This window comes from Rhizobium cauense (assembly GCF_019511525.1).
GTDB lineage: Bacteria > Pseudomonadota > Alphaproteobacteria > Rhizobiales > Rhizobiaceae > Rhizobium > Rhizobium cauense.
In genome coordinates, this window is record NZ_JAEUAT010000024.1 from 1 (window position 1) to 56,371 (window position 56,371).

Consider the following 56,371-nt stretch of genomic DNA (forward strand, 5'->3'; position numbering starts at 1 on the left):
CGCCGAGGTAGGATCCCGTCTGCACCTCGATGAGTTCGAGCATGATCTTGCCGGGGTTGGCGAGGCGATGGATTTCTCCGAGGGGGATGTAGACGGATTCGTTTTCCCTGAGCATCTGCACGTTCTCGCCGATGGTCACCTCGGCAGTGCCCTTGACGACGATCCAGTGCTCGGAGCGGTGGTGGTGCTTCTGCAGCGACAGTTTCTTGCCTGGGGTGACGAAGATGCGTTTGACCTGGAAGCGGTCACCGTTCAGAACGGACGTGTACCCGCCCCACGGGCGGTAGGAGGTCGGATGCGTCTCGGTCAGCTGCGACGTCGAGGGCGCGGCAGCGAGCATCTTGACGATGTTTCCGACATCCTGGCTGTCCTGCAGTCGGCCGACATAGACAGCATCCTCACTCGCGATGACGGCGATGTCGTCCATGCCCTGGACGGCGAGGTGCACGCCATGGGTCATGATCAGCGAATTCTTGGTGTTGACGACGGTGGTGTTGGCTGCCGCCACATTGCCGTCGGCATCCCGGTTGCCACTCTTCCAGACGGAATCCCAGCTGCCGAGGTCGGACCATTTGAAGGGCGAGGGAACAACGGCGGCGTTGCTCGTCTTCTCCATGATGGCGTAGTCGATCGAGATGTTCGGGCTTGCGGCAAATGCCGCCTTGTCGAGGCGAATGAAGTCGAGATCCGTCCTGCCGTTCTTTACGGCCTCTTCCGCCGCCTTCATTGCCTCCGGAGCGTATGCGGCCATCTCATCGGCGAAGCGCGAGACGGAGAACATGAACATGCCGGAATTCCAATAGAATCCGCCGGCAGAAAGCATCTCTTCGGCCTTGGCAAGTGGAGGCTTCTCGATGAAGCGTGCTACCGCCCGAGCGCCGGTAGGCAGCGTATCGCCGCCCTCGATGTAGCCGTATCCGGTTGCCGGCTCGGTGGGCTGAATGCCGAAGGTCACGAGCTTGCCTTCACGGGCCGTGGCGGCGGCGATGCGGACACTGTCGAAGTAGGTGTCGTCGGCCACAATCTCGTAGTCCGAGCCGAGCACATGCATGATCGTGTCTTCATCGAACCGATCGCGTACGAGCGTCGCTGCCGCTGCAACGGCAGCAGCCGTATTGCGGGCGACCGGTTCGAGCAGGATCATCGAGAGTGCAATGTCGACTTCACGCGCCTGCTCGGCGACGAGAAAACGGAATTCTTCGTTGGTGAGAACGACCGGAGGCTCGTAGAGTTTTGGATCGGAGACGCGCAGCAGCGTTTCCTGAAACAGTGTCTGGTCGCCAATGAAGCGTATGAACTGCTTGGGTGCCGCGGCTCGCGATAGCGGCCAAAGGCGGGTACCTTTGCCGCCAGCCATGATCACGGGAACGATTTTGTGCGTCATCTGGAATGTCCTTGGATGTCTCTTTGCCTTGTCAATCAATTTGCGTTCGCCCACCAGAGGATGCGCTCCAATCCGGCATGCAGCAACGCCACCGCCGCGGCTTCATCCTCCGCCTCGACATAGCAACGCATCTCGGGAGCATTGCCGGAAGGGCGCAGATGGATGATGCGTCCGCTCTTCAACCTGACACGAAGTCCGTCGAGATCGCTGATGCTTGCGACCTCGCCGACCGGCTGCAGAAACGCGGCAAGGTTGGCAGGATCGGCACGCAGATGCGCCATCAGCCGCGCACTGGTTTCGACTGGAAAATTCTCAAGCCTATCCGCCGCGGCAAACGCCAGATGGTGGGAGGAGGCGATAGCTGAAAGCGGTTGGCGTCTCGATGCCGCAAGAGCGAGCGTCGCCAGGATCGGTACGAAGCAATCACGTGTCGGCAGCGCTTGCAGGCGGTGACCGTTGATCTCGAAGTCACTCGCGGTCAATACGCCGCCGTTTGCTTCAAAACCTGCGACGCGGTTCTCGCCGGCCGCCAGAGCTTCCTGCATGCCCGATATCACAAAGGGAGAGCCTACACGGGTGCGAATGACGCGGAAGCGGCCGGCAGTCTCAATACCCGAATTCGAGGTGACGGGCGTCACCACCGCCGTGACTCCGAGAAAGCTTGCGGCGATCAGCCCGAGAAGATCACCACGCAGCGGCGCGCCTGTCTCGTCGGCGACCAGCGGCCGGTCGCCGTCGCCGTCAGCCGAGACGACGGCGTCGAGACCATGCTGGCTCGCCATCTCCCTGAGCTTCAGGATCGTTTCTTCCGATACGGCTTCAGTATCGACGGGGATGAATGCCTCCGACCGGCCAAAGGTCACGACGGCGGCACCGAAATGCTGCAGGAGATCCACCAGCAGGTCTCGGGCAACCGTACTGTGCTGGTAGACACCGACCTTTAGCCCTGCCAGCGACCCTGATGGCAGAATGCTGGCGTTCCGTTCGCGGAAAGCAGCCAGACACTCGGCGGACCGGTCCTGTGGGGTTGTGCTGCGAGGTTCAAAGGCAAAACCGGCGCGATCAAGTTCCGTGGCGGCGGCAGTGATCGCCGCTTCATCTGCCTTGTCGATTTCCCCATCCGGGCGATAGAACTTTATGCCGTTGCGGTCAGCCGGAATATGCGAACCCGTTACCATAAGGCACGCCGCCTTTTCCCGGAGCCCTGCCAGGGCAAGCGCAGGGGTCGGCACCGTGCCGCAGTTGCGTACGTTGAATCCGAGAGCCGCCAGTGCGTCGGCGCAATTTGCTGTGATCTCAGGGCTGGAATCCCGAAAATCCCGGCCGATCAGGATGGCGTCGCCAGGGCGAGCCATGCCGCTGCCCAGGAGATAGCGTCCAAACGCCGTCGCATAGAGCGCCGAGGCTCGGCCCTTGAGGTCGACAGACAGGCCACGAAGCCCACTTGTACCGAATTTCATCCTGGATAAGCCCCCCGGCATGCTTGAATTCGTCAGCGATTCGAACGCAATCTACGCAGCATTCGCAAATTTTGAACCCCGGCGAACGATAAAATGTCCGCCAAATCCCGCTGCGAAGCAAGTTGAAAGCTCGTTCGAGCGGACGAGGACCATTCATGAATGAACATTCGGTGGCATTGGAGGAGAGCTGGAGGGAAGCTCTCGCCCACGAGTTCTCCAGCCCCTACATGCATCAGCTCAAGGCATTTCTCGTTGCCCAGAAGCAGGCCGGAAAGCATATATTTCCCAAGGGATCAGAGTACTTTCGTGCTCTTGACCTGACGCCGCTGGCGGAGGTCAAAGTCGTGATCCTGGGGCAGGACCCCTATCATGGCCTCGGTCAGGCACATGGGCTCTGTTTCAGCGTTCGGCCGGGCGTGCGAATTCCGCCGTCGCTCGTCAACATCTACAAAGAGATGCAAACCGATCTGGGGATACCGCCTGCTCGCCACGGATTTTTGGAGCATTGGGCGCGGCAGGGCGTTCTGTTGTTGAACAGCGTGCTGACGGTCGAGGAGGCGCAAGCTGCATCGCATCAGGGCAAGGGCTGGGAGCGCTTTACCGATGCAGTCATTCGCAAGGTCAACGATGAATGCGATGCAGTGGTTTTCATATTGTGGGGCTCTTATGCCCAGCGAAAGGCAGCCTTCGTCGACACCTCGCGTCACCTGGTGTTGAAAGCTCCGCACCCGTCGCCCCTGTCCGCCCATAACGGGTTCTTCGGTTGTGGTCATTTCTCCAAGGCCAATACTTTCTTGCAGGCCCACGGCCGGGCGCCGATCGACTGGCAGCTACCCGCAGGCCCACATAACAACTAACTCCATCATGAACGACTTTGCTCTGTCGTTCATTAAAAGGAGACAATGCGTTCCGGTCGGTGGGGCTATTCCGATCGGTACTTAGGGATCATCTATACCCCATCCGAAGCCCGCCACGCGGGCAAGAAAGGGGTCTCAAAATGCTCGATCAAATCAAGGGCCTGCACCACGTCACGTCGATGGCGGAGGACGCCCGAACCAACAACCAGTTCTTCACCAACGTGCTGGGCCTGCGTCGCGTCAAGAAGACTGTCAACTTCGACGCGCCTGACGTCTATCACCTTTATTATGGCGATGAGACCGGTGCGCCCGGCACGATCATGACCTACTTCCCGTTCCCGAAGATGGCGCAGGGGCGCCCCGGAACCGGTGAGGTCGGAACCACGGTTTTTTCCGTGCCGCAAGGTTCGATCGGCTTCTGGAGCGATCGGCTTAGCAAGCTGAACGTCACCGGCTTGAAGACCGAGGAGACGTTCGGCGAGAAGCGTTTGAACTTTGGCGGTCCGGACGGCGACGGCTTTGCTCTTGTGGAAGTCAGGGATGACCAACGCCTGCCGTGGACCCACGGCGGTATCAGCGAGGATCACGCAATCCGCGGCTTCCACTCGGTTGCCATGCGGCTGCGCGATGACGGTGCAACATCCGAATTGCTCAAGTTCATGGGCTATGAAGTGCAGGAAGAGCGAGACGGCGTAAAGCGCCTGACCATTCCGGGCGGAAATGGCGCGCATCTGGTCGATCTCGAAACGATGCCGAACCTCTCGCGTGCTCTGCCGGGTGCTGGTTCCGTCCACCATGTTGCCTTTGCGGTCGAGAACCGTGAGAAGCAACTGGAAGTGCGCAAGGCACTGATGGATACCGGTTATCAGGTAACACCAGTGATCGATCGCGATTACTTCTGGGCGATCTACTTCCGGACGCCGGGCGGCATTCTTTTCGAGATCGCGACCAACGAACCTGGCTTCAATCGGGATGAGGATACGGCGCACCTTGGTGAAGCACTGAAGCTGCCGCAACAGCATCAGCACCTGCGCTCCCTCATCGAACAGCACTTGCAACCGCTTGAAGCCTAAGGGGAAGAAAGATGAATGATAACAGCTATGTGCACCGGCTGCATGCCGGTGCACCCGGAAAGCCCATTCTGTTTGTATTCCATGGCACGGGGGGCGATGAAAACCAGTTCTTCGATTTCGGCCGCCGCCTGTTGCCGGATGCGACGATCGTTTCGCCCCGCGGCGACGTTTCCGAGTTCGGCGCGGCACGGTTCTTCAAGCGCACCGGCGAGGGCGTCTACGACATGGACGATCTTGCTCGGGCGACCGACAAGATGACTGCCTTCGTGACAACGCTGGCCAAGGAACATGGGTCAACCGATGTCCTTGGGCTCGGGTTCTCGAACGGGGCCAACATTCTTGCCAACCTATTGATCGAGAAGGGCTTGTTTGATGCTTCGGCGCTCATGCATCCGCTGATCCCCTTTAAGCCGAAGGCAAATGTCGGGCTGGAGGGGCGCAAGATCCTGATTACTGCGGGCGAGCGCGACCCGATCGGCCCCGCGCCGGTGACGCGAGCTCTGGCGGACTATTTCGAAGCGCAGAAGGCTTCTGTCACGACGGAATGGCATGCCGGCGGGCATGACATACGCCAGAACGAAATCGATGCCATCCACCGGCTGTTCGACGCGTATCGGTAAGAAGCTCTCGGGCCGGATGACTTACAGGTTATCCGGCCCTATTCGAATGCGGAGGGTGTTAATCCAATAGGCTTATCTATAGTTGTGAATGGTCTTTAATGTGGTAATTGTCTGGAACGATAAACCAGAGCGAGTATCCGGCTGTAACTAGCTAGTTGAAGGTTTGCATCCGCATGAACGATGTCGCAAATCTTCGAACGTTTGTCGGGCTTGTCCGGCGTCAGGCACGGACAATAGCATTGATCGGACTGCCGATCTTTCTGCTGAGTGTCGTCGTCCTATTCTCCCTCACACCGCGATACACGGCTCAGTCACTTGTCCTTGTCGATACCAGCTCGAAGAACCTGCTCGACCCCGATGCTGCTACCGCAAGCGGACTGACTGACAATTCCCGGGTGGAAGGCGAAGGTCGCATTATCCAATCCGATGCGGTACTGCTTGACGCGGTAAGGGACGGCAACCTGCTCTCCGATCCGGAATTCGCGCCCAACCTGTTCAAGGAGCGGCTGTTAGCCGTGCTGGGGCTAGGAAAGAGCCTGCCGCTCGAAGGGGACATGGCGCTCGGGGCGGTTCTCTCCTCCTTCAAGGATGCCGTTCGGGTTCGCCGCGAAGGCTTGACCTACCTCATAAGTGTTGGCGTGACGTCGGAGGATGCGGAGAAGGCAGCGCGCCTCGCAAATCTCGTCACGACGGTCTACATCAGGAAACAGGTTGAGGCCAAAGTCGCGAATACAGTCGCAGCCGGCAAGATCCTCGAGCAACAGCTGGCGGCAGCTAGAGACCTGCTTTCGCAGAACGAGCGGAACCTTGATCTTTTCACGACGTCGCACAGCGACCTGCAGGCGGCCGGATCGCTGCCCAGGCTGCGGCTTGCCGATGCGGAGTTCGGCAAGAGCACTTCCGATGCGCATGGACTAGACTTCGGACGCAACATTCCCTCGGAAATCCTAACTCAATTCTATGCTTTGCAGCAGTCGGTGCAGGTCGCAAGGGCCCAGTACCAGAATCTGTTAACCCGACTACAGGACTTCGAAGCGCAGGCAAGCCTGCAGATCGCCGACAGCCGCGTTGTCTCCGCTGCACTCGTTCCGATAGAGCCATCCTATCCGAGGAAGGGTCTGGTGCTTGCGGTCATGGCGATCTTTGCACTTGGCATGGGCATTGGCGGCGCGCTGCTCCGGGAATTCTTCGTGGGTGGCTTCACAAGCGAGGATCAGGTGAGTTCGGTCCTGAACATTCCGCTTGCGTCGGTCACACCGGATCAGGCTGGCAGCGAGCTTGAGAAGCCGCATGGGCGGGGTCTTTCGGACACGATTATTTCGGTTCCGCTCTCCGTCTTTTCCGAGTCGATACGGCGCATCCGCGTGGTGCTGGACCAGACATTGCTGCGAAATGCCGGTTTCCTTGAACGAGAGGCCGAAAACGGAGTCGTGGTGCTAGTTGCTTCGGCTCTCTCGGGCGAGGGGAAGTCGACGCTGGCGACATCCTTGGCGCGCACCTATGCGTTGGCTGGAAAGCGAACCCTGTTGATCGACTGCAACCTTCGCAACCCCAGCATTCACCGACACATCGACCGCGAACCCACATCGGCATTCGTCAATCTTCTGCGCGGCGAGCCTGATCCAGGCCTCGCGAACATGGTCGTGACCGATGACGCCACCAACCTCTCCGTGATCCTCGGTGCGCGCCCTGCGGAATTCCCGACCGATGATCTTCTCATGGGGCCGAGGGTCCGAAAGCTGCTGGAACGGTCGCGCCAGCACTTCGACTACATTGTCGTAGATACGCCGCCTGTCGAAGCGGCCGTCGACGCATTCTACCTCGCCCGTCTTTGCGATGCAGTTCTCTTTGTCGTGCACTGGGCGAGCACGCCTCAGAACGCGGCACGAAAGGCTGTCGCGGCTTTCCGGAGCCATGCAGGAGATACGAGACCGATCATTGCGGTGCTGAACAGACAGGATCAGCGCAGGTGGTTCGCCTTCGGAAGTCGGTCTGCGCTTTCGGCTGCCTAGGGTGAGGCGCTGCGGAGCCCAGATTCAATCCCGCTGGGAGCGGAGGGGCTACTTCAAATAGAGTGCCTTGACAAATGACACGTTTTTGTAAAGGTTTAGTCAATTCATAAATACAACCGATGATCTACTCTTGGCTGTGGCGGGATTTCTCGCTGCTGTGGCCGGAAGTGTATTTGCAGTATCCGTATTCTTCATCCATCTGAGAAAATGATATGGCTGGTGGGCGGCGCATACTTGTTCACGATTACTCGGGTCACCCGTTTCAGGTTCAGCTTTCGCGCTGCCTCGCAGCACGTGGCAATCGGGTTCGCCACATTCATTCCGAGAGCTTCCAGACACCGAAGGGAGACCTCAAGAAGCGCTGTGACGATCCACTCGGCTTGGAGATTGCAGGCGTTTTCCTGGATGACGTTTTCCGGAAGGACAGCTTTTTCAAACGTAGAGCCCAGGAAGTTGAAATCGGTCGATTGGTTGCTGCCCAGGTCCGGCGATTTCGACCTGAGATCGTGCTTTCCTCCAACGCTCCGCTGGATACGCAGGCGGTGATCTACAAAGCGACACGGGCGATCGGGGCGAAATTCGTCTTCTGGCTCCAAGATATCTATAGCGAAGCCATTGGCCGCATCCTCCCGCGCAAACTTCCGCTGATTGGCAGCCTTGTTGCCAAGCGCTATCACAAGCTCGAATATGAGCTCCTGCGGAGGAGCGATCATATCGTTGCTATCACCGACGACTTCCTTCCTATTCTCGAGGGCAACGGCCTCTCACGTCGGCGCGTTTCGGTCATCGAAAATTGGGCGCCGCTCGACGAGCTGAGCCATGCAGGAACGAGACACACGGAGGCGAAGGGGCGGCCAATCCGCGCCGTCTATGCCGGAACACTGGGCTACAAGCACAACCCCGACATTCTTCTGTCTGCGGCGAAGGCTCTTCCGGTGGAGATCGAGGTATTCTCGGAGGGGCGCGTTGCCGGGGAGCTTCTGCAGCGCGCGATAACCGAAGGCATAACAAATCTGCACGTCCGGCCATGGGTGCCATTCTCGGAACTGCCAGCCGTTTTGGCGGAGGCAGACATCCTGATCGCCATGATCGAAGGAGATGCAGGCATCTTCTCGGTTCCGTCGAAAGTGCTGACTTATCTTTGCTTCGCGAGACCCGTGCTTGCGGCGATTCCGAAGGGGAATCTCGCGCGGCGGATTCTGGAGCGGGAGCAGGCTGGTCTGGTTTCGGACCCGCGGGACCATGCGAGTTTTGTGACCAATTTTCAACGACTCGTCGAGAGCGCAGAGCTGCGCAGGACGCTGGGCGTCAACGGTCGCGCCTATGCCGATAGAACTTTTGATATCGACCGGATTGCGGATCGCTTCGAGGAAATTTTTCGGAATCTAACTTTGACGGAGTTGCAGGCCATTTAGCGCTGGGGGGCGTGACGTGCTGGGGAAAACTGCTCTTGTATGTGGTGCCGGAGGCTTTATCGGCAGCCACCTTGTCCGACGACTGAAGCAGGAAGGATTCTGGGTTCGAGGTGTCGATCTCAAGTTTCCGGAGTATCAGGCAACAGTGGCCGACGAGTTCATCGCCGGCGATCTTCGTCGACAGGACGTTTGTGATGATGCGATCGACGGTCGTTTCGACGAGGTGTACCAGCTGGCGGCCGACATGGGCGGGGCCGGATATATCTTCACCGGCGAACATGACGCCGACATCATCCACAATTCCTCGATCATCAACCTCAACGTTGCCGAGCTCTGCCGGCGTCGGCGTGTCGAGCGTGTGTTTTATTCATCGTCCGCTTGCATCTACCCGGCCCATAATCAGGACGATCCGGACAATCCCAACTGTGCGGAATCGTCTGCCTATCCAGCCGCGCCTGACAGCGATTACGGATGGGAAAAACTCATCTCCGAACGCCTCTTCCTTGCCTATAACCGCAATCATGGAATGAAGAACCGGATTGCCCGATATCACAACATCTTCGGGCCCTCGGGGACCTGGCAGGGCGGGAGGGAAAAGGCACCGGCCGCGATCTGCCGCAAGGTGGCACTCGCCTCGAACGGTGATGAGATCGAGATCTGGGGAGATGGTCGACAGACCCGGTCCTTTCTCTACATAGACGAGTGTCTTGAGGGCACGACGCGGCTGATGCGGTCGGACTTCGAGGGGCCGGTCAATATCGGATCGGACGAGATGGTGACCATCAACCAAATGGTCGACATGGTCTGCGCTATTGCCGGCAAGAGGCTCCATAAGCGGCACATTGCCGGCCCTCTGGGCGTCCGGGGACGCAACTCCGACAATCGATTGATTGCACAGAAATTGGGTTGGCGCCCGGCGCAGAGCCTGATTGTCGGTTTGGAAAGAACCTATGCCTGGATCGAGAGCCAGCTGATCCGGGCTGCTGCATGACATCGGTCGATGCTGGCTCGTCGAAATCGGACCAAAGCATGTCGTGGCAAGCGCCCGGCAACGCAGTACTTTTGATCGCGAGCTTCGCTATAGGGCAGGGGTCGATATTCCTCGCGCAGACCTGGCTCGTCGGTCGCGGCGACCTTGAGCTGCTGGCGCGTTTCGGAGCATGCTTCTCCTTTGCCATTCTGGCGCTGTTGGTCGTCGATGGCGGCGCTGTTGCCTCAGTGGCCCGGAGGGTTGCGTTGGCGGACTGCGACGGCGATACGGCGGAGATCCGGCGCTGCTTCTGGTCGGCAAGCATCGTTCGCCTGTGCGTGGCAGGGGTGATTGCCTCGCTCGCGTCACTTTATGCGGCATGGACGCAAGACGAGTTTGGCCGGGCTTACGCACGAGCGGCGATTCCCGCGCTTGCTTTATGGGCATTCAATGCCGGCGGTGTTCTCGACGGCTTAAAGCTGAGCGGGATGACGGGCCTGACTGGTGTGGCATCCTATCTTTGCTCGGCTGCGATCCTGCTGCCGGCGAGCACGCTTGCGCCCGACAAGGCGGGTCTTCTCCTCGGGTCGGCGCTGTCGGCCGGATGTGGGCTCACAGTCATCCTGCAGTTGCTGGTCCTTCGCCATGTCGGTCACCTTCCCGGAGCCATATGGACAACCCGGCGGCATTGCGTTGCGTTGGCTCGTGAAGGTGCATCGGCGTTGCTTGCTGTTCTGCCGGGACAGCTGTCGTTCCGATTTCAGATCGTTGTCTGTTCGATGTTTCTGGGGCCGGAGGCGACAGCAATCTTTCTCTATGGGCGACTGGTTGCAGCCGCCGGCTCACAGGTGCTGGAGTTTGTTCGCCGAGCGCACTTTCCTCTGCTTGTAAGAAACTTGGCCACAGGTACCGCGCCTGCCTGGACGGCATTCCGCGTGCAACGCCTGGCTTCTTGGCTCTCTGTATTCATCTCCGCAGGTCTGCTGGCAGGCGGCCTGCTGATCTCGGAAGTGACACGCGGTGCGACCGCGGCAGCAGCGCTTGTGGTCTGTCTCTTTTCGCTTGGAGTGCTGAGTGGTGCATTGTCCTCAACACTGTCACAGGCAGCGCAAGCGCTTGGCTGCTACCGCGCTGTCGCAGTGTCAGCAAACGGCGCGATGTTGGTCTGCCTTGCGGCAAGTGCTGCTCTCAGTGCCTGGCTTGGCCTTGCTGGTTTAGCAATCGCGGAAGTGATGTCGCATGTTGTGATGGCATTGTGCCTGTGGCCAGTCCTTTCCCTCCGGCGGGCCAGTCTGCGAGTACCGCGAGGATTGCAATGACCAGACTCTGGACAGTGGTGGGGCTCTACCTGCTCAACTTGCCTTTGGCCGACAGCGCGTTTGTCATCGTTCTGACATTGCCAATGTTTGCCATGGTGGTCGGTGGCATGCTGCGACTGCGGTCACCGTTTTTCCAGATCGGAGACGTCTTCTGGTTCTGCCTGTTCATCTATTTCGTGATCTCGCCGCTGCAGCGAATTCATGGGGACTACATTGGTGGCTCGACCGCAATAACGGCCTATGCATACGAACAGGCCGAGTACGTTCTGGCGATGCTGGTTGTCGTCATTTTTGCCTTTCCGTTCCTCTTTGTGCCGCTGCAATCCAATGAAGCGTCCGCGGTGACTGACCAGCGCCCGAATATACCAGCCGTCCTCGTCGTGAATGTCGCTGCGTTCATGCTATTTGCAATGTCTGAAGGTGGCTTCGAGCGATTGCTTTCATCTCGCCTGCAGCAGGACGCCTCGCAGGGCTTCATCGCGAGCCCGCTGTTTCTCGCGGTCCAGTCGGCTACGGCATGTCTGGTTGCAGGGTACAGTCGTCAGTCAAAGCAGAGGCTCACCTCGGCATTCCTCCTGGTCGCGGTGCTCGTCTTGCTGGCACTGGCAAGGAACCCCTTCAACGCGCCACGCTTCATCCTGCTGGCGGTCTGGTTGCCGGTGTTGTTGGCGCTCGCGGGCGGCAGGATCTCTGCGGCCAAGTTCTACGTCTGCGGGTTGCTGGCGTTGACCGTCTTGTTTCCGGTTCTCAATGTTACGACCCGCCTGGGCCTTGGCGGATTGCAGGATGTGTCGCAAATATCGATCGTCGGGAACATCTTCGACATCCCCTCCGTCGATGTGTTCGATATGGCGGTTCATTGCATCCGCTACATGTCGACCCACGACTTCATGTGGGGTGAAAAGCTTGCTGCTGTCCTGCTATTTTTCGTTCCACGCTCAATCTGGCCGGGAAAGCCGATTGTCGGCGGGCTTGATGTTGGTGGCGACCTGTTCGCGGCCGGCATGTACGGGACACCGAACCTCTCTTTTTTCCTCGGCTGCGATTTCTACATGGATTTCGGCCTTGCCGGCGTTGCGGTCGGTGGGATCGTGAGTGCGTTTGCGCTCAGAGCTATGATCAGGTCCGGCCAGGACGGCTTCTTTGGCATTCGGATGATGCCATTCTTTATCGCGGCGTCCTTGCCTATTTTGCTGCGCGGTCCCGTCGGTGCCGTTCTTCCCCTGTTTGTCTGCCAGTTCCTTGTCATGAAGTTGCTGGCCGTTTGGCTCCGGCAATCGGCGGCGCAGACGAATGCTGTCCAGGGCCAGAGGGCATGAGAATGGAGCAGCCGGGCTCGGATATCCTCGATGCCAGAACAAGCTGCTCGCGCACTGGCGGGCCGAGCTTTTCGCTGCGACATAGAATGGTGCGCGCGATGTGGTCAGTTGTCTGGACGCTGCTTGCCGCATGGACGCCGGCTCCCTTGCACCGGTGGCGGGCCTTCTTGCTCCGCTTGTTCGGCGCGCAGCTCGCTGCCAATGCCCGCGTCCATGGATCTGCGAGAATTTGGTATCCGCCAAATCTGATAGTAGAGGAGAACGCGCTGATCGGGCCGCGCGTCATCTGTTATGCGATGGCGCCCATCCGCATATGCAGGAACGCCGTCGTCTCGCAGGGGGCGCATCTCTGTGCTGGCAGCCATGCCGTAGACGATCCCCATTTCCAGCTGGAAGCGCACCCGATCACCATCGGGATCAACGCCTGGGTGGCCGCCGAGGCCTTCGTCGGCCCAGGTGTCACCCTGGGCGCCGGCGCCGTCCTCGGGGCGCGCAGTGTTGCATTCCGCGATATACCTGCATGGACCATCTATGTCGGCAATCCGGCGCGTCTGCTTCGGGAGCGCGTGCGGTTTACCATCCCTTAGCGATCGTGGCGTCCGCCCAGGCGGCTGCGACCACTGCATAACCTTCATCGTTGAGATGGATCGCATCGACACGCAAGGACCGAGGCACCAGCCCGGCGCCCACATCTTCAGCATCGCCGGACGTTCCATCGCCTGATGACTGAAGGACTGCGAGAAGGTCGAGAAATCGGCTTCCGTAAACGGCGGCCAAGTCTGTATTCAGTCGCATGATATGATCGATCACCGCGGGCGCGTCGCTCGCCGCAGGCAGGATCGAGCCGACGAGATACCGTCCGCCAGCCACGCTGCCCGCCATTGCAGCAATGTCTGCCATGACGGTCGCCGGCATATGCGCGTTGTTGCGGCCTGCCCATATCCACTGGATGTCTCCTCGCCGCGAAATTGCATCGTCCAGGAGGAAGGTCGTCGCGTAAGGCACATCGGCACCGTCACCCGCGGAGCCTCGCGTAAACCTCCAATTTCCGCCTGCGTCGGTGGCGAGTGTTCCTCTGATTCCGGCCAATGTGCCGGGAGCACCGCCGCGGTGGAAGCCGGAATCAAGGAAGATATCGGCGGATCTGTACGTGATGGGTACCTGCGGGTTCTCGTCGCCCCATTCGATGACGATGTTGTCGAGCGACCAGGTGACAAGGCTGCCGCTGGTGACGAATGCGATGGCCCCGCATGACGCATTGCCAAAAGCATCGTTGCCACTGGTGAAGGTGACTTCGTGATGACCACTGTAATCGACCACCCAGGTTGGCCCTCCCTCGGACGTTTCCGTGGCCCAACTGCCGCCCGTCGCCTGGAGACCGCCGATCTGGATTGTGCCGCCGCCATCTATGTAGTCGAGATCGAAGGCGACGCGAATGGTTCTGCCGTGCGGCACGACTGCTAAGGCGAATTCACAGCCTCGAAGGCTTCCCGCGTCGTCGTTTCGGACGACAAGCTTGCCATTTTCCGTGTGCAAAGGCGTTGCGTGGCCGTCTTGAAGGCGAGGTGTCCAGCCCTCCGCGCCGTTGTCGAAGCGGGATATGATCGAGAACGTCGGATTGTAGGCACCGATCGTGCCGTCACCCGGAGTAAGCTCCAACGCCGTGCGCAACGCACCGGCCTCGAACTGACCCGGGAAGATGCGGAGCGTTATATCGACGGCGCTCCCTGCCGTGACACTCAGCAGGAAGGTCGATCGAACGAAGGCATGGGTTGCCTGGCCGCTGCCCGACACGGCGTTGCGCGTGCCGTCGAGCAGGAAAGCGGGAGATGCGATTTCGTTGAGATATCCCCCTGGTTCATCCGCCTGTATGAGCAGGAGACTGAAGCCGTTGACGCCTGCGGTAGAGTCCCCGACAAGCTGGGCCTCGGCCGAGATGGTCCAGTGGCTCCCAGGTTCGACTTCGCGGTTTGCGGCGATTGAAGCATATATTTGTCGGCCGATATCAGTAAACGTGGCGGTCGCCGTTCCGTGAACGCGAACGTCGCCGTAGGGAAGACCGGCTTCATCGATGCCCGTTGCGACCAATTCATGGGCCAATCCGTTGACAGCGCCGGCCTCGAAGAAAATCATCCAGTCACGGGTATGCGGGAACAGGTTCTTGCTCTCTGCGCCCTGTACCGCGACCATCAAAGGCACACCCCCTTGCCGTGTGGCGATCTGGGTCGAGGTCTGGCCGCCTATGCCACGATTGATGACAGTGCGAGGCGGGTTGAAGAGTGAGGCGGCGACGGCGGGGTAGGAAAGGCCGGGTGACGAGGCGCCCGCACCTGCCGTCAGACTATCTCCGAAGGCAACGATCGAGCGCTGCTTGGCACTGGCGCGACGCACCGGCTGAACTGAGTTCATGCTAAGACCGAGAAACATAGGGACCTCCAAAACAGCATTTGGGAGTACGATCCTATTTCAAGCTGGATAGGCGGGGATGTTGGAGAATACCAAGGGGTACGCGTGCGCTTTGCTGAACTCGGCTTTCATCAATTCGGGAAGCCGAAATGCTGGCGTGTTCATGTTCCCTTAAGTAATTCTCTTGAGATTGTGATTTCTTGTTCCATGATGATCGCGATACGAAGACTATCGGTTCGCACTTCATGACGATCGATGCAGATCGTCTTACCCATGAACATGGTTTCTTACTCTCGGCTGATTTGCGGCTGTTAGAATTTCCATATTGTCCGTGCCGCGAGTGTGCTTGCGGTCGGCCTGATTTAGGGACGTTACATGAATTCGGAGTTTGCCGTTCGCCCGATGCGACCCGGTGAGTTGGAGCTTGTGCTCGAATGGGCACGTCAGGAGGGCTGGAACCCCGGTCTTGACGATGCACTTGCCTTTCACGAGGCCGACCCTTCGGGATTTTTCGTGGGCGTGTTCGGGGAGGTGCCGGTTGCCTCCATTTCGGTCGTCAAATATGGCGAGGACTTTGCGTTTCTTGGACTCTACATCGTTCACCCGGATTTTCGGGGCAGAGGCTATGGCAAGGCCATCTGGAATGTGGGCATGGCTTCGGCGGAGGGCCGCAGTATTGGCCTGGACGGTGTTCCCGCACAGCAAGAGAACTACCGCAAGGCAGGGTTCGAAGAGGCCTACCGGACGGTTCGCTACGGCGGTGTGGTATCGGCTGTGCCCGCATCACCGCTGGTAGCCCAGGTGGTCTCGGATAAGCTCGACGGATTGCTGCGCTATGACGCGACAATTTTTCCGGCTCCGCGGCCGGCGTTCGTGGCGTCCTGGTGCGCAACGCGTAAGGATCGGCACTCGGCGGTGGTACGAAAGAGCGGCAAAATTCGTGGATACGGAACCCTCCGTCGTTGCTTCGACGGGTACAAGATCGGTCCGCTCTTTGCCGCCGATAAGGACAGCGCTTCAGCCTTGCTTTCGGCCCTCACACCGCATGCCAAGGGCCAGCAGATTTTCATCGATATTCCGACCAGCAACGGCGAGGCGATAGAGCTTGCCGAGAGCATGGGTCTGGCGCCTGTTTTCGAAACCGCTCGGATGTACAGGGGAAAGGCGCCGGTCGTTCCACTGAAGAATGTCTTCGGCGTGACGACACTCGAGCTTGGCTAGTCCATAGGCGAGGCAGGAGCCGTTGAGGGTGCCTTCTGGGGGCGGCCTCTTTCGGCAATCGCGATGCCGCCCAATGCAAGCGCCAGCGCGATCAAATGAAAGACCTGCAGCTGCTCGCCAAGAAGTGCGACCGACAGCAGCGTTCCGAAAACCGGCACGAGGTTTATGAAGAGCCCGGCTCGATTTGCGCCGATCGCCTCGACGCCCTTGATATAAAGTATCTGAGCGAGCAGGGAGGCAAAGATTGCCGTGTAGATGGCAATCAGCCAACCCTTGCCATCCGGCAGCTGAACCGCGCCCTGGCTGTTCTCCCAGACGAGAAGCGGCAGGGCACTTAGCGCGGCACCGAGCGCTGGAATTGCCATCAGCGTGCGCCAATCGAGCGGCGGCTTCCAGCGTAGAAAAATCGTATAGACCGAATAGGCAGCGACGGCGATCAGCATGAGCGCATCACCGCGATTGAGCCCGAGTTCCAGCAAGGTCGACAGGTCGCCGTGCGCCGCAGTCAATGCGACGCCGCCCAGCGTCATTGCAAAGCCGATAATTTGCGCTGAAGAAACAGCCGTACGGAAGAAGAGGAAATTCAGCAGGAAGATCAGCATGGGAATGCCAGCCTGCTCGATCGCCACATTGATCACGGTCGTATACTTGACCGCGGAGTAAAGCATGGCGTTGAAGAGCGTGTAGCCGATGACGCCATAGAAGAACAGCAACGGTAGGTTCTTGCGGACGATCGGCCAGTCGCGTTTCAACTGCGGCAATGAGACCGCTGCTATGAGCGACGTTGCGAGGAACCACCGGAGAAATGTCAGCATCATTGGACTGACGTGCCCAAGGGCGAGCTTTCCTGCCACCGCGTTTCCGCCCCAGCATAGCGCCGCGACGACAAGAGAAATATATGCGGCGACCTGCACAGGCGATTCTTTCAGATGACGGCGATGTGGCTCTCAACCTCAGGGTATGATCGGCCAATAGCCAGATGATGGCTGATTTGTCACGTAAAAAGCCGAATCCGGCGGCATAACAGGGTCGCTTTCCCGGTAACAAAGCATTATAGATGCGCGGGTTTGAGAAGGGTGCGGTTAATCCGCCGATAACAGGAAGAGTTGGATGACGAACGTAGTCGTGGTCGGTTCGCAATGGGGTGACGAAGGCAAGGGCAAGATTGTCGATTGGCTTTCGGAACGTGCGGATGTGATTGTTCGCTATCAGGGCGGCCACAACGCAGGTCATACGCTGGTCATTGATGGCGTCAGCTACAAGCTTGCGCTGCTGCCGTCCGGTCTCGTGCGCGGCAAGCTCAGCGTCATCGGCAATGGCGTCGTCGTGGATCCCCATCATTTTGTCGCCGAAGTAGAGAAGCTGCGTGCGCAGGGGGTCAACGTCACGCCGGAAGTGCTGCGCATCGCCGATAACGCGCCGCTAATCCTGTCGCTGCACCGCGATCTCGACGGTTTCCGCGAAGACGCGGCCTCGAACAGTGGCACCAAGATCGGCACCACTCGCCGCGGCATCGGCCCGGCCTATGAGGACAAGGTTGGTCGCCGAGCGATCCGCGCGATCGATCTTGCCGACAAGGAAGCACTGCCTGCCAAGATCGACCGGCTGCTGACACACCATAACGCGCTGCGCCGCGGTCTAGGTCTGGCGGAAATCACAGTGGAGTCGCTGGAGAAGGAGCTGAACGACGTCGCCGATCAAGTGCTGCCCTATGTCGATCAGGTCTGGCGCATCCTTGATGATCAACGCAAGGCCGGTGCGCGTATCCTGTTCGAAGGCGCGCAAGGCGCACTGCTCGACAACGATCACGGAACCTACCCGTTCGTGACGTCTTCGAACACGGTGGCCGGCCAAGCAGCTGCCGGCTCGGGCCTGGGCCCGACGGCGATCGGCTACGTCCTAGGCATCACCAAGGCCTATACGACGCGCGTTGGTGAGGGCCCATTCCCCTGCGAGCTGCATGACGAGGTTGGCAAGCACCTCTCGACGGTTGGCCGTGAAGTCGGCGTCAATACCGGCCGTCCGCGCCGCTGCGGCTGGTTCGACTCCGTTCTAGTGCGTCAAACGGTGAAAACCTCGGGCATCACGGGGATTGCGCTGACGAAACTCGACGTTTTGGACGGCTTGGACTCCTTGAAGATCTGCGTTGCCTACAAGCTCGACGGCAAGGAAATCGACTATCTTCCGGCCAGCCAGGCAGCCCAGGCTCGCGTCGAGCCTGTTTACATCACGCTTGAAGGCTGGAAGGAATCGACTGTCGGCGCACGTAGTTGGGCCGATCTGCCGGCCCAGGCGATCAAGTATGTACGTCAGGTCGAAGAACTGATCGGGGCGCCTGTCGCTCTCCTGTCTACAAGTCCTGAGCGAGACGACACTATACTTGTGACCGATCCGTTTGAGGATTAAGGTCTCGGGTCATTATTCGTGCGGTTCGCGGCGCGAACCGCACTCCTAGAGAAAGTACGAATGGCGGATTTTATCGCAGTTATCCGGCGGGCGGTTGACGGCCTGTCCGAAAATACTCCCGAGATGCGGGTGAAAGTCTACGAGCGCGCTCGCGGTGCTGTTCAGCGGCAGCTCGAGAATATGAAGCCGCGCCCTCCGGAAGCGATGTTGCAACGGCAGCTTGAAAAGCTCGAAGCTGCAATCCGCGAAGTCGAAGCGGAGCATGCCGAAGCGGTTCCTGCCGATGATACTGCGCTCGTGGCGGAACCTGGGCTCGTGGCCGAACCTGGGGTAGAGGCAAGCGCCGACGCCGGCAATGAGCCGGAACCAGTCACTCCCGAACAGCCTGCTGCCGAGGAACCCGTCGAGGAGCCGGTGCATGCGACGCCGGTTCACGAAGATCACGTAGCGGCGGAAGAACCTGCGCCTGCCTATGAAGAGCCGACCGAAGAGGTTGTTGCTCATCACGAAGAGCCAGAACCTCACTATGAGGAGCCTGTCTCTGCCGAGTCGGATCATACGGCACAGCAGGAGGCGCATTGGGAGCATGAAGAGCCGGCGGCTCCTGTCGAGGAAGCCGAGCCTGTCGAACAGTTCCATGCCGCTCATTCCGGAGAAGTTGTCCACGACGATCGGGACAGCCGCGAGGAGTTCGTCGATGCACCCGAAGAGCCTGTGGTCGAACCGACCTACGAAGAACCTGTTCTACAGCCGATTGCACGCGACTACGATCTGACCAACCGTCTGGTGGAACCAGTCCTTGGGCTGGATCGTCCGCCGGAAGAGTTCGTGGATCGCAGCCAGGAAGAGCCACTGCATGCGGATGCCGCCGGGCGTTTCGATCCCGTATGGGCAGAGCCGGTAGAGGAAACGCCTGCACCGCCGGCCAAGGATGCGCAGACGGACTGGGCGCTCGAAGAACTCAGGCAGTTCTCTGAAGCGGCGCCGGTCGCTCCGGCCAATGAAGCTGCGCGTGCCTTCGAAGACGTCATTGCGGGAATCGATCACGCGCCCGCCGGTGTCAAGATGCCCGCTGCGAACGAGGGCTTCTCGTGGGAGGCTGCGGCCTTCGACGATCTGCCGCCGATTGAAAACGGCAAGAAGGTTCCGATCAGCGCGCATTTCGATGATGGCGATCTCTTTTCGGAGGTGCACGGTACGCCCGTGAAAGCTACGCCGGAGGACAATCCGGCATGGCAAGAAGCCACGGCGCTTCGCGGGTACGACAACCGTGGTGTTGTTGCCGAAGATGACGATGGCGCGGCCGATCTCGACAGTGCCGTCGCTGCAAAGTTTCAAGGCAAGAATCTCCGGATGGAGCCGAAACGCCGCCGGTTCGGCATCGGTTCGATCGTGACAATTCTCATTGCGCTCGGCGCGGTGGGCGGCGGCGGATATGCAGCCTGGACCCATCAGGACGCCCTTTCGGCAATGGTGAAGAATCTCGTCAGCGCGGCGCCTTCGCAGAGTGCCAAGAACGAGCCGACGCCTGCCGCGCCTAATGCCGCAGCACCCGCCGGGGCGCCGCAGGCGGGCGATGCAAAGCCCACCGAAGCCAACAAGGAAGTCGCATCGCTGAACGACGGTTCTGCCGTCAACAACAAGTTCAACCAGCGACTTCTTGCCGATGGAACCGAGGTTGACAGCGGACCGGCCGCCGTTCCGGGGACGCCGACCGCGGAAGGCAAGTCAGTGGCCGAACAGAATGTTGCCGCTGCCGACACAACGTCGCCTGCTCCCTCTGCTACGCCAGCTGCAAGCGCTCCGGCTGCGACGCCGGCTCCTGAAGCTGCGCCAGCTGCGGCCGTCGGCTCCAACGAGAAGATGTTCCTCTACGAGGAGCGGATCGGTCAAAGTTCGCCAACGGCCATCCAGGGCTCGGTCGCCTGGAGCCTGCAGCACGAAGCCGGTTCGGATGGCAGGCAGGAAGCGACCGTGCAGGCAACCGTGACCGTACCAGAACGCAATCTGTCGGCGCAGTTGACCTTCAAGCGTAATTCCGATCCGTCACTGCCGGCGAGCCATATCGTCGAGGTGGTGTTCTCGTTGCCGCCGAATTTTGAAGGCGGCGCCATTGAGAGCGTTCAGCGCATTTCAATGAAGCGTACGGAACAGGATCGCGGCGACGCGCTGATTGCCGTGCCGGCGAAGATCACCGACGATTTTCACATGATTGCGCTCAACGATTATCCGGATGCGCGCAAGGCGAACCTCGATCTTCTTTCAAGCCGCGACTGGATCGATATTCCGATCACCTATCGCAATGGCCGCCGTGCGCTTTTGACGATGCAGAAGGGCACTACGGGCGTCGAGGCGTTCAACGCCGCGATCAAGGAATGGGCCGCTTTCGGCGACGTTTCGACCAGCCAGTGATCGCGCCGGCTGCGACAAAAAGAAAAAGGGCGGGACCACCAGGTGGTCCCGCCCTTTTCATTTGAAGACAATGTGTGTGTTAGGCTGTGGCTTCGACAACCCGAACGGCCTTGGCTCGTTCGAGTGCTTCCTTGCGCACGGCATCCTGGACCTTCTCGAAGGCGCGGACCTCGATCTGGCGAACGCGTTCGCGGCTGATGTCGAACTCCGACGAGAGGTCTTCCAGCGTGACCGGATCTTCAGCGAGGCGGCGTGCCTCGAAGATTCGCCGTTCGCGGTCGTTCAGAACACTCATCGCCTTCGCCAGCATGCGTCGGCGGGTGTCGAGTTCGTCCTGCTCGATCAGAACCTCTTCCTGGCTGTCGTGATCGTCGACGAGCCAATCCTGCCACTGGCCGGATTCGCCTTCCGAGGCCTTTATCGGTGCGTTCAGCGACGCGTCGCCTGACAGGCGACGGTTCATCGAAACTACCTCCTCCTCGGAGACGTTCAGCTTGGTGGCGATCTCGGCGACGTGTTCCGGCTTCAGGTCGCCATCATCAATGGCCTGAATACGGCCCTTGAGACGACGCAGGTTGAAGAACAGTCGCTTCTGGTTAGCGGTCGTGCCCATCTTTACCAGAGACCACGAACGCAGGATGTATTCCTGGATCGACGCCTTGATCCACCACATGGCATAGGTGGCAAGACGGAAGCCGCGTTCCGGATCGAACTTCTTGACGGCCTGCATCAGGCCGACATTCCCTTCGGAAACGACTTCGCCGATCGGCAAGCCATAGCCGCGGTAGCCCATTGCGATCTTCGCAACGAGACGCAGGTGACTGGTGACGAGCTTGTGTGCAGCTTCGCGATCGCCATGCTCCGCATAGCGCTTCGCCAGCATATATTCCTGCTGCGGTTCCAGCATCGGGAACTTGCGGATTTCATCGAGATAACGATTAAGACCGCCTTCGCCGGCGGTAATGGACGGCAAGTTATTTCGGGCCATAAAGCACCCTCCTATCTGAATTCCGGTTCCCGATGGAACGCGCCCCTGCGTCAAAAAGGCGAACCGGGACGTGCGGCTTTATCCAAGCCCGCACTAAGTCAATGTACAGATAAGTATGGCGGAACAGGGGTTCAAGACCACTGGCCGCTTCACGAAGGCGTTACTCTGGCTAGGCCCGCAGGGCGTTTGCCAACTCTTCCATATCGTCCGGCAGCGGTACTTCGAAGTGCATGATCTCGCCAGTGCGCGGATGTTCGAATTGCAGCATGTAGGCGTGAAGTGCCTGTCTTCCGAAGGCATTCACGGTCGTCCTGGCGGCATCGGGAAGGAGGTTCGCCTTCGTCTTGAAACCCGCTCCGTAGACCGTATCGCCGAGCAACGGGTGGCCGATATGAGCCATATGCACGCGAATCTGATGGGTGCGGCCGGTCTCGAGGTGGCATTCGACGAGAGAGGCGAGCGATGTCGCGTCAGGGTTCTCATGGAAGCGCTCGAGCACTTCGTAATGTGTGATTGCCTCGTCGGCATCCTGCGTGTCGGGCCGCTTGACGGCCCGGCGAGTGCGGTCGCCAACGGAACGCCCGAGCGGGGCGTCGATGGTTCCGGTAAGCGAGCGTGGACGGCCCCAGACGATCGCCTGATAGGCGCGCTCCAGCGGCATCGTCCGGCCATGATCAGCAAACTGCAGCGACAGATGGCGATGCGAAATGTCGTTCTTGGCAACGACCATTACACCTGTCGTGTCCTTGTCCAACCGGTGGACGATGCCCGGACGGCGAACGCCGCCGATACCGGAAAGACTGTCGCCGCAATGATAAATCAATGCGTTTACGAGTGTGCCCGTCCAATTGCCAGCGGCCGGGTGCACGACCAAGCCGGCCGGTTTGGAGATGACGATGAGGTCCTCGTCTTCATACAGAATGTCGAGCGGGATATTTTCGCCCTGAGGGGTCGGATCCTCCGGCTCGGGCAGAACGATCTCAAAGGTATCGCCGGGGCGCACCTTCTTCTGCGGATCGGCGACGACCTTTCCGGCCACAGAGACCTGGCCTTCCTTGATCAGCACCTTCACGCGGCTGCGCGAAAACTCCTCGCCAAGCTGTGCCGTCATCCATGCGTCAAGGCGGCCTTCGGCGTTCTCGTCGGCGGTCAGGACTTTTCTAATGCCGGCTGCTTGTTTAAAGGGGTCGCTCAAGACGCTTCTTCTCCGAATTATTTATAGAACGGAACGCCACATATGACGAATATCCAGCCAGAAGACGATCAGGACGAAAAGCCCCTTGATCCGGCGATGGAACGTGTCCGGCGCAAGATGATCCGCCTGCAGATTGTCTCAGGCATCATCATGTTCGTGAGCCTTATGGCTGTCTTCGGCGCCGTTGTCTACAAGACGATGCGGGCGCCCACGAAGGAACCGACAGCCGTCACATCCGCTGGCGTGCCGTCAGATGCGCCTGTTTCCGTGACGACAACACTGCCGCAAGGTTTCGTCATCCAGTCATCGTCGCTCTCGGGAGGACAGATCATGTTCTTTGGAGCCACGGCGGACGGTATCAAGAAGTCGCTCGTCGTCGATATCCAGTCGGGGCGCATTGTTGCCGATGTGACGATCAACGGCGGCTAGGGCGATGGCTGCTCGCCTCGTTGCCATCGACAGTGCGGACGATCCTCGTATCGCCGAATTTCGCGACATCCGTGAGCGCGACCTGACTGGCCGGCAGAACCGCTTCATCGCGGAGGGCACCGTGGTCCTCCGCATGCTTGCGGAAGCGAGCAGCCGCGGCAGCTTCGCGACCGAAAAGGTGCTGTTGCTGAGAAACCGTGTTGAGGGTGTTGCTCCGATCCTTGAAAGGCTGGCGGATGACGTACCGGTCTATGTCGCTGAAACCGAGGTGTTGGACCGAATCGTCGGGTTTCATCTCCATCGCGGCGTGTTGGCGCTTGGCAGGCGCGAGATAGCGGAAACTGATTTGGTTGACCGGTTGCCGCGGCGTTCGCTCGTTCTCGTCGGCTGCGGTATTTCCAATCACGACAATGCCGGATCCATGTTCCGGAATGCGGCCGCCTTCAAGGCCGACGCGATCTTTCTCGATGAAACGTCCTGCGATCCGCTTTATCGCAAGGCCTTGCGCGTCTCCGTCGGCTCCGTTCTGAGCGTCCCCTACCAGCGCAAGGGCACTGCGCCCGATGTGCTGACGCAGCTGGCTGCAAGTGGCTTTGACATCTGGGCACTGTCGCCACGGGGGGAAACAGATATCCGGGCCATACCGCCAGCCGAGCGCATGGCCTTGGTCGTCGGCACGGAAGGTGAGGGACTGCCGCCCTCCCTCCTGGAGCGCTTCCACAGCGCGCGGATACCGCAATCGGAAGGGCTGGACAGTCTCAACGTGGCGACGGCAACCGGTATCGCCCTCTTTGCCATGTCATCGGCCGCAAAGCTGATCTGAGATCAACCTGGCTCGGACAGGATTGTTGCTGCGCGCTGCGCAAGGTTGATGCGTTCTCCATCCTGCGGCTCGTTGGCATCAGGCAGGAGGTCACGAATCGGAGAAGAAGGCCCCTCGTTGATCGCGGTGAGGGCCACCATCCGTGCGGCGATGCCGGCGATCTCTTCGCGTACTGCGCCGTCCTGACTTGCGTCAGCCTTCGCCTTCAGAAGCTGCTCGGAAACTGCCGCGCTGCGCTTTCGCACTTCCTCGCTCAGGCGAGCTGCCACTGCTGCGGTATCTAGCTCCGTTGCCATCGTTTCCCCGGTTACCCGCTCCTCTGAAACTGCGTCTGCGTCCACGGACGGAAGGCCAGCATTGCGTAGCGCGCGGTTTGCCTTGCGCAATTCGGCATTCGCAGCCTTGACCTGTTCCTTGAGTTTGGTGATCTCCTGCTGCCGGCGGGCGAGAAGCGTGTCTTTCTCGGAGGCTGAAGTAGCATCCCGTTCGGCCTGGTCTTCCAGGCGAATGACAGCATGCTCGTGTTGCGCCAGTTGCTGCTCGGCATCCTTGGCGCGCTTCCGCAGCAAGCTAACGTCCTGGCGGAAATTGTCGCGCTCCGTGCGTACTGCCTTCGCGGCGAAGCTCATGCTCTCAATTTCGGTCTCGCGTGCGGCAAGATCGACTTTCAGGCCGTCCGCCTGCGCCGCAAGCTTGTTCAGACGCGTACGCAGGGTCTCGAGCTCGCCTTCCTTGCCGGCGCTTGCCTGTTCGGCAATGTGAAGGCTCGTTTTGAGTTGACTGATATAGTTCTCATCCTTGCGCAGGCGAGAACGCAATTCTGCTGCTTCGACGCTCATGTCGCTGATCTGCGCTTGAAGTCCGCTGATCTCGGCGGCAAATCGGCCGGCGTCGAGTGCAAGCGTATCGTGCTTCAGTTGCAGTGATAGCGACTTTTCGCGCTCGCGGACCAAGTCCTGCGTCGTCTTTGCATTCTCGGCGGCGTAGAGGGCTCGCACCATGTCCTTCTGCGCCCGGACCTCCTGAGGGCTGAGCGGCATTGTCGCACGCATCCGGTTCTCCGTATACCAGACGATGCGGCGATGGACGGCAGGCGACACCAGGAAGACGAGAAACGCCGCTGTCAGGAAGCCCAGTCCGAACAAGAGAGCATATTCGATCACGACGTGGCCACGGCTTCCAGAAGTTGATTTGCGTCAGGACCAATGATTAAGCGGACCCGACGCGTAGAGCAAGTGGCGGAAAGGTAACGGCGAGCGAGAGTTCGCCTCCGGGCAGGGATCAGAAGGGGTTCCAGGTCGGATTGGGAGTGACCTTGAGGTAGCCGACATTCAGGCCTAGGCGCGCGCCGACGCCCGTGCGAATAGGCACGACGAGCACATTGTTGTTCTTGAGCAGTGTCATGCCGAAGCCGGCGATGACGAACGCCTGGCCGCTGACGCCGCCGAAGCGCGCGTAGATCGCATCCGTCGAAGGCAGGTCGTATACCAGCATCATGACGCGGGTGCCCTGACCGCCATAGTCGATCCCGAGCGACGGACCCTGCCAGTAGAGGGGATGTTCACCGGCATTCTTGGTATTCAGCTGACCTTCGCCATAGGTGAGGCCGGCGATAAAGGCGCCAGAGCCTTCCTGCCCGAGGATGTATCCGTTCGGCAGGCCATATTTCTGGAAGGCCGCCTCAATCACCTTGGCCAATCCGCCGCTTGTCGAACCGAAGAACGAGTGTCCCGCATCGACAATCTCCTGCATCGTGTACTGGCCGTTATTGGCCTGCTGTGCCGATGCCTGCGCCGGGACAAGCACCAATGGCGAAAGAGTCAGCGCCACGAAGAGCCGGCAGATGGCGGAAAATCTTCCGAGGAAATGGGAGCGCATGGTGTCATCCGTTCATCATGGTCGGTGCGATGAGCCGTTTCCGGCGTTTCATTCATTTTGCGCGCATGGTCTTAACAATCGGTTTACCAAATATGGTGTCATTATGGCGTCGAGTACGGCCGCAAACTTCGCGCAATTTTGATGCGTAAGATATACGGCGGAATGAACCTGCCGCGCCCTGGAGACGATGATGTCGAAGAACCCGAACCTTACCCTGACCGGCCCCGACCTGGCCGCGCTGTTGTGCAGCCGCGTCTGCCATGACGTGATATCGCCGGTCGGCGCGATCAACAATGGTCTGGAGCTTCTGGACGAGGGCGGCGCCGATGCCGACGCGATGGATCTTATCAGGACAAGCGCACTCAACGCCTCGGTGCGCCTCAAGTTCGCGCGCCTCGCATTCGGCGCTTCGGGTTCGGTTGGCGCATCGATCGACACAGGGGAAGCAGAGCGCGCCGCGAAGGACTTCGCCGCCGCCGAAAAGAAAACCGAGGTCACCTGGACCGGCCCGCGAGCGATTATCGCGAAGAACCGCGTCAAGTTGCTGCTCAATCTCTTTCTTGTCGCCTATTCGTCCATCCCGCGTGGCGGCACGATCGAGGTGACGCTGGAAAACCCGGAGTTTGATGCGAAGTTCAAGATTGTCGCGAAGGGCCGGATGATGCGTCTGCCGCCGAAGTTCGTGGAAATCTCGACGGGAGAAATCGAGGAAGCGGTCGATGCGCACTCGATCCAGCCGTACTATACCGTGCTGCTTGCCGAAGAATCTGGCATGCAACTCGGTCACAGCGCCACGGCTGAGGAACTCACCTTCACTGCCGAAGTGACTGCTGCCTAAATACAGCTGCTGCCTTCGATTCGCATGTCGAGGTAATAAATCCTTAGCCTAATGTTTCTATCCTTGGCTGGTAAGACCCAGCCGGGACAGAAGCTGGACGAAGGAGCAGCCATGCAGAGGTTTATGATCGCAGACTCATCGGACGTCGTTCGGAAGGTGGGCAAGCGGATCCTATCCGAGCTGGATTTCCTGGTTAGCGAAGCCTCCAATGTCTATGAAGCACTATCGAACTGCCAGGTCGAACTTCCGGAATACCTGATCGTCGACTCCGGTATGGACGGCGCGCTCGAATTGATCTCCACCATCAGGGGCATGGAAGGCGGCAAAGAGGTCAAGATCTACTACTGCGTGGTCGAAGCCGATCTCAAGAAGCTGATGATGGGGAAACGGGCAGGGGCAACGGATTTCCTGCTCAAGCCGTTCGACCGTAAGATTCTTACAGCCGTTTTTGGCAACCGAGCCATCGCAGCATAGCTGCTAAACCCAACCTGTCTGTCGAAGCCGCCTCCCAGGCGGCTTTTCTATGTGCCGAAAACCAGAATCTATGTCTAAGAACAAAAATCCCGCCACAAGGACGGGATTTTTCAGCATTGGCAAAGGGATGAAACGTCAGGCGGTTTCGGCGTATTCGGCACCATCCGGCTCGCGCAGAACATAGCCGCGGCCCCAAACGGTTTCGATGTAGTTCGCGCCGCCGGCGGCGTTCGCGAGCTTCTTGCGCAGCTTGCAGATGAAGACGTCGATGATCTTCAGTTCCGGCTCGTCCATGCCACCATAGAGGTGGTTCAGGAACATTTCCTTGGTCAGGGTCGTGCCCTTGCGGAGCGAAAGCAGCTCCAGCATCTGGTATTCCTTGCCCGTCAGGTGAACGCGCTGGCCGCCGACTTCGACGGTCTTGGCGTCGAGATTGACGATCAGTTCGCCGGTCATGATAACCGACTGGGCATGGCCCTTGGAACGACGGACGATCGCATGAATACGGGCGACAAGCTCATCCTTGTGGAACGGCTTGGTCATGTAGTCGTCGGCGCCGAAGCCGAGGCCGCGAACCTTGTCCTCAATACCGGCCATGCCGGAGAGAATCAGGATGGGTGTCTTGACCTTGGACAGGCGGAGGGTGCGAAGCACCTCATATCCGGACATGTCGGGAAGGTTCAAATCGAGAAGGATGATGTCGTAATCATACAACTTCCCGAGATCCACGCCTTCCTCACCGAGATCGGTGGTGTAGACGTTAAAACTTTCTGATTTGAGCATCAGCTCGATGCTCTGCGCTGTCGCGCTATCATCTTCGATGAGTAGTACCCGCATTCTTATCCCCTTTACCGCCGCCGAAAGGTGGTCTGGCCCCCTACGCGATACCGAATATGTCACTGCGTGATTTGGAAGCTGCCACGAAATGGTTAACAAATTCTGATTCACTCTGGCAAGAGGTAATCAATTTATTAAATAATTTGTCCATTCCGCTGTTTTCCAACGAGAATCCGCAAAGCCAATTCCTTAATTTTTACATTAAGAACGGCTGGTAAGCGATTCATTCGACTCACCAATGAAGCGGTATCGGAAATCGCGTAGTTGTGTTTACCGACCCTTAAATCATCGGCACTATCATTAACGATGCCCGTAAACGAAAGGTTACCAACGGTAGGTTTTTGTTAATATCGACGGAATTTTTCTGGCGGGCCGCGTCAAAACGGCTCGCAAGGGCAGTTTAAGTGGAGCAGGGGTCTCGCATCACTGGAGTAATGCGTATGAAGTCGCGTGAGAGCCTAGTTCGCCTGAAGGAGTTTCAGGTGAACGAAAAACGTCGCCAACTGCAGCAATTGCAGATGATGATGTCCGAATTCGATCGGATGACGAAGGATCTGGAGAGCCAAATCGTCGTCGAAGAAAAGAAGTCCGGCATTTCCGACCCGAATCACTTCGCGTATCCGACCTTCGCAAAGGCAGCACGCCAGCGCGCGGACAATCTTCAGGTCTCCATCAAGGAACTGAAGATGCAGGAAGAGGCGCTGGAACAGGCGCTCGAAGAGATGCAGGCGGAATATGCACGTGCAGCCGCGCTCGAAGAGCGCGACGGCGCAGTCCGGGCAAGAGCCTAAGGCAGTAAACGGCGCCATCAGGCGTCTCGACATTGCCTCTGAAAAGCCATGCATGATGGGCCGTCGCGTCCGTCATACATGGCTTTTGGCGTTGGGGCTTATTCTTAGCCGTTGACGACGTCACGCCACTCTTCGTGGCGCTGTGCCTGCGCCTTGAAGAAAGGGCACAGTGGGAAGATTTTCCATCCACCTTTGCGCGCTTCCTCGACGGCGTGCAGAGCAAGCGCCTGGCCGACGCCCTTGCCGCGCAGCGCATCGGGAACGCCGGTGTGGTCAATAATGACAAGCTTCGGTGAGGTTCGGGAATAGGTCATTTCGGCCTGGTGGCCTTCGACCTCTGCGACGTAGCGACCGCCGGAAGGGTTCTCTTCGTTCTTGATGTCCATTGTCGTTCCTCATCAACATTTTGCCGTCGATGAGAATTGCCATGTCGTTGCGGCCGCGCCAAGTCGCCCGATGAGGACACTGTGTTCGATGAGGTGTGGGGGGAGGTTTTGCTGCCGGTATGATCCCGGCAGCCGTTTCCGCTCGCCGATTTAGTCTCCTGCTGAGTGGTCTGTGGGGGCAGGGACGTTGCGGCGAAGCTTCTTGCAGCTGGCGGGCGCATGGCAACGCCTGGCTGCGACAATGATCTCGGGCCGGCTGTAGATCCTCTTGAGGAAATCCAGCGGCCCGAAACATAAAATTCGTTGCCCGTTGAAGGGCTGGTCAGTGGCGGTACTGCTGGATGCGCGTTGTGCGCAGACCGGCAAGGCCATGGCTGTTAATAGAAGACTGCCAGGACAGAAACTCCTCAACAGTCAGCGTGTAACGCTCGCAGGCTTCTTCCAAGCTCAACAGGCCACCGCGAACCGCCGCTACAACCTCTGCTTTGCGACGGATCACCCAGCGCCGTGTATTCGGCGGCGGCAAATCCGCAATCGTCAGCGGGCTGCCATCGGGGCCGATGACATATTTCACTCGGGGACGTATCATTTCGGTCATTGGACTCTCTACACAACTCAAGACCACGGCAGCCACTCTAGCTTGTCACATTTAAGAATTGCCTAAGCACATCGTAACACTTTGATAAGAAGTTTAGGCGTTGTTCTTCCAAGAAGCGATTTGCGCCCCTTCGACCTCCCGCTACGTAAATTTGTGTTCAGCGCATAGGAGCCATGCGTAATGGTCGGTGGGCAATTGATAATTGCCAACTTATAAGCGCCGCAACATAGTTGTGAGCGCATGACTTCGGCTCCGTTCTTATCGCAGTGTCCGGAAAGACTAGGGCGGTTTGCCACGTATCCTTTTGATACGACCCCTTTTCCTTTGTCCGGTGCCGCGGCCTTCTTGGTCGGCGTAGGAAGAAGCTGAGCCGGAGTTACCCGCCGGGGGTAAGGGATCATGAGAAAACAAGAGCGCGCCGTCCGCGACGGCGTGAACGAGGCTGGTTTTTCTCCGGTCGAATCCGGGCAAGAGATCTCTGTTGAACGGTTCAATGCTTGCCTGGATGAGATGGCAAGAGAGCGCGGATTCAACTACTACTTGCTTGCCGAGTTTCCGCGTGGCGATCGCAGCAGCTTCGCGCTCAATTGTCTTGTCAGCAACTGGCCGCAAGAGGTTCTTGATTTCTACGAGGAAGCTGATCTCTTCTATTGTAGCAAGCTGGTGTCGGCGCTCAGGAAAACGGCGATGCCGGTCTTCTGCGACAAGGCGCCATTCGAAAGCACGGTCGCAATCCGTGAAAACCCGCGCCTGACGGCTCTTTTCCGCTCACACGGCCTCAAGAACACTTTTGCCTTTGCGCCACATGACATGCATCTGCGGCAATACGTCTTCGCATTCTCGGGTGAGCGCGCCCGCCTCAGTCGATCTGATTCCATGGAGCAGATGTTCCGGGCGATGGAGTTCCTAGAATCGTTTGCGCAGAAGAACCCTGTCGAGCGGCCGAACGAAAGCCTGAGCAGTCGCGAAATCCAATGCTTACGCTGGTCGGCAGCAGGAAAGAGCAGCGAGGAGATAGCGATTATTCTAGACCTCTCCTCGCATACGGTCGTTGGATATCTGAAGAGTGCGATGCGAAAGCTCGATTCCGTCAATCGCATGCAGGCGATCGCCCGGGCACTTCGCTATCGACTGCTTTAGGCGTCGATCTAAGCTACAACATCACTGCGGAAAGTTCGGTCTTTGCTGCTCCGAACGCATACTGCGCGCTCCCCTCATGCCTCAGCGCCAACCAATCTCCCTCGCTCAACGATGCCACTGTGCAGGCTGTATGGCGTGTCGGCGAAGTGGACGCGGGACCGATGCTAGATACAAGCGCTGTCGCGCCGTTCGCCTCGAGCACGGTCTCGTGCCCGGAGGAAGAAACTATGCTTGCGGTCAGCAACAGGAGGTAAACTCCGGTCTCCGGGACAAGGAGTCGGCTGCCAACGCCTAAGGGGACGACCGCGCCGAGGGTGAAGCCGCCCTGCAGCTGATGGAAATCGCTGAACCCCGTTCTACTGCCAGATGCCGGCGTGGAAGTGCTGGTTGCCAGGGATGTCCGCGCAGCGGGCCTTGCCGGCGTTCTCACAGTACCTCGGGGCGAGACCGTCAGCGCAGTTAGCCAATCACTGCCGTTGCCGCTCACCTTGATGGAGAAGTCGTCGTTGCCGGCGAGGCCCATTTCGGCGCGACCGGACCAGGCCGTCTGAAAAAGCACGCTCCCGGTCTCTACTGCGGAAGCTTTATTGACTTTCAACTGATGCCCGTGGCCCGCATGTGTAAACAGGCTCGCTTCCGAGGCTACCGACAGCCGATTGAGGCCGTCGGGCGCCGCGTTGACGCCGATCATCGGAATTGAACTGTCCGCGTCGGGCGACATGGCCTGCCATTCGTTGTTGCGGAATACACGGAGTTGTCCAGGCACGGCGAAAAACGCCCGCCATCCCGCCTGCGGCACGATGTAAAGCCAGGCGCCGTCCTGGCGAAACGCCAGCCTTCCGCCCTTTCCAGACCAGGGTCCATCGGCTCCCTCTGCGACGAGGTAGCATTGTCCTTCAGCGGGTGCAGGCGGGGGGAGGGAAGCTTCGCCGACGATGCAGAGCTGAACGATGGCATCGAGACGCTGCAGCGCCTCGTTGTGGGTCACGTGCTTCTGCGCCTGGGATGGCAGGATGTAGGGAAGGGCAAGATTGTTGGTCTGGTCCGACATAATCAGAGACTCCCGGCTTCGCCTGGACGCTGCCTGGCGTGGTTTCATTTACCGGGAATGCTAGCCGTGGTGATCCGAGCGTGGACAGTGGCAGGTTCACGCCATTGAGTTTGCACGTCTTTTTAGAAAATCTATGCCCGCTCCAGCGCCGACCTCGCGCCGCCCCAGGAAATGAAGTCCGGGTTGGCAAAGTCGCTGTCATGGGCCTGCGATCTCTTGCCGTAGGCAAGAGGTAGCCCGTCCAGCGTCACGGTCGAACCACCGGCGGCACGCAACACCGCGTCGCCAGCCGCCGTGTCCCATTCCATGGTGCGCGTGAAGCGCGGATACACATCGGCCAGGCCCTCGGCCAGAAGACAAAATTTCAACGAAGAGCCGATGTTGGTGCAGCTTGAGATCGCATTCGCTGCGAGAAAATCGTCCGTCTGGCTGCTGTTGTGAGAGCGACTCGCCAGTGCCGTCCGTTCGGCCGGTTGCGGGCGCACCTGAATGGCGATGCGGCTTGCAATCTGGAAACCGCCATCGACGAAGAGCTTTTCGGCCTTGCCATTTTCTCCGGCGAAAGCAACGCCGAGTGCCGGCGCATAGACGATCCCGGCGACGGGGCGCCCGTCACTGATATAGGCAATGTTAACGGTGAATTCGCGTCGCTTGTCGATGAACTCCTTCGTGCCATCGAGCGGGTCAACCAGAAAAAAATGCGTACCGATCGACGGCACGTTCCCGGCTGCTACCGATTCTTCCGCAATGATGGGTATATCGGGAAAAGCGGTTTCCAGCTGCGCGATGATGATGCGTTCTGCCGTCTCGTCGGCAATGGTTACGGGGCTGTTGTCAGCCTTGCTGACAGACGCGCAGCCGCTCAGGTAAACCTGCATGATTGCTTTGCCCGCTTCGAGAGCGGCGCGCTCAAATGTTTCGAGCATTCGCTCGCCTTCCGATTCCCACGTAGCCGACTTTGGGCCTCCACACTTCATATAGGGGTATCTTTCCGTGATTGGGAATCCCCCGGGCTATGCGAGGCGTATCCCCGCCTTTGAGAAAACGCCGTTTCAAGGCGATTTGCAGTCAAAAAGCACACTATCGGGCTTGCTATGCTAAAAAATACGAAATTCTGACTACTAAAAAGTCATTTTCACCAAAAATTCAAAGAACTTTGGGGCTTTGCGATTTTGCACTTCCCTTTTGGTTTGAAAGCGGTATGAAATCTTTAATTAAGGGCTCAACAAGAGCTCGAAGAACAAGAGATGCAGTCGATCTCGCTGCATCCAGGGGAAATGACATATGGAATATTTTGTCCAGCAGCTCGTTAATGGGCTGACTCTTGGATCCATCTATGGCCTTGTGGCTATTGGCTATACGATGGTTTACGGCATCATCGGCATGATCAACTTCGCCCATGGCGATATCTTCATGCTTGGCGGTTTTGCCGCTCTCATTGTCTTTCTCGTCCTCACTTCCATATTCGCGGGCCTTCCTGTTGCGGTTTTGCTGCTGGTCATGCTTCTCGTTGCAATGCTGATGACGAGTTTGTGGAATTGGACGATCGAGCGTGTCGCCTATCGTCCGCTGCGCGGATCTTTCCGCCTGGCGCCGCTCATCACCGCCATCGGCATGTCGATCACGCTGTCGAACTTCATCCAGGTGACGCAGGGGCCGCGTAACAAGCCGATCCCGCCGCTTGTCAGCACGGTTTACAACGTCGCCGGCATTTCCATTTCCTTGAAGCAGATCGTCATCATCGTCGTCACTGCGGTGCTGCTGACGCTGTTCTGGTACCTCGTCAATCATACGTCCCTTGGCCGTGCTCAGCGCGCAACTGAACAGGATCGCAAGATGGCGGCGCTGCTCGGCGTCAACGTCGACCAGACGATTTCCGTCACCTTCATCATGGGTGCGGCGCTCGCTGCGGTCGCAGGTACGATGTATCTGATGTATTATGGTGTCGTGAACTTCAACGACGGCTTCGTACCGGGTGTGAAGGCGTTCACCGCGGCCGTTCTCGGCGGCATCGGTTCCTTGCCGGGCGCTGTTCTCGGCGGGCTGATGATCGGTCTGATCGAGTCGCTGTGGTCGGCCTATTTCACCATCGCGTACAAGGATGTGGCGACATTCGCTATCCTCGCTTTCGTGCTGATCTTCAAGCCGACAGGTATCCTGGGTCGGCCGGAAGTCGAGAAGGTTTAAACATCATGGAAAATGTTGCACGTTCCGCTGACAAGTCCGTAAAGGCCGGACTTGTTCAGACGGGTATTAAAGAAGCTCTGTTCGCAGGTCTCATCGCGTTCGGCATGTTTGTCCTGTATGTCGGCCTGAAGACCGACCAGAACATCAGCAACGAGCTCATCATCGTCCAGCGGTGGGGACTGCTCTCCATTTTCGTTGCCATTGCGGTCGTTGGTCGCTTCCTGTCGGTGGTTTTCCTGAGGCCGCATCTCGATGCGCGCAAGCTCAGGAAGGCGCGCAGCGGTCAGCTGGATATCTCGGCGGAAAAGGGCTTCTTCCATCAGCACTTTCTGAAGATTGCGCTGCTCGCATTGCTCCTCTACCCGATGGTCATCGTCGCGCTCTTCGGTGCCCAGGGTTCGCTGAAGTGGGTCGACAATTTCGGGATCCAGATCCTGATCTACGTGATGCTGGCGTGGGGTCTGAACATTGTCGTCGGACTGGCCGGTCTGCTGGACCTGGGTTATGTCGCCTTCTATGCTGTCGGCGCTTATTCCTACGCGCTTCTGTCAAGCTATTTCGGCCTGTCCTTCTGGGTGCTGCTGCCTCTCTCCGGTATTCTGGCCGCGTTGTGGGGTGTCATCCTCGGCTTTCCGGTCCTGCGCCTGCGCGGTGACTACCTTGCCATCGTTACGCTGGCGTTCGGTGAGATCATCCGCCTGGTGATTATCAACTGGACGGATCTTACCAAGGGTACGTTCGGTATCTCGGGTATTCCGAAGGCCACTTTGTTCGGTATTCCTTTCGATGCGAGCGCTGGCGGCTTTGCGAAGCTCTTCCACCTGCCGATCTCCTCGGCTTACTACAAGATCTTCCTTTTCTACCTGATCCTCGCGCTTTGCCTGCTGACCGCCTATGTGACAATCCGCCTGCGCCGGATGCCGATCGGTCGCGCATGGGAAGCCTTGCGTGAAGACGAGATCGCATGCCGCTCGCTCGGCATCAATACGGTCACGACCAAGCTGACGGCCTTCGCAACCGGCGCAATGTTCGGTGGGTTTGCAGGATCCTTCTTCGCGGCTCGTCAGGGCTTTGTCTCTCCGGAATCGTTCGTCTTCCTGGAATCCGCCGTCATCCTCGCAATCGTCGTTCTCGGCGGCATGGGGTCACTGACCGGTATCGCGATTGCCGCCATCGTCATGGTCGGCGGTACGGAAATGCTGCGCGAAATGGAGTTCCTGAAGCTGATCTTCGGGCCTGACTTTACGCCGGAACTCTATCGCATGCTGCTTTTCGGTCTGGCGATGGTTGTCGTCATGCTGATCAAGCCACGCGGTTTCGTCGGGTCGCGTGAACCGACGGCCTTCCTCAAGGAGCGCAAGGCTGTTTCCGGAAGCTTCACCAAAGAGGGCCACGGTTGATGAGCCCTCAGGAAACAAACATGTCCAGCGATACTCTGCTCAAGGTCGAGCACCTGTCGATGAAGTTCGGCGGCCTGATGGCGATCAACGACTTCTCCTTCGAGGCGAAGCGCGGCGACATCACCGCTCTGATCGGCCCGAACGGCGCCGGCAAGACGACAGTCTTCAACTGCATCACCGGCTTCTATAAGCCGACGATGGGAATGATCACGCTCCAGCAGAAGAACGGCAAGGAGTTCCTGCTCGAGCGCCTTCCGGATTTCCGGATCACCAAGGAAGCCAAGGTCGCCCGTACGTTCCAGAACATCCGCTTGTTTTCCGGCCTGACGGTTCTCGAAAACCTCCTGGTCGCCCAGCACAACAAGCTGATGAAGGCGTCGGGCTATACGGTGATGGGACTTCTCGGCATCGGGCCCTATCGGTCCGAAGCAAAGAACGCCATCGAACTGGCCCGCCACTGGCTGGAGAAGGCAGATCTCATCGATCGCGCCGACGACCCGGCCGGCGATCTTCCCTACGGTGCCCAGCGCCGCTTGGAGATCGCACGCGCCATGTGCACGGAGCCGGAACTTCTCTGCCTCGACGAACCGGCAGCGGGCCTCAATCCCCGCGAGTCGGCGGCTCTCAACGCGCTGCTGCGAAGCATCCGCGCCGAAAGCGGCACGTCGATCTTGCTGATCGAGCATGACATGTCTGTCGTCATGGAAATTTCCGACCATGTCGTGGTGCTCGAATACGGCCAGAAGATTTCGGACGGCACACCTGATGAAGTGAAGAATGATCCGAGGGTTATCGCAGCCTATCTCGGCGTTGAAGACGAGGAAGTGGAAGAAGTGATCGCAGCCGTAGAGAACCTCGAAGGAGGCTCGCACTAATGACTGGTCAGCCACTTCTGAAAGTCCAGGGTGTCGAAACCTACTACGGCAACATCCGGGCCCTGGCCGGGATCGACGTCGAAGTCCATCGCGGCGAGATCGTCAGCCTGATCGGTGCCAACGGCGCCGGCAAGTCGACCCTGATGATGACGATCTGCGGTAGCCCGCAGGCTCGCAACGGCGCGGTGATCTTCGAGGGTCGCGACATCACGCGCATGCCAACGCATGAGATCGCCCGGCTTCGCATTGCACAGTCGCCGGAAGGACGTCGTATCTTCCCGCGCATGACCGTCATGGAAAATCTCCAGATGGGTGCGGGTCTCGACAACCTCAAATATTTCAACGAGGACGTCGAGAAGGTCTTTGCGATGTTCCCGCGTCTGAAGGAGCGCCAGACCCAGCGCGGCGGCACGCTCTCGGGCGGCGAACAGCAGATGCTTTCCATCGGCCGTGCGCTGATGGCGCGTCCAAAGCTGTTGCTTCTCGACGAACCATCGCTCGGCCTTGCGCCGCTGATCGTCAAGGGCATCTTCGAGGCGATCAAGAAGTTGAACAAGGAAGAGGGGCTTACCGTCTTCCTCGTGGAGCAGAACGCTTTCGCGGCGCTACGCCTGTCCGACCGTGCCTACGTCATGGTGAACGGCAAGGTGACGATGAGCGGTTCCGGCGCCGAACTGCTGGCGAATCCGGAAGTGCGTGCCGCCTATCTCGAAGGCGGACGGCATTGAGCATGACGAAGGGGAGACTTTGATATGCAGGGACTTTTCTTTGAGGGCGATACCGGCGTTCGCAGCGCCATTCGGCTTTTCGTTGTGCTGATTGGATTTTGGACAGCGTGGCGGGCTGGCAGGGCCGCTGCCGAAAGCTGGAGCAACTATCCGCTGGTGATTGCTTATACTGTTCTGCTCGCTGGTGCGATGCAGTTCCTGCATCACGCACTGTTTGACGGACCGGTCCTCAGCCTCTTTTACTACGTGATCGACCTGGTCCTTCTTCTGATCTTCTCGACGGCCGGCTATCGCTATCGCCGGACCAACCAGATGGTCAACAACTACTACTGGCTCTACGAAAAGACGTCCCCCTTCTCCTGGAAGGCAAAACATTGACAGCCGGTTGAATCTAGGGACAGATTGCCCCTCGGAGTGGAACAAGTTTCCTGGCGCAGTAAAGTGGGTAATGCGCTGGGTGGTGGAACAGAACCCGCTAAAAAATTGGGAGTAATAGAATGAAAAAGTCTCTCCTGTCGGCTGTAGCTCTGACGGCGATGGTCGCCTTCAGCGGCAACGCATGGGCCGACATCATCGTTGGCGTTGCTGGTCCGCTGACCGGCCCGAACGCTGCGTTCGGGGCTCAGCTCCAGAAGGGCGCAGAGCAGGCTGCCGCTGACATCAACGCTGCTGGCGGCATCAACGGCGAGCAGATCAAGATCGTCCTCGGCGACGACGTCTCCGACCCGAAGCAGGGCATCTCGGTTGCGAACAAGTTCGCTGCTGACGGCGTCAAGTTCGTTATCGGCCACTTCAACTCGGGCGTATCGATCCCGGCTTCCGAAGTTTACGCTGAAAACGGCATGCTCGAAATCACCCCGGCTGCTACGAACCCGAAGTTCACCGAGCGCGGCCTCTGGAACACGTTCCGTACTTGCGGCCGTGACGACCAGCAGGGCGCAATCGCCGGCAAGTATCTCGCCGACCACTTCAAGGACGCCAAGATCGCTGTCGTTCACGACAAGACGCCTTACGGCCAGGGCCTGGCTGACGAAACCAAGAAGGCTCTGAACGCTGCCGGCACGACCGAAGCCCTCTACGAAGGCATCAACGTTGGCGACAAGGACTTCTCGGCCCTCATCGCCAAGATGAAGGAAGCTGGCGTCACGATCATCTACTGGGGTGGTCTCCACACCGAAGCTGGTCTGATCATCCGCCAGGCTGCCGACCAGGGCCTCAAGGCTACGCTCGTTTCGGGTGACGGTATCGTTTCGAACGAACTGGCATCGATCGCTGGCGACGCAGTCGCCGGTACGCTGAACACCTTCGGGCCCGATCCGACGCTGAACCCGGCCAACAAGGACCTCGTTGCGAAGTTCAAGGCTGCCGGCTTCAACCCGGAAGCTTACACGCTGTACTCCTACGCTGCTCTGCAGTCGATCGCTGGTGGCGCAAAGGCTGCTGGTTCAAACGACGCAGAAGCTGTTGCTGCTGCAATGAAGGCAAAGGGCCCGTTCCCGACCGTTCTCGGCGACATGTCGTTCGACGAAAAGGGCGACCCGAAGCTTCCCGGCTACATCATGTACGAGTGGAAGAAGGGTCCGGACGGCAAGTACAGCTACTTCCCGCAGGACGCCAAGTAAGGGTCTACCCGCTTGTGCAGATTTTGGAAGCCCGGTCGCAAGACCGGGCTTCTTCCGTTTGGCCAGCAGGCCTTTTTGCGCTACTGGCTAGAAAGCCAACCACAGCAATCCGGATCAGATTACCATGTCCAAGCCACGCATTCTCGTCACGCGCCGCTGGCCGTCAGCCGTTGAGAGCATCCTCTCAGACCGTTTCGATACAACGCTGAATACGGATGACCTCTCCATGACCGGGGAAGCGCTGAGCGCGGCGCTGGGCGAGTATGATGCGGTTCTGCCGACTGTCTCCGACCGATTGCCGGCGGCCGTCTTCGACGGCGTGATGCCACGCGTCCGCATGCTTGGCAATTTCGGCGTCGGCTACAATCACATCGACATCGACGCGGCGAAGGCGCGGGGGATTGTGGTGACGAACACCCCCGGAGTGCTGACCGATTGCACTGCCGATATCGCCATGCTGCTGCTGCTCACCGTCGCCCGCCGCGGCGGCGAGGGAGAGCGCCAAGTGCGCGCGGGCGAGTGGCAAGGCTGGTGCCCGACACATATGATCGGGACGAAGGTCACCGGCAAGACGGTCGGCATCATCGGCTTCGGCCGCATCGGCAAGGCGTTCGCGCAGCGTTGTCACTTCGGCTTCGGCATGGATGTTGTTTTCTACAACCGTTCGCCCGTCGATCCGGCGGAGGCGGCGCGTTATGGGGCCCGGCAATTGCCTGCTGTCGAAGACGTATTGGCGTCGTCCGACTTTGTGTCCTTGCATTGCCCCGGCGGGGCTGAGAACCGGCACCTGATGAATGCAGAGCGGCTTGCGACAATGAGGCCGGGTGCGTTCCTGATCAATACGGCACGCGGCGATGTCGTCGATGAGCTGGCCTTGATAGCAGCCCTGAAGGACGGTGTTATTCGCGGTGCCGGGCTTGATGTGTATGGGGCCGAGCCACACGTACCAGATGCGCTAAGAGCAATGGAGAATGTCGTGCTGCTACCGCATCTCGGCAGCGCGACAGAGGAAACCCGTACGGCCATGGGAATGAAGGTGGTGGACAACGTGACCGCCTTCTTTGACGGCAGACCGCCGCCGGATCGCGTTGTTTGAGCCGTCGGCTCACGACCGCATCAGGCCAGTTCAGGTCTCGTGCAGCACATGAGCAGCCTTGACTGCGGCGGAGGCGCGGTTCTCGACACCGAGCTTCACGTAGATCTGTTCGAGATGCTTGTTCACCGTGCGCGCCGACAGGCCGAGAATCTCGCCGATGTCACGGTTGGCCTTGCCCTTCGCAATCCATAGCAACACTTCGGATTCCCTCTGAGTGAGCGAGAAATGCCGGCGAAGGACCTCGTCATCGGCGCGCGCATTGTTTGCGGTCAGGCGAAACAGGTATTCGTCGGCACCGATCGCGCCCAGAAAGGCAAGCTGAAGCACATCCTTGCCGGCATGCGAAAGCGAAATTGCGCCATCGCGGGCTGAGGCGGGGCGGGCTTTCATCCATTCGGCAATCTTGCCGACCACCGTATCCATGGCATCGTCGCGATCCATCGCGGCGTTGACGAGACGTGTTGCCTGTGGCGTCGACCAGTGAATGTCGCCGTCGCCCTTGACCGCAAGCAAATGCCTGCCGGCGGCGTCGAGCGCAACGCGCGCGCTCTGCGTCGAGCGTGCGTTTCGCAGGTGGACACCGATCCGCGCTCGCAGCTCGTCGATGTTGATCGGCTTCGTCAGGTAGTCCACACCTCCGGATTCGAGCGCACGAACGACATGCTCGGTTTCCGTGAGCCCGGTCATGAAGATGACCGGTATCTGGCTGATTGCCGGGTTGGATTTGAGTCTTCTGCAAGTCTCAAAGCCGTCCATGGAGGGCATGACGGCATCCAGCAGGATGAGATCGGGCGTAATGCGCTCCACAATATTCAGGGCGGCCGAGCCTGATGTGGCGATCAGGACCGAGAAGCCCGACTGCTCGAGAGCATCGGTCAGGAACCCCAAAGCCTCCGGCGAGTCATCCACCAGCAGAACGATGTCGCGCGGGAGCTCAGCCAAGGGTTTCTACCTTCTCGTCAAAACGGTGCAGGAAGTTCATGAGGCCGTTCAGATCGAAGGCGGCCGCATAGGAACGAAGTTCCTCTGTAAATGGCTGATTTGCTTCCACCTTGGCAAGGTCGTTGAGCTTGGCTTCGATACCTCTGATGTAGCCGATCTCTGCTAGCCGCAACAATTCCTGGACGTGCGCCGATCCCGGGCTGACCAGCGGCCGGTCATGCTTGATGGTGGCAGGCTGTAGCGCTTCGGCATAGATCCACTTCAAGCCCAGATGCAGCGCAAGCTTGTCACGCAGCTGCTTGATGTCGACAGGCTTGCCGATGGCATCATTGTGGCTGTCATCGCTGTCGCGGTGTGCGGCGGCGTCGCCGATATTGGCGGACAGCATGACGATCGGGGCGGTCTGGCCGTTTGCGCGCAGGCGTGAAACGAGTTGCCAGCCGTTCATGCCCGGCATCGAGATGTCGACAAGGAACAGATCGGGCTGGATGCCTTCGATCAAGGTCAGGCAGTCGGCGCCACTCGCTGCTGTCAGGACAACGAAGTCGAGAGGCGCAAGAACCTCGCGCATCATGTCGCGGTGATCTTCATTGTCGTCCACGACAACGATCGTGCGCCGGGGACCGTCATAGCTCACAATTTTCTTTTCCAGCGGCGGCACCGTCATTTCGCGGAGCACGGCCGAAAGCATGAGGCGTACGCGGAACATCGTGCCGCGGTCTTTCTCGCTGCTCACCGAAATTTCGCCACCCAGCGTGTTGGTCAAAAGCTGCGTGATCGTGAGGCCGAGGCCAAGGCCCGGCATCGGCCGGATACTGTCGGCCTCGCCACGCTGGAACGGCTCGTAGATGCGGCTCAAGTCCTTCTCGGCTATGCCACGACCGGTATCGGCGACGGTAAACGTCGCGACCTGGCTGCGATAGCCGACGTCGAAGGTGACACTGCCTTCGTCAGTGAATTTGATGGCGTTGGAAAGCAGGTTCACGAGGATCTGGCGAAGTCGCTTTTCATCGGTGCGGACGAACTGGGGCAGGGCGGGCGAGCGGTGGTGAAGGAAAGTCAGTCCCTTCGCCTGTGCCTGCGGACGGAACATGTCGACGACCTGGTCGAGGAAGTCCTGGATGTTGATCTCATTGGAATAGACCTGCAGGCGCCCGGCCTCGATCTTCGAGATATCGAGGAGGCCGTCGATGAGGCCGGACAGATGCTCGGCGCTGCGTCTGATGACTTTGATCGAGGATTGGCGCGGGGCGGGGATGGTCTCGTCGCGCTCCAGAATCTGCGCGTAGCCGAGCACCGCATTCAGTGGTGTGCGCAATTCGTGGCTGAGGCCGACCACATAGCGGCTCTTGGCGCGGTTGGCGGCCTCGGCCGTCTCCTTGGCAGTCTGGAGCGCAGCGTCGGTTTTCTTGTGGGCGGCGATCTCCTTCAACAGCAGCGTATTCTGGCGCGAGGATTCCTCCTCCGCCACGACGCGGCTGTCGTGCGCCAGAACGTAGAACCAGCAAACGACTCCCGCAATCACCGCGAAAACGAAAAAGACCACGAGGATCGTTCCGTTGACGACATCGGCGGTCTGAGGCGACGCCGAGGAAACCTGATGGGCGATCATTGCGAGGATGGCACCGACTGCTGTCAGGGCAAGCACAACGGCGATGCCGTAGCGTCCGAGGCGCGTAGTGAGTTTCTGAACAACGGTCTCCGGCAGCACTGCCTTGGCGACCGTGCCGACCTGCGCGTTGAAGCGGGCCTTCGGCTTACACATGTCGTGGCAGCGACTGTCGAGCGAACAGCAGAGTGAGCAGATCGGTGCCGCATAGGCCGGGCACCAGGCCATATCTTCAGGCTCGAAGGGGTGCTCGCAGACGGAGCAGGTGATGTTTGTGAGGTTCTTCCAGCTGTGGCGCGGTTTGCGCGCGAGGTAGAATTTGCCCTTCGTGCCCCATGCGATCAGTGGCGAGGCGATCAGCGCCACGATCAACGTGATGTAGGGCGCAAGCGATGCGGCGACGGAGCCGAAGACGCCGAAATGAGCGATCAGCGCAATGCCGGCTGACAGCGTCATGGCTCCGAGGCCGACCGGATTGATGTCGTAGAGATGGGCGCGCTTGAATTCGATGCCGGGAGGGGCAAGGCCGAGGGGCTTGTTGATGAAAAGGTCGGCCGAGATCGTGCAGAGCCACGCCATGGCGATGATCGAAAAGATGCCGAGCGTTTCTTCAAGCAGCTTGTAGATGCCGAGCTCCATCAGGAGCAGGGCGATCGCCACGTTGAACACAAGCCAGATGACGCGGCCAGGATGGCTGTGGGTGAGGCGGGAGAAGAAATTCGACCAGGCGAGCGAGCCGGCGTAGGCATTCATCACGTTGATCTTTAGCTGCGAGACGACCACGAAGGCAGCCATCAGCAGAAGGGCGGCATTATGCCAGGGGATCATGTAGCCGAAAGCCGTCAGGTACATCTGGGCCGGATCGGCGGCGCGATCGACCGGCACGCCTGAGGCAAAGGTGAGGACGACGAGGAATGAACCGGCCAGCAGCTTCGGCGCCCCGATGATTACCCAGCCGGGGCCGGCCAGGAAAACGGCGAGCCGGTGGCGCCAGTTCTGCTGCTTTTCCGGTGGCAGGAACCGTAGAAAGTCGGCCTGTTCGCCGATCTGTGACATCAGAGCGAGGATCACGGCCGAGGCTGCGCCGAACTCGACGAGATCGAACGGAGCGATGGTGCCCGGCGGGCCCGAGGCGTGGCGGATACCGGAAAAGGCACGCCAGAGATCGAATTTCTCCCAGTCCATCACGGCGATGAAAATGAAAGGCAGCACGTTGAGGACGATCCAGAAAGGCTGGGTCAGCAACTGGAACCGACTGATGAGCCGAACGCCGTGCGTGACCAGCGGGATGACCATGACGGCGCTGATGATGTAGCCGATCCACAACGGGATGCCGAGTGTCAGCTCCAGAGCGCCGGACATGATCGATGCTTCGATCGCAAACAGCATGAAAGTGAAGCTGGCGTAGATCAACGAGGTAATCGTCGAGCCGATATAGCCGAAGCTGGCGCCACGGGTCAGCAGGTCGATGTCGACCCCGTGGCGGATCGCATAGCGGCTGATCGGCAGGCCGATGGCGAGCATGGCGATCGAGGCGACGATGATGGCCCAGAAGGCGTTGGTGGTGCCGTAAGAGAGGGTGATGGCGCCGCCGATCGCTTCAAGCGCCAGGAAGGATATGGCGCCGATCGCCGTCTGCGAGATGCGCTGCGAAGAGAACTGCCGCGCGCTCTTGGCGGTGAACCGCAGCGCATAGTCCTCCAGCGTCTGGTTGGCGACCCAGCGGTTATACTCGCGCCTGACCGGAATGATGCGTTGCCGCGCTGCCATGCCTTGGTGCCAGCCCCTTTGTTCCCCTTGTCATGCGTTCGTAACATGGAACCACGCGAGGCTTAAGAGTGCGGCGCAGCACAAAACTGCACATTTCGCCCCGTCACCTACGTCATATCACGTATACGCTTTCGCAGTGCAGCACCGGATAGTCCCTTAAGCAACAGTTAACTTCCGTTTTCGGCCTGTTGTCTAACAAGAAGAGGGGATCAACCAGATGAATCTCAAGTCCTATATCACGGGCGCCGCACTCGGCGCCGTCATGTCGGCTACGGCCGCATTCCACGGAGCCGTTGCGGCTGACGACACCATCAAGGTCGGCGTTCTGCACTCGCTGTCCGGCACGATGGCGATCTCCGAAACGACGCTGAAAGACGCCATGCTGATGCTCATCGACGAGCAGAACAAGAAGGGCGGCCTTCTCGGCAAGAAGCTCGAAGCCGTCGTCGTCGACCCGGCTTCCGACTGGCCGCTGTTTGCCGAAAAGGCACGCGAGCTGATCGAAAAGGACAAGGTCGCGGCCGTCTTCGGTTGCTGGACGTCCTCGTCGCGCAAGTCGGTTCTGCCGGTCTTCGAAGAGCTCAACTCGATCCTCTTCTACCCGGTTCAGTATGAAGGCGAAGAGTCCTCGCGCAACATCTTCTACACGGGTGCCGCTCCGAACCAGCAGGCCATCCCGGCTGTCGACTACCTGATGGAGAAGGAAGGCGTTAAGCGCTTCGTTCTCGAAGGCACCGACTACGTCTATCCGCGTACGACGAACAAGATCCTGGAAGCTTATCTCGTCTCGAAGGGCATTCCGAAGGAAGACATCATCATCAACTACACGCCGTTCGGCTTCTCCGACTGGCAGACGGAAGTGAAGAAGATCAAGGAATTCGGCGCGGCCGGCAAGAAGACGGCGGTCGTCTCGACCATCAACGGTGACGCCAACGTTCCATTCTACAAGGAACTCGGCAACCAGGGCGTCAAGGCAACCGACATCCCGGTTGTTGCCTTCTCGGTCGGGGAAGAAGAGCTTGCCGGTCTCGACACCAAGCCGCTCGTCGGCCACCTTGCAGCCTGGAACTACTTCGAGTCGGTCGAAAGCCCTGCCAACAAGAAGTTCATCAAGCAGTGGCACGAGTTCACCAAGAACGACAAGCGCGTGACCAACGACCCGATGGAAGCTGCCTATATCGGCTTCAACGCCTGGGTTAAGGCTGTTCAGGCCGCCGGCACGACCGACACGGATAAGGTTCTCGACACGATCATCGGCACCACGGTTCCGAACCTGTCGGGCGGCTATGCCACCGTCATGCCGAACCACCACATCACCAAGCCGGTTCTGATCGGTGAAATCCAGGCGAACGGCCAGTTCGAAATCGTCCAGCAGACCCCGGCGGTTGTCGGCGACGAATGGTCCGATTTCCTGCCTGACTCCAAGGACCTGATCTCCGATTGGCGCAAGCCTATGAACTGCGGCAACTTCAACGTTGCCACGGGCAAGTGCGGCGGCAAGGGCTCCTGAGTGCTGATCACCCCGTCACTCTGACGCCTGAAGACTTCCGCCCGGTCTCTCCTGTCCGGGCGGAAGGTCCATCTCCGGAGCGCAGCCTTGATGCTTCGGACGGCGCCGGTTCCGCCAGGGATCGATGCCGATTTAAGGGCTTATTTTTCCCGATTGCGCCGGAAGGCCAACGATGACCGAGGCAAGAAAGCCGATGTATCGCGCCATCAAGATTTTGCTTTTGACCCTATGCCTGGCAATGCCGGCCTTTGCGACCGCGCTCAAGGCGCAGGAAGATATTCACCCCCTTATCGATGCGCTTGGCGTCGGCGACTTCCCTGAGCGCGAAGCCGCGATCAAGGCACTGGTCGCCTCCAAGGACCCGCGTGTCGGCGAGATCCTGCAGTTGCTGAGCGACGGCCAGCTTTACGTGAACTCCGAGACCGGCGGTCCTGTGCTGGTGCAGGGCGGCACCGAGGACGAGCCGACCTATGCCGACCCGATCTCCGGCGAGGTCGTCTCCGACGTCGATCCCGACTACATGTCCAAGGTCAAGATCAACAATTCGCTGCGTACGGTGATTGCCACCGTCACGAGCCAGCTGACGCTCCTGAGCCCGGATCGCGGCGCGCGGCTTTCCGCAGCTCAGGGCCTGCTCAAGGACGCTGATCCGGCAAATCTCGATCTCCTCACCTCGGCGCTGGCTGAAGAAAAGGACGCCGAGGTCAAGAATGCGATGGAAGCGGCGCGCGCCGTCATGGTGCTGAAGAGCGATGTCAGCGCCGAAGAGAAGAAGGCGGCGATCGATACGGTTGCGGCGCGCGGGGGACGCGATGCGCTGACCATCCTGAATTCCGCGATGGCGACTGCGCCCGAGGAGCTGAAGGGCGCTATCCAGGCCCATATCAACGCGATCAACCGCAGCCTCGCGCTTTGGGATGTCGGGCAGAATGTCTGGTACGGGCTGTCGCTCGGCTCGGTGCTGCTGCTCGCGGCGATCGGCCTTGCCATCACGTTCGGCGTCATGGGCGTCATCAACATGGCGCATGGCGAAATGGTGATGATTGGCGCTTACACGACCTACGTCGTACAGGAGTACATCAGCTCCGCATTCCCGGAACTCGGCAACTACTCGCTGGCCTTCTCCGTGCCGGCTGCCTTCCTCTTTACCGGTTTTGTCGGTCTTGTCATCGAGCGTGTGGTCATCCGCTACCTTTACGGCCGGCCACTCGAAACGCTGCTCGCCACCTGGGGCGTGTCGCTGATCCTGCAGCAGGCGGTTCGCACGATCTTCGGCCCGACGAACCGCGAGGTGCGCAATCCGAGCTGGATGTCCGGCGCGTTCGAGCTGGGCGGTCTCTCGATCACATGGAACCGCCTCTGGATCATCGTCTTCTCGATGGTGGTGTTCTTCGCGCTGCTCGCACTCCTGAAGCGCTCAGCCTTCGGTTTGCAGATGCGTGCGGTCACGCAGAACCGCCGCATGGCCTCGTCGATGGGCATCCGCACCGGCTGGGTCGATGCGTTTACCTTCGCGCTCGGCTCCGGCATTGCCGGTATAGCAGGAGTCGCACTCAGCCAGATCGACAACGTGTCGCCGAACCTCGGCCAGAGCTACATCATCGACAGCTTCATGGTCGTGGTCTTCGGTGGGGTCGGCAATCTCTGGGGCACGCTCGTCGGGGCGCTGTCGCTCGGTGTCCTCAACAAGTTCCTCGAGCCTTTCGCCGGCGCCGTGCTCGGCAAGATCCTGGTGCTCGTTCTCATCATTCTCTTCATCCAGAAGCGTCCACGTGGGCTCTTCGCACTCAAAGGAAGGGCGGTGGAAGCATGATTACGGCCTTCCTGCTCCGGTCTCTCGACCGCAAGATCATCGCTGCAATCGTCATTCTGCTTGCAGTCGCAGTGCTGGTGCCGGTGCTCAACCTCATGACCGCGCCGACCAATCCGCTGCATATCCCGACCTACATCATGGCGCTGTTCGGCAAGTATCTGACCTACGCGCTGCTGGCGCTGGCGCTCGATCTCGTCTGGGGCTTCTGCGGTATCCTCTCGCTCGGTCACGGCGCTTTCTTCGCGCTCGGCGGCTATGCGATGGGCATGTATCTGATGCGCCAGATCGGCTCGCGCGGCGTCTACGGCGACCCGATCCTTCCCGATTTCATGGTGTTCCTGAACTGGAAGGAACTGCCGTGGTTCTGGTACGGCTTCGACAAGTTCTGGTTCGCGGCGCTGATGGTTCTGCTGGTGCCGGGGCTGCTTGCCTTCGTCTTCGGCTGGTTCGCCTTCCGCTCGCGCGTCAACGGCGTCTACCTGTCGATCATCACACAGGCGATGACCTACGCGCTGCTGCTCGCCTTCTTCCGCAACGACATGGGCTTCGGCGGCAACAACGGCATGACCGACTTCAAGGAAATCCTTGGCTTCAGCGTGCAGGCTGATGGCACGCGCGCCGCGCTGTTTGCCGCGACTGCGATCTTCCTTGCCCTGTCTCTCATGATTGCCTCGGCCATCGTGCGCTCGAAATTCGGCAAGGTGCTGGTCGGCGTGCGCGATGCGGAAAGCCGCACGCGCTTCCTCGGCTACCGGGTGGAACATTTCAAGCTCTTCACCTTCGTCGTTTCGGCGATGATGGCGGGCATCGCCGGTGCGCTTTACGTCCCGCAGGTCGGCATTATCAACCCAGGCGAGTTTGCGCCGGCCAACTCGATCGAAGTGGTCATCTGGACGGCAGTCGGCGGCCGCTCGACACTGATCGGGCCAATCATCGGCGCCATTCTCGTCAACGGCGGCAAGACGATCTTTACCGGTCTCTTCCCCGAGTTCTGGCTGTTCGCGCTTGGCGGTCTGTTCGTGCTCGTCACGCTGTTCCTGCCAAGAGGCATCGTCGGTACGATCGACCGGTATATTTCCCGCCGCAAGCCTAAGACGGAAGCTACGCCGCCCGCGCTTCACGAAGAGGGCGTCGATGCAAAAATCCAGCCAGCGGAGTGAGCGATCATGATCCCTGACGTCAAACCAAACAGCGTTCTCTATCTCAACAACGTCTCGGTTTCCTTCGATGGCTTCAAGGCGCTGAACTCGCTCTCGATCGTCATCGAACCCGGCGAACTTCGTGCCATCATCGGCCCCAACGGCGCGGGCAAAACGACGATGATGGACATCATCACCGGCAAGACCCGACCGGATGAGGGTGAGGTGTTCTTCAACGGGCAGACCGATCTCACCAAACTTGATGAGGCCGACATCGCGCAGTTGGGGATCGGCCGCAAGTTCCAGAAGCCGACGGTTTTCGAAAGCCACACGGTATGGGACAATCTCGAACTGGCATTGAACCGCAAGCGCGATGTCTTCTCGACGCTGTTTTACCGGCTCTCTGCCGAGGACAAGGCGCGTATCGACGAGATCCTTGAAACGGTTCGGCTCACGCATCGGCGGGACGAACTCGCCGCCAACCTCTCACATGGGCAGAAGCAATGGCTGGAGATCGGCATGCTTCTGGCGCAGGAACCAAAGCTCTTGCTGGTCGATGAACCGGTCGCCGGGATGACCGATGCCGAAACCGCGGAGACGGCGATCCTGCTCAAGGAGATCGCCAAGACTCGCTCGGTCGTCGTCGTTGAGCATGACATGGGCTTCATCCGCGACCTGGGCGTCAAGGTGACGTGCCTTGCCGAAGGTTCGGTGCTGGCCGAGGGATCGATCGATTTCGTGAGCTCCGATCCCAAGGTGATCGAAAACTATCTGGGGCGCTGAGATGCTGACAGTCGACAATGCAAACCTTCACTACGGCGCAGCACATGCGCTCCGCGGCATCTCCATCAAGGCAGAGATGGGCAAGATCACTTGCGTGCTGGGGCGTAACGGCGTGGGCAAGAGTTCTCTTCTCCGCGCCGTTACTGGCCAGCATCCATTGTCATCAGGAACGGTGACCTTCAACGAGGCGAAACTTAACGGATTGCCACCGTTCGCCCGCGCCAAACAAGGTATTGGATATGTGCCGCAGGGACGCGAAATCTTCCCGTTGCTGACGGTCAAGGAAAATCTCGAGACCGGTTTTGCACCGCTTGGACGCCGGGATCGCTCAATTCCGGATGACATCTTCAGTCTGTTTCCGGTGCTGCAGTCCATGCTTGGGCGGCGAGGTGGCGACCTGTCGGGCGGGCAGCAGCAACAACTGGCGATCGGCCGGGCGATGGTGACGCGGCCGAAGATCCTCGTGCTCGACGAGCCGACCGAAGGCATCCAGCCATCGATCATCAAGGATATCGGCCGGGCAATCCGCTATCTGCGCGACAGTACCGGGATGGCGATCCTGCTGGTCGAGCAGTACCTCGATTTCTGCCGCGAACTCGCCGACTACGTCTACATCATGGATCGCGGCGAGATCGTGCACGAGGGACTAGCGGAGACGCTCGATACGGCGGAGGCGCGCCGTCATCTGACTGTCTGATCCCGTGGCTATCTGTTGGGCAGATGCTGTTTTTCTCGGCAGCTTCTGAGGGGTCCCGTTGCCGCCGGTCCGATCGCTGAGACTGCCACGGCACGGCACGGGAATTGCTTGCTTTCTGCAAGTTAGTGATTTCAATGAAAACGGCCGGGGCCAACCGGCGGTGTGTTGGGAAGGGACGGAATGACGAACGCGGCGGCAGCCACGAGACCGCAGAGAGCCGAGGGGCGCGGACATCTGGCTGCGAAGATGCTTGACGGGCGTACGCGCCTGCAGGAGCTCTACCAGGAAGGAGCGGCCAAGATCCGGCTTCCGGATACGTTCGATTCCTCCATGGAGGCCGTCATCATCAATACCGCTGGCGGGCTCACCGGCGGCGACCGGATGAACTGGAGCGTTGCGGCGGGCCCGGGCACCCGCATCGATGTTACCACGCAGGCCTGCGAGAAGATCTACAAGGCATCGGCAGGAACGGCCGAGGTCAATACCAGCATTACTGTCGGCGCGAAGGCGCGGGTGGACTGGTTGCCGCAGGAAACCATCCTGTTCGATCGTTCATCGCTGTTTCGCAGGCTCGACGTTGATCTCGACGACGATGCCGAATTCCTGGCCGTCGAGGCCATCCTGCTTGGCCGCAAGGCGATGGGGGAGGCGGTGGATACGGGTCTCTTTCGCGACCGCTGGCGTATTCGCAAGGGCGGGAGGCTTTGCCACGCCGAGGATTTGCAGTTGAAGGGCAATGTCGCTTCGCTGGCCGGCGCCGATGCCGTGCTGTCAGGCAAGGTCGCGTTTGCGACGTTGCTCTACGTCGGACCGCGCGCCGAAGCCTACCTCGCTGCGGTGCGCCCGTTACTCGAGGGCCATATGGGCGGCGCCAGTAGCTGGGCCGGCAAGCTCGTGGTGCGTCTTTCGGCCTCCGATGGCTTTGCGCTCAGAAAAAGTCTCATCCCGATCATTTCGGCCTTGCGCGATGGAGCGCCGGTGCCGAAAGTCTGGAATCTCTAGTTGAAGCAGATGGATGCACGATGAACCTCACACCGAGAGAAAAAGACAAGCTGTTGATTTCGATGGCGGCGATGGTCGCGCGGCGGCGGCTGGAGCGGGGCGTCAAGCTCAACCATCCCGAAGCGATCGCGTTGATCACCGACTTCGTCGTCGAAGGCGCGCGTGATGGGCGTCCGGTCGCGGAACTGATGGAAGCCGGTGCCCATGTCATCGGTCGTCACCAGGTCATGGAAGGTATCGCAGAGATGATCCACGACGTGCAGGTCGAAGCGACATTTCCTGATGGAACGAAGCTCGTCACTGTCCACGAACCGATCCGCTGAGGTTCCCATGCTGGAGCTGCGCCCCAATTGCGAATGCTGCGACAAGGATCTTCCGCCCGACAGTGCCGAGGCAATGATCTGCACCTTCGAATGCACGTTCTGCGCCGATTGTGTTGCCGATGTTCTCGGCGGCATCTGCCCGAATTGCGGCGGCGAACTTGTGCGCCGCCCGGTGCGCCCCGCTGCCAAGCTTGACAAGTACCCGGCGTCGACAAAGCGCGTTCTGAAAGCCGAGGGCTGCGCGCCCATCAAGGCTGCGTGAGGAGAAGATCATGATCCCAGGAGAAATCATTGCCGCAAGCGGCGACATCGAGCTGAACGTCGGCGCGCCGACAGTGACGCTTGAGGTCTCGAACACCGGCGATCGCCCGGTGCAGGTCGGCAGCCACTATCATTTCGCGGAAACGAATACCGGTCTCACTTTCGATCGCGAAAAGGCACACGGCATGCGGCTCGATATCCCGGCAGGCACGGCCGTGCGTTTCGAGCCCGGTCAGACGCGTTCGGTGACGCTCATCCCTCTCGCCGGCAAGCGCGAAGTCTACGGTTTCCGCCAGCTGGTCATGGGCAAGCTCTAGAGTGAGCCGGGAGCAGATGATGCGTGCGAGCTTATACCTTCTGGCCGCTGGAGCTGCGATGGTCTTTGCCTTTGGCGCCAACGCTGGGGATATTGATTGCAAAAACCCCGTCACGCAGGCCGACATGACAGCTTGTGAACTGGCGCGCCAGCAGACCGCCGACAAGGCGCTGAACGCACAGTACAAGATCACGCGCGCGGCTCTCGCAGCACTCGACAAGGATCTCGATGCGGATATGCGCGGTGCCGAAGAGGCACTGGTGAAGGCGCAGCGCGCATGGGTGAGTTTCCGTGATGCGGAGTGTGAGGCGGCAGGCTTTCAGGCGCGTGGCGGCACGATGGAGCCGATGCTCGTCGCGGGTTGCATCGCCGAGTTGACGGACGCGCGCACCAAGCAGCTCAAGGAACTCGCTGAGACGATGGGCAACTGACATGGTTGGCAGGATCATGGTCGTCGGCAACGGAGAGATCGGCGCGCAGGCGGCCGCTGCGGTAGCAGATGCCGCCTTCGTTATCCGCTTCAACGAATGCCGCTCCTACGAAGCGAGCCCGGGGCGCACCGACGTCGTCGCCGTCTGCAATACCGGGCGACCGGGCAAGGCTATGCTCGCTTCCGAGGCGTGGCGGGAGCATCCCGCCGTGCGAAAGGCTGCGGCGATCTGGAGCGTGCGCGATCCGCGGAAGTTCGCGGAAATGCGGGCGCCGTTGGCTGTATCGCACCCTGAGCTAGATGATTTCTGCGACGACTACACGAGTCAATTCAATGCGTTCTGTGCGGATGTTGGCAAAGAGCATGTGGTCGTTGACAGAATGATTCATGAAGCCGTCGACACATCGCTCGCGGCCTTTCACCCTGCGCCCTACGTTGTGCCGAGCAGCGGCATGATCGTGATCGCCGAGGTGATGAAAAGGTTTCCCGAAGCGGCCATTGATCTCGCGGGTTTCGGCCACGTGGGATGGGAATGGCATCCCTTCGCTGCCGAGAGACAGCTTGTTGATAGTTATGTCGTCGCCGGTCGCGTCACGCGGTTTCCGGCGAGCGCACCCATTTCTTCCTCCCAAGGAGCCTGAGATATGCCTTACAAGATTTCCCGCGCCGCCTATGCCGGCATGTTCGGCCCCACCACCGGCGACAAGGTGCGCCTTGCCGATACCGAGCTCTTCATCGAGATCGAGAAGGATTTCACCACATATGGCGAAGAGGTGAAATTTGGCGGCGGCAAGGTTATCCGCGACGGCATGGGTCAGAGCCAGGCGACGCGCGCACAGGGTGCAGTCGATACTGTCATCACCAATGCGGTGATCATCGATCACACTGGCATCGTGAAGGCCGATATCGGGCTCAAGAACGGCCGGATCGCGGCGATTGGCAAGGCCGGCAATCCGGATACTCAGCCGGGTGTCAACATCATTGTCGGTCCATCGACCGAGGCAATTGCGGGCGAGGGTAAGATCATCACTGCCGGTGGAATGGATGCCCATATCCATTACATTTGCCCGCAGCAGATCGAAGAAGCGCTGATGAGCGGCATTACGTGCATGCTGGGCGGCGGCTCCGGCCCGGCGCATGGCACGCTCGCCACCACCTGCACCGGCGCCTGGCATATCGAGCGGATGATCGAGAGCTTCGACGGCTTCCCGATGAATCTCGCGCTCGCAGGCAAGGGTAATGCCTCGCTGCCCGCCGCGCTTGAGGAGATGGTGCTTGCCGGCGCGTCTTCGCTGAAGCTGCATGAGGATTGGGGCACGACGCCTGCGGCGATCGACTGCTGCCTTTCGGTCGCAGACGAATACGACATCCAGGTGATGATCCACACGGATACGCTGAACGAAAGCGGCTTCGTCGAGGATACGATCGGCGCCCTCAAAGGTCGTACGATCCATGCCTTCCACACCGAGGGCGCCGGCGGCGGACATGCGCCCGACATTATCAAGATTTGTGGTCAGTCGAACGTCATTCCTTCGTCGACCAACCCGACGCGGCCCTATACAGTCAACACTGTTGCCGAGCATCTCGACATGCTGATGGTCTGCCATCACCTGTCGCCGTCGATCCCCGAAGATATCGCGTTTGCTGAAAGCCGCATCCGCAAGGAGACCATCGCCGCTGAAGATATCCTCCACGATATCGGTGCCTTCTCGATCATCTCGTCCGACAGCCAGGCCATGGGCCGCGTCGGCGAGGTCGCGATCCGCACCTGGCAGACGGCCGACAAAATGAAGCGTCAGCGCGGTCGCCTCAAGGAGGAGACCGGGGAGAACGACAACTTCCGGGTTCGCCGCTACATAGCGAAGTACACGATCAACCCGGCGATCGCCCAGGGTCTCAGTCACGAGATCGGTTCGGTTGAAGTCGGCAAGCGTGCCGATCTGGTCCTGTGGAATCCTGCCTTCTTCGGCGTCAAGCCGGAGATGGTATTGCTCGGCGGTTCGATTGCTGCGGCTCCGATGGGCGATCCGAACGCTTCGATCCCGACGCCGCAGCCGATGCATTACCGTCCGATGTTTGCCGCCTACGGCAAGCTGCGAACCAATTCGTCCGTCACGTTCGTCTCACAAGCGTCGCTCGATGCTGGCCTGAAAGGGCGTCTTGGCGTCGCTAAGAATCTCGTTGCGGTGAAGAACACCCGCGGCGGCATCTCCAAGGCGTCGATGATCCACAACAGCCTGACGCCTGATATCGAGGTCGATCCAGAGACCTACGAAGTGCGTGCGGACGGTGAATTGTTGACCTGCGAGCCGGCGACGGTGTTGCCGATGGCGCAGCGTTATTTCCTGTTCTGACTGTTTGGAACCGACCGGCGTCAGAGCCCGGTCGGTCCTAACGTCCCACGTTAAGTATGAATCTTCCTTAGGTTGTTTTTATTTTTTCGATGTTCCACCTTGAGGCGGCCTGCCCATAATGGAACATCGCTATAAGCCTTTCGTAAAAGATAGCGTAAAAACAGCGTCTTATGATTTCATTCTCATGAGTTGTTTCGCTGTAGAAGACGTAGCTTTTTTGGGCACTTTCTGAACAACGACCAATTCACCAAACTCGTTCAAATCTTAACAAATCACTTAAGACCTCGGCAGGAGTTGGCCTCTAAGCAATGTGCCTGGCGGCGCGCAAGAAGGTCGATTCGCATGAGAATTTCACTCCAGGCTGAGCTTGGCGATTTCCAGGATCGCCACACAATTTATGTGTTTGCTCTCAAGATGAGCTTCCTCGCGGTGACGCTGTCGTCCGTCGTGATTACGCTCATCTTGCCTCCGCTCAGCTGGATGGGGATGTTGCCCGTTCCGCTCGCCCATGGCGTTGTCTATGGCGTCTTGTTGTCATGGCTTATCGGTGGTGCCGTTTCGAGTGTGTTGTCGCTGGTGGCGGGTCATGCGATGCATCAGCTCAGCGTGTCGCGTGCGGAGTTCGAGCAGCTTAGTCGCACTGATGTGTTGTCAGGTCTTCTCAATCGGCGAGCCTTTACCGAGGCACTGGAGGAAGTCGATGAAAACGCCTGCCTGGCGATCTTCGACGTGGATCGCTTCAAGGCCATCAACGATCGTTTCGGCCATGCCTGCGGTGATGCTGTGATCGTGGCGGTATCCGCAATCCTGGCGGCCGCCTTCGCGGGAAGCTCGGCAGCAGCAAGGTTGGGCGGCGAGGAGTTCGGAGCGATCGTCGTCGGTGGGTCGCAGGAGCAGCGGATAGAAAGAGTGAGGTCGGTCTGCGCTCATCTGGCGGGCCAGCCCGTCGCCGCAGGCGATTGCGTGGTTGCCATAACCGTCTCCGCAGGGATTGCCGAACTCGGCGAGGGGCGGAGCAAGGAGGGAGCCTATTCTGCGGCAGACAAGGCGCTCTATCTGGCAAAGGCGCTCGGTCGCAACCGAGTCGTGCATGAGAACGAGGGGCTGCATCCTGGCTGGCGTAGGCATTCATCTGAGGAGCGCGAGATTAACACTATTTGCGACGAGGCACGCCTAGCCTGAGGAGCGCTGGAAGCGGCGGAGTCGCTTCAT

General features: G+C 59.5%; 53 protein-coding genes. 38 read left to right on the forward strand and 15 right to left on the reverse strand.

Translation table 11 applies throughout. The features are described 5' to 3' along the window. Both JNB88_RS29375 and JNB88_RS29380 read right to left on the reverse strand, forming a co-directional pair. Positions 1-1,384 (reverse strand): mannose-1-phosphate guanylyltransferase/mannose-6-phosphate isomerase (locus tag JNB88_RS29375; protein WP_220358541.1); only part of this gene is annotated, 1,384 nt, incomplete at its 3' end. Positions 1,385-1,419: 35 nt separating this feature from the next. Beyond that, complete coding sequence (locus JNB88_RS29380) at positions 1,420-2,844, reverse strand: phosphomannomutase (RefSeq protein WP_220358542.1); 1,425 nt, start codon at positions 2,842-2,844, stop codon at positions 1,420-1,422. A gap of 155 nt (positions 2,845-2,999) precedes the next feature. On the opposite strand from JNB88_RS29380, the gene ung reads away from it, so the two are divergent. The 9 genes from ung to JNB88_RS29425 all read left to right on the forward strand — a co-directional run bounded on the left by ung (position 3,000) and on the right by JNB88_RS29425 (position 13,016). After that, complete coding sequence (ung, locus tag JNB88_RS29385) at positions 3,000-3,701, forward strand: uracil-DNA glycosylase (protein ID WP_220358543.1); 702 nt, start codon at positions 3,000-3,002, stop codon at positions 3,699-3,701. Positions 3,702-3,841: 140 nt separating this feature from the next. Beyond that, on the forward strand, positions 3,842-4,774 hold the full coding sequence (locus JNB88_RS29390; RefSeq protein ID WP_220358544.1) for a VOC family protein: 933 nt from the start codon (positions 3,842-3,844) through the stop codon (positions 4,772-4,774). 11 nt (positions 4,775-4,785) lie between these two features. Then, positions 4,786-5,394 carry an alpha/beta hydrolase gene (locus JNB88_RS29395; RefSeq protein ID WP_220358545.1) on the forward strand — a complete coding sequence of 203 codons (609 nt, stop codon included), beginning with the start codon at positions 4,786-4,788 and terminating at the stop codon, positions 5,392-5,394. A gap of 173 nt (positions 5,395-5,567) precedes the next feature. Continuing rightward, a complete protein-coding gene (locus JNB88_RS29400; RefSeq protein WP_220358546.1) occupies positions 5,568-7,406 on the forward strand; it encodes a GNVR domain-containing protein in 1,839 nt (612 codons plus the stop codon). 212 nt (positions 7,407-7,618) lie between these two features. After that, the gene (locus tag JNB88_RS29405; protein WP_220358547.1) at positions 7,619-8,821 is read left to right on the forward strand and encodes a glycosyltransferase family 4 protein; all 1,203 of its coding nucleotides are present in this window, start codon (positions 7,619-7,621) and stop codon (positions 8,819-8,821) included. Positions 8,822-8,837: 16 nt separating this feature from the next. Continuing rightward, positions 8,838-9,812 carry an NAD-dependent epimerase/dehydratase family protein gene (locus JNB88_RS29410; RefSeq protein ID WP_220358548.1) on the forward strand — a complete coding sequence of 325 codons (975 nt, stop codon included), beginning with the start codon at positions 8,838-8,840 and terminating at the stop codon, positions 9,810-9,812. Positions 9,813-9,850: 38 nt separating this feature from the next. After that, positions 9,851-11,110, forward strand: a complete 1,260-nt coding sequence (locus JNB88_RS29415; protein WP_220358549.1) for a lipopolysaccharide biosynthesis protein — start codon at positions 9,851-9,853, stop codon at positions 11,108-11,110. Continuing rightward, a complete protein-coding gene (locus JNB88_RS29420) occupies positions 11,107-12,429 on the forward strand; it encodes a hypothetical protein (protein ID WP_220358550.1) in 1,323 nt (440 codons plus the stop codon). Before JNB88_RS29415 ends, JNB88_RS29420 begins: the two co-directional genes overlap by 4 nt. After that, positions 12,426-13,016, forward strand: coding sequence for a DapH/DapD/GlmU-related protein (locus JNB88_RS29425; RefSeq protein WP_420832230.1), 591 nt, complete (start codon positions 12,426-12,428; stop codon positions 13,014-13,016). The genes JNB88_RS29420 and JNB88_RS29425 overlap by 4 nt, the downstream gene beginning before the upstream one ends. Here JNB88_RS29425 and JNB88_RS29430 read toward each other — a convergent pair. Then, positions 13,003-14,856 (reverse strand): SGNH/GDSL hydrolase family protein, encoded by a 1,854-nt coding sequence (locus tag JNB88_RS29430; protein WP_220358552.1) that lies wholly within the window; start codon positions 14,854-14,856, stop codon positions 13,003-13,005. The two genes, JNB88_RS29425 and JNB88_RS29430, sit on opposite strands and share 14 nt — an antisense overlap. Positions 14,857-15,210: 354 nt before the next feature. Here JNB88_RS29430 and JNB88_RS29435 point away from each other — a divergent pair, with 354 nt between their 5' ends. Next, complete coding sequence (locus tag JNB88_RS29435) at positions 15,211-16,056, forward strand: GNAT family N-acetyltransferase (protein ID WP_220358553.1); 846 nt, start codon at positions 15,211-15,213, stop codon at positions 16,054-16,056. On the opposite strand, the gene JNB88_RS29440 is transcribed toward JNB88_RS29435, so the two are convergent. Continuing rightward, positions 16,053-16,970, reverse strand: a complete 918-nt coding sequence (locus JNB88_RS29440) for an EamA family transporter (protein WP_037137110.1) — start codon at positions 16,968-16,970, stop codon at positions 16,053-16,055. The genes JNB88_RS29435 and JNB88_RS29440 overlap by 4 nt on opposite strands. 196 nt (positions 16,971-17,166) lie before the next feature. Between JNB88_RS29440 and JNB88_RS29445 the strand changes: the two genes are divergently transcribed. Together JNB88_RS29445 and JNB88_RS29450 are read left to right on the forward strand one after the other, a co-directional pair. Next, entirely contained in the window at positions 17,167-18,462 is a 1,296-nt protein-coding gene (locus tag JNB88_RS29445) for an adenylosuccinate synthase (RefSeq protein ID WP_220358554.1), read from the forward strand. Positions 18,463-18,522: 60 nt separating this feature from the next. Further along, a complete protein-coding gene (locus tag JNB88_RS29450; protein WP_220358555.1) occupies positions 18,523-20,874 on the forward strand; it encodes a hypothetical protein in 2,352 nt (783 codons plus the stop codon). 79 nt (positions 20,875-20,953) lie between these two features. On the opposite strand, the gene rpoH is transcribed toward JNB88_RS29450, so the two are convergent. Both rpoH and JNB88_RS29460 read right to left on the reverse strand, forming a co-directional pair. Further along, complete coding sequence (rpoH, locus tag JNB88_RS29455) at positions 20,954-21,862, reverse strand: RNA polymerase sigma factor RpoH (RefSeq protein ID WP_220358556.1); 909 nt, start codon at positions 21,860-21,862, stop codon at positions 20,954-20,956. Positions 21,863-22,031: 169 nt separating this feature from the next. Next, complete coding sequence (locus JNB88_RS29460; RefSeq protein ID WP_220358557.1) at positions 22,032-23,057, reverse strand: RluA family pseudouridine synthase; 1,026 nt, start codon at positions 23,055-23,057, stop codon at positions 22,032-22,034. 42 nt (positions 23,058-23,099) lie between these two features. On the opposite strand from JNB88_RS29460, the gene JNB88_RS29465 reads away from it, so the two are divergent. Then, a complete protein-coding gene (locus JNB88_RS29465) occupies positions 23,100-23,486 on the forward strand; it encodes a hypothetical protein (RefSeq protein ID WP_220358558.1) in 387 nt (128 codons plus the stop codon). A gap of 4 nt (positions 23,487-23,490) precedes the next feature. Then, positions 23,491-24,309, forward strand: a complete 819-nt coding sequence (locus JNB88_RS29470; RefSeq protein ID WP_220358559.1) for a TrmH family RNA methyltransferase — start codon at positions 23,491-23,493, stop codon at positions 24,307-24,309. A 2-nt stretch (positions 24,310-24,311) separates the two neighbouring features. Here JNB88_RS29470 and JNB88_RS29475 read toward each other — a convergent pair whose 3' ends face one another. After that, a complete protein-coding gene (locus JNB88_RS29475) occupies positions 24,312-25,472 on the reverse strand; it encodes a coiled-coil domain-containing protein (RefSeq protein ID WP_220358560.1) in 1,161 nt (386 codons plus the stop codon). A 118-nt stretch (positions 25,473-25,590) separates the two neighbouring features. Next, positions 25,591-26,187 (reverse strand): DUF1134 domain-containing protein, encoded by a 597-nt coding sequence (locus JNB88_RS29480; RefSeq protein ID WP_220358561.1) that lies wholly within the window; start codon positions 26,185-26,187, stop codon positions 25,591-25,593. Positions 26,188-26,374: 187 nt separating this feature from the next. Between JNB88_RS29480 and chpT the strand changes: the two genes are divergently transcribed. After that, positions 26,375-27,025 (forward strand): histidine phosphotransferase ChpT, encoded by a 651-nt coding sequence (gene chpT / locus JNB88_RS29485; RefSeq protein ID WP_197066731.1) that lies wholly within the window; start codon positions 26,375-26,377, stop codon positions 27,023-27,025. A gap of 111 nt (positions 27,026-27,136) precedes the next feature. Then, positions 27,137-27,499, forward strand: coding sequence for a response regulator (locus JNB88_RS29490; RefSeq protein WP_037137120.1), 363 nt, complete (start codon positions 27,137-27,139; stop codon positions 27,497-27,499). Positions 27,500-27,634: 135 nt separating this feature from the next. Here the strand turns inward: JNB88_RS29490 and ctrA are convergent, their stop codons facing one another. Beyond that, complete coding sequence (gene ctrA, locus JNB88_RS29495) at positions 27,635-28,336, reverse strand: response regulator transcription factor CtrA (RefSeq protein ID WP_003542362.1); 702 nt, start codon at positions 28,334-28,336, stop codon at positions 27,635-27,637. Positions 28,337-28,776: 440 nt separating this feature from the next. Here ctrA and JNB88_RS29500 point away from each other — a divergent pair, with 440 nt between their 5' ends. Further along, positions 28,777-29,127, forward strand: a complete 351-nt coding sequence (locus JNB88_RS29500) for a hypothetical protein (RefSeq protein WP_037137121.1) — start codon at positions 28,777-28,779, stop codon at positions 29,125-29,127. A 104-nt stretch (positions 29,128-29,231) separates the two neighbouring features. Here the strand turns inward: JNB88_RS29500 and JNB88_RS29505 are convergent, their stop codons facing one another. Both JNB88_RS29505 and sciP read right to left on the reverse strand, forming a co-directional pair. Then, entirely contained in the window at positions 29,232-29,513 is a 282-nt protein-coding gene (locus JNB88_RS29505) for a GNAT family N-acetyltransferase (RefSeq protein ID WP_220358562.1), read from the reverse strand. A gap of 322 nt (positions 29,514-29,835) precedes the next feature. Continuing rightward, entirely contained in the window at positions 29,836-30,111 is a 276-nt protein-coding gene (gene sciP, locus JNB88_RS29510; protein WP_007533628.1) for a CtrA inhibitor SciP, read from the reverse strand. Positions 30,112-30,510: 399 nt separating this feature from the next. Here sciP and JNB88_RS29515 point away from each other — a divergent pair, with 399 nt between their 5' ends. Then, positions 30,511-31,251: a helix-turn-helix transcriptional regulator gene (locus JNB88_RS29515; RefSeq protein ID WP_220358563.1), complete on the forward strand. Its 741-nt coding sequence runs from the start codon at positions 30,511-30,513 to the stop codon at positions 31,249-31,251. Positions 31,252-31,264: 13 nt separating this feature from the next. Here JNB88_RS29515 and JNB88_RS29520 read toward each other — a convergent pair whose 3' ends face one another. Both JNB88_RS29520 and cysQ read right to left on the reverse strand, forming a co-directional pair. After that, entirely contained in the window at positions 31,265-32,302 is a 1,038-nt protein-coding gene (locus JNB88_RS29520; RefSeq protein ID WP_220358564.1) for a DUF2793 domain-containing protein, read from the reverse strand. A gap of 131 nt (positions 32,303-32,433) precedes the next feature. Next, positions 32,434-33,228 (reverse strand): 3'(2'),5'-bisphosphate nucleotidase CysQ, encoded by a 795-nt coding sequence (gene cysQ / locus JNB88_RS29525; RefSeq protein WP_220358565.1) that lies wholly within the window; start codon positions 33,226-33,228, stop codon positions 32,434-32,436. A 358-nt stretch (positions 33,229-33,586) separates the two neighbouring features. Between cysQ and JNB88_RS29530 the strand changes: the two genes are divergently transcribed. From JNB88_RS29530 to JNB88_RS29560, 7 genes are all read left to right on the forward strand, one after another. Further along, positions 33,587-34,489: a branched-chain amino acid ABC transporter permease gene (locus JNB88_RS29530; RefSeq protein WP_220358566.1), complete on the forward strand. Its 903-nt coding sequence runs from the start codon at positions 33,587-33,589 to the stop codon at positions 34,487-34,489. 5 nt (positions 34,490-34,494) lie between these two features. After that, positions 34,495-35,889: a high-affinity branched-chain amino acid ABC transporter permease LivM gene (livM, locus tag JNB88_RS29535; protein WP_220358567.1), complete on the forward strand. Its 1,395-nt coding sequence runs from the start codon at positions 34,495-34,497 to the stop codon at positions 35,887-35,889. Beyond that, positions 35,889-36,764, forward strand: coding sequence for an ABC transporter ATP-binding protein (locus tag JNB88_RS29540; RefSeq protein WP_220358568.1), 876 nt, complete (start codon positions 35,889-35,891; stop codon positions 36,762-36,764). Before livM ends, JNB88_RS29540 begins: the two co-directional genes overlap by 1 nt. Beyond that, positions 36,764-37,492 (forward strand): ABC transporter ATP-binding protein, encoded by a 729-nt coding sequence (locus JNB88_RS29545; RefSeq protein WP_037137131.1) that lies wholly within the window; start codon positions 36,764-36,766, stop codon positions 37,490-37,492. The genes JNB88_RS29540 and JNB88_RS29545 overlap by 1 nt, the downstream gene beginning before the upstream one ends. Before the next feature lie 24 nt (positions 37,493-37,516). Then, positions 37,517-37,870, forward strand: a complete 354-nt coding sequence (locus tag JNB88_RS29550; protein ID WP_037137132.1) for a DUF6867 family protein — start codon at positions 37,517-37,519, stop codon at positions 37,868-37,870. Between the two features lie 119 nt (positions 37,871-37,989). After that, a complete protein-coding gene (locus tag JNB88_RS29555) occupies positions 37,990-39,114 on the forward strand; it encodes a branched-chain amino acid ABC transporter substrate-binding protein (protein ID WP_037137133.1) in 1,125 nt (374 codons plus the stop codon). 124 nt (positions 39,115-39,238) lie between these two features. After that, on the forward strand, positions 39,239-40,210 hold the full coding sequence (locus JNB88_RS29560; RefSeq protein WP_220358569.1) for a 2-hydroxyacid dehydrogenase: 972 nt from the start codon (positions 39,239-39,241) through the stop codon (positions 40,208-40,210). Positions 40,211-40,240: 30 nt separating this feature from the next. On the opposite strand, the gene JNB88_RS29565 is transcribed toward JNB88_RS29560, so the two are convergent. Both JNB88_RS29565 and JNB88_RS29570 read right to left on the reverse strand, forming a co-directional pair. Then, positions 40,241-41,152, reverse strand: a complete 912-nt coding sequence (locus JNB88_RS29565) for a response regulator transcription factor (protein WP_220358570.1) — start codon at positions 41,150-41,152, stop codon at positions 40,241-40,243. Continuing rightward, a complete protein-coding gene (locus JNB88_RS29570) occupies positions 41,145-44,531 on the reverse strand; it encodes a hybrid sensor histidine kinase/response regulator (RefSeq protein WP_220358571.1) in 3,387 nt (1,128 codons plus the stop codon). The genes JNB88_RS29565 and JNB88_RS29570 overlap by 8 nt, the downstream gene beginning before the upstream one ends. A gap of 217 nt (positions 44,532-44,748) precedes the next feature. Between JNB88_RS29570 and urtA the strand changes: the two genes are divergently transcribed. The 13 genes from urtA (at position 44,749) to JNB88_RS29635 (ending at position 56,341) form a co-directional block, all read left to right on the forward strand. Beyond that, the gene (gene urtA, locus JNB88_RS29575; protein ID WP_037137138.1) at positions 44,749-46,041 is read left to right on the forward strand and encodes an urea ABC transporter substrate-binding protein; all 1,293 of its coding nucleotides are present in this window, start codon (positions 44,749-44,751) and stop codon (positions 46,039-46,041) included. Between the two features lie 193 nt (positions 46,042-46,234). Next, complete coding sequence (gene urtB / locus JNB88_RS29580) at positions 46,235-47,854, forward strand: urea ABC transporter permease subunit UrtB (RefSeq protein ID WP_220358609.1); 1,620 nt, start codon at positions 46,235-46,237, stop codon at positions 47,852-47,854. Next, on the forward strand, positions 47,851-49,014 hold the full coding sequence (gene urtC / locus JNB88_RS29585; RefSeq protein WP_220358572.1) for an urea ABC transporter permease subunit UrtC: 1,164 nt from the start codon (positions 47,851-47,853) through the stop codon (positions 49,012-49,014). The genes urtB and urtC overlap by 4 nt, the downstream gene beginning before the upstream one ends. A 6-nt stretch (positions 49,015-49,020) precedes the next feature. Continuing rightward, positions 49,021-49,776: an urea ABC transporter ATP-binding protein UrtD gene (urtD, locus tag JNB88_RS29590; RefSeq protein ID WP_220358573.1), complete on the forward strand. Its 756-nt coding sequence runs from the start codon at positions 49,021-49,023 to the stop codon at positions 49,774-49,776. Between the two features lies 1 nt (position 49,777). Continuing rightward, on the forward strand, positions 49,778-50,473 hold the full coding sequence (gene urtE, locus JNB88_RS29595; protein WP_220358574.1) for an urea ABC transporter ATP-binding subunit UrtE: 696 nt from the start codon (positions 49,778-49,780) through the stop codon (positions 50,471-50,473). A gap of 180 nt (positions 50,474-50,653) precedes the next feature. Next, entirely contained in the window at positions 50,654-51,475 is an 822-nt protein-coding gene (locus JNB88_RS29600) for an urease accessory protein UreD (protein WP_220358575.1), read from the forward strand. A gap of 20 nt (positions 51,476-51,495) precedes the next feature. Next, on the forward strand, positions 51,496-51,798 hold the full coding sequence (locus tag JNB88_RS29605; protein ID WP_007533656.1) for an urease subunit gamma: 303 nt from the start codon (positions 51,496-51,498) through the stop codon (positions 51,796-51,798). Between the two features lie 7 nt (positions 51,799-51,805). Then, positions 51,806-52,060 (forward strand): DUF1272 domain-containing protein, encoded by a 255-nt coding sequence (locus JNB88_RS29610; protein WP_220358576.1) that lies wholly within the window; start codon positions 51,806-51,808, stop codon positions 52,058-52,060. Between the two features lie 10 nt (positions 52,061-52,070). Continuing rightward, on the forward strand, positions 52,071-52,376 hold the full coding sequence (locus tag JNB88_RS29615) for an urease subunit beta (RefSeq protein ID WP_220358577.1): 306 nt from the start codon (positions 52,071-52,073) through the stop codon (positions 52,374-52,376). 19 nt (positions 52,377-52,395) lie between these two features. Beyond that, positions 52,396-52,806, forward strand: a complete 411-nt coding sequence (locus tag JNB88_RS29620; RefSeq protein ID WP_220358578.1) for a lysozyme inhibitor LprI family protein — start codon at positions 52,396-52,398, stop codon at positions 52,804-52,806. A 16-nt stretch (positions 52,807-52,822) separates the two neighbouring features. After that, a complete protein-coding gene (locus JNB88_RS29625) occupies positions 52,823-53,446 on the forward strand; it encodes a Urease operon accessory protein (RefSeq protein WP_220358610.1) in 624 nt (207 codons plus the stop codon). Positions 53,447-53,449: 3 nt separating this feature from the next. Next, positions 53,450-55,159 (forward strand): urease subunit alpha, encoded by a 1,710-nt coding sequence (gene ureC / locus JNB88_RS29630; protein ID WP_220358579.1) that lies wholly within the window; start codon positions 53,450-53,452, stop codon positions 55,157-55,159. A gap of 342 nt (positions 55,160-55,501) precedes the next feature. After that, complete coding sequence (locus tag JNB88_RS29635; RefSeq protein ID WP_220358580.1) at positions 55,502-56,341, forward strand: GGDEF domain-containing protein; 840 nt, start codon at positions 55,502-55,504, stop codon at positions 56,339-56,341. Positions 56,342-56,371: the final 30 nt, after the last annotated feature.

What these genes read in the sequence shown, in the direction of transcription:
- JNB88_RS29380 (WP_220358542.1), bottom strand. Translation starts at nt 2,844, where the DNA reads ATGAAATTCGGTACAAGTGGGCTTCGTGGCCTGTCTGTCGACCTCAAG.
- ung (WP_220358543.1), top strand. Translation starts at nt 3,000, where the DNA reads ATGAATGAACATTCGGTGGCATTGGAGGAGAGCTGGAGGGAAGCTCTC.
- JNB88_RS29390 (WP_220358544.1), top strand. Translation starts at nt 3,842, where the DNA reads ATGCTCGATCAAATCAAGGGCCTGCACCACGTCACGTCGATGGCGGAG.
- JNB88_RS29395 (WP_220358545.1), top strand. Translation starts at nt 4,786, where the DNA reads ATGAATGATAACAGCTATGTGCACCGGCTGCATGCCGGTGCACCCGGA.
- JNB88_RS29400 (WP_220358546.1), top strand. Translation starts at nt 5,568, where the DNA reads ATGAACGATGTCGCAAATCTTCGAACGTTTGTCGGGCTTGTCCGGCGT.
- JNB88_RS29405 (WP_220358547.1), top strand. Translation starts at nt 7,619, where the DNA reads ATGGCTGGTGGGCGGCGCATACTTGTTCACGATTACTCGGGTCACCCG.
- JNB88_RS29415 (WP_220358549.1), top strand. Translation starts at nt 9,851, where the DNA reads ATGTCGTGGCAAGCGCCCGGCAACGCAGTACTTTTGATCGCGAGCTTC.
- JNB88_RS29420 (WP_220358550.1), top strand. Translation starts at nt 11,107, where the DNA reads ATGACCAGACTCTGGACAGTGGTGGGGCTCTACCTGCTCAACTTGCCT.
- JNB88_RS29425 (WP_420832230.1), top strand. Translation starts at nt 12,426, where the DNA reads ATGAGAATGGAGCAGCCGGGCTCGGATATCCTCGATGCCAGAACAAGC.
- JNB88_RS29430 (WP_220358552.1), bottom strand. Translation starts at nt 14,856, where the DNA reads ATGTTTCTCGGTCTTAGCATGAACTCAGTTCAGCCGGTGCGTCGCGCC.
- JNB88_RS29435 (WP_220358553.1), top strand. Translation starts at nt 15,211, where the DNA reads ATGAATTCGGAGTTTGCCGTTCGCCCGATGCGACCCGGTGAGTTGGAG.
- JNB88_RS29445 (WP_220358554.1), top strand. Translation starts at nt 17,167, where the DNA reads ATGACGAACGTAGTCGTGGTCGGTTCGCAATGGGGTGACGAAGGCAAG.
- JNB88_RS29450 (WP_220358555.1), top strand. Translation starts at nt 18,523, where the DNA reads ATGGCGGATTTTATCGCAGTTATCCGGCGGGCGGTTGACGGCCTGTCC.
- rpoH (WP_220358556.1), bottom strand. Translation starts at nt 21,862, where the DNA reads ATGGCCCGAAATAACTTGCCGTCCATTACCGCCGGCGAAGGCGGTCTT.
- JNB88_RS29465 (WP_220358558.1), top strand. Translation starts at nt 23,100, where the DNA reads ATGACGAATATCCAGCCAGAAGACGATCAGGACGAAAAGCCCCTTGAT.
- JNB88_RS29470 (WP_220358559.1), top strand. Translation starts at nt 23,491, where the DNA reads ATGGCTGCTCGCCTCGTTGCCATCGACAGTGCGGACGATCCTCGTATC.
- JNB88_RS29480 (WP_220358561.1), bottom strand. Translation starts at nt 26,187, where the DNA reads ATGCGCTCCCATTTCCTCGGAAGATTTTCCGCCATCTGCCGGCTCTTC.
- chpT (WP_197066731.1), top strand. Translation starts at nt 26,375, where the DNA reads ATGATGTCGAAGAACCCGAACCTTACCCTGACCGGCCCCGACCTGGCC.
- JNB88_RS29490 (WP_037137120.1), top strand. Translation starts at nt 27,137, where the DNA reads ATGCAGAGGTTTATGATCGCAGACTCATCGGACGTCGTTCGGAAGGTG.
- ctrA (WP_003542362.1), bottom strand. Translation starts at nt 28,336, where the DNA reads ATGCGGGTACTACTCATCGAAGATGATAGCGCGACAGCGCAGAGCATC.
- JNB88_RS29500 (WP_037137121.1), top strand. Translation starts at nt 28,777, where the DNA reads ATGAAGTCGCGTGAGAGCCTAGTTCGCCTGAAGGAGTTTCAGGTGAAC.
- JNB88_RS29505 (WP_220358562.1), bottom strand. Translation starts at nt 29,513, where the DNA reads ATGGACATCAAGAACGAAGAGAACCCTTCCGGCGGTCGCTACGTCGCA.
- sciP (WP_007533628.1), bottom strand. Translation starts at nt 30,111, where the DNA reads ATGACCGAAATGATACGTCCCCGAGTGAAATATGTCATCGGCCCCGAT.
- JNB88_RS29515 (WP_220358563.1), top strand. Translation starts at nt 30,511, where the DNA reads ATGAGAAAACAAGAGCGCGCCGTCCGCGACGGCGTGAACGAGGCTGGT.
- JNB88_RS29520 (WP_220358564.1), bottom strand. Translation starts at nt 32,302, where the DNA reads ATGTCGGACCAGACCAACAATCTTGCCCTTCCCTACATCCTGCCATCC.
- cysQ (WP_220358565.1), bottom strand. Translation starts at nt 33,228, where the DNA reads ATGCTCGAAACATTTGAGCGCGCCGCTCTCGAAGCGGGCAAAGCAATC.
- JNB88_RS29530 (WP_220358566.1), top strand. Translation starts at nt 33,587, where the DNA reads ATGGAATATTTTGTCCAGCAGCTCGTTAATGGGCTGACTCTTGGATCC.
- livM (WP_220358567.1), top strand. Translation starts at nt 34,495, where the DNA reads ATGGAAAATGTTGCACGTTCCGCTGACAAGTCCGTAAAGGCCGGACTT.
- JNB88_RS29540 (WP_220358568.1), top strand. Translation starts at nt 35,889, where the DNA reads ATGAGCCCTCAGGAAACAAACATGTCCAGCGATACTCTGCTCAAGGTC.
- JNB88_RS29545 (WP_037137131.1), top strand. Translation starts at nt 36,764, where the DNA reads ATGACTGGTCAGCCACTTCTGAAAGTCCAGGGTGTCGAAACCTACTAC.
- JNB88_RS29550 (WP_037137132.1), top strand. Translation starts at nt 37,517, where the DNA reads ATGCAGGGACTTTTCTTTGAGGGCGATACCGGCGTTCGCAGCGCCATT.
- JNB88_RS29555 (WP_037137133.1), top strand. Translation starts at nt 37,990, where the DNA reads ATGAAAAAGTCTCTCCTGTCGGCTGTAGCTCTGACGGCGATGGTCGCC.
- JNB88_RS29560 (WP_220358569.1), top strand. Translation starts at nt 39,239, where the DNA reads ATGTCCAAGCCACGCATTCTCGTCACGCGCCGCTGGCCGTCAGCCGTT.
- JNB88_RS29570 (WP_220358571.1), bottom strand. Translation starts at nt 44,531, where the DNA reads ATGGCAGCGCGGCAACGCATCATTCCGGTCAGGCGCGAGTATAACCGC.
- urtA (WP_037137138.1), top strand. Translation starts at nt 44,749, where the DNA reads ATGAATCTCAAGTCCTATATCACGGGCGCCGCACTCGGCGCCGTCATG.
- urtB (WP_220358609.1), top strand. Translation starts at nt 46,235, where the DNA reads ATGTATCGCGCCATCAAGATTTTGCTTTTGACCCTATGCCTGGCAATG.
- urtC (WP_220358572.1), top strand. Translation starts at nt 47,851, where the DNA reads ATGATTACGGCCTTCCTGCTCCGGTCTCTCGACCGCAAGATCATCGCT.
- urtD (WP_220358573.1), top strand. Translation starts at nt 49,021, where the DNA reads ATGATCCCTGACGTCAAACCAAACAGCGTTCTCTATCTCAACAACGTC.
- urtE (WP_220358574.1), top strand. Translation starts at nt 49,778, where the DNA reads ATGCTGACAGTCGACAATGCAAACCTTCACTACGGCGCAGCACATGCG.
- JNB88_RS29600 (WP_220358575.1), top strand. Translation starts at nt 50,654, where the DNA reads ATGACGAACGCGGCGGCAGCCACGAGACCGCAGAGAGCCGAGGGGCGC.
- JNB88_RS29605 (WP_007533656.1), top strand. Translation starts at nt 51,496, where the DNA reads ATGAACCTCACACCGAGAGAAAAAGACAAGCTGTTGATTTCGATGGCG.
- JNB88_RS29610 (WP_220358576.1), top strand. Translation starts at nt 51,806, where the DNA reads ATGCTGGAGCTGCGCCCCAATTGCGAATGCTGCGACAAGGATCTTCCG.
- JNB88_RS29615 (WP_220358577.1), top strand. Translation starts at nt 52,071, where the DNA reads ATGATCCCAGGAGAAATCATTGCCGCAAGCGGCGACATCGAGCTGAAC.
- JNB88_RS29620 (WP_220358578.1), top strand. Translation starts at nt 52,396, where the DNA reads ATGCGTGCGAGCTTATACCTTCTGGCCGCTGGAGCTGCGATGGTCTTT.
- JNB88_RS29625 (WP_220358610.1), top strand. Translation starts at nt 52,823, where the DNA reads ATGGTCGTCGGCAACGGAGAGATCGGCGCGCAGGCGGCCGCTGCGGTA.
- ureC (WP_220358579.1), top strand. Translation starts at nt 53,450, where the DNA reads ATGCCTTACAAGATTTCCCGCGCCGCCTATGCCGGCATGTTCGGCCCC.
- JNB88_RS29635 (WP_220358580.1), top strand. Translation starts at nt 55,502, where the DNA reads ATGAGAATTTCACTCCAGGCTGAGCTTGGCGATTTCCAGGATCGCCAC.